The organism is Mesorhizobium sp. Root102, assembly GCF_001425625.1.
GTDB lineage: Bacteria > Pseudomonadota > Alphaproteobacteria > Rhizobiales > Rhizobiaceae > Mesorhizobium.
The window spans coordinates 56,103-111,694 of the sequence record NZ_LMCP01000023.1 but is presented as its reverse complement, the minus strand read 5'-3'; the positions used below and the strand labels follow the sequence as shown (position 1 = coordinate 111,694).

General features: G+C 63.8%; 56 protein-coding genes (1 of these 56 only partly in view). 20 read left to right on the top strand and 36 right to left on the bottom strand.

What is annotated here, in order from left to right:
- The 5 genes from ASD12_RS19160 to ASD12_RS19140 all read left to right on the top strand — a co-directional run.
- Positions 1 to 358, top strand: the final stretch of a protein-coding gene (locus ASD12_RS19160) for a carnitine 3-dehydrogenase (protein ID WP_056589405.1). The gene continues 746 nt to the left of window position 1, outside the view; the window shows 358 of its 1,104 coding nt (coding positions 747–1,104); its start codon lies beyond the left edge, outside the window; it ends in the stop codon at positions 356 to 358.
- 4 nt (positions 359 to 362) lie between these two features.
- Positions 363 to 1,526, top strand: coding sequence for an acyl-CoA dehydrogenase (locus tag ASD12_RS19155; protein WP_056589402.1), 1,164 nt, complete (start codon positions 363 to 365; stop codon positions 1,524 to 1,526).
- Positions 1,527 to 1,529: 3 nt separating this feature from the next.
- Entirely contained in the window at positions 1,530 to 3,608 is a 2,079-nt protein-coding gene (locus tag ASD12_RS19150; RefSeq protein WP_056589400.1) for an acetate--CoA ligase family protein, read from the top strand.
- Positions 3,601 to 4,383 carry a carnitinyl-CoA dehydratase gene (locus ASD12_RS19145; RefSeq protein WP_056589398.1) on the top strand — a complete coding sequence of 261 codons (783 nt, stop codon included), beginning with the start codon at positions 3,601 to 3,603 and terminating at the stop codon, positions 4,381 to 4,383. The genes ASD12_RS19150 and ASD12_RS19145 overlap by 8 nt, the downstream gene beginning before the upstream one ends.
- A 112-nt stretch (positions 4,384 to 4,495) precedes the next feature.
- A complete protein-coding gene (locus ASD12_RS19140; RefSeq protein ID WP_056589395.1) occupies positions 4,496 to 5,434 on the top strand; it encodes an alpha/beta hydrolase in 939 nt (312 codons plus the stop codon).
- Between the two features lie 28 nt (positions 5,435 to 5,462).
- Here ASD12_RS19140 and ASD12_RS19135 read toward each other — a convergent pair whose 3' ends face one another.
- The 5 genes from ASD12_RS19135 to ASD12_RS19115 form a co-directional block, all read right to left on the bottom strand.
- Complete coding sequence (locus ASD12_RS19135; protein ID WP_056589393.1) at positions 5,463 to 7,121, bottom strand: FAD-binding dehydrogenase; 1,659 nt, start codon at positions 7,119 to 7,121, stop codon at positions 5,463 to 5,465.
- Positions 7,122 to 7,161: 40 nt separating this feature from the next.
- Positions 7,162 to 8,148, bottom strand: a complete 987-nt coding sequence (locus ASD12_RS19130; RefSeq protein ID WP_056589391.1) for a Gfo/Idh/MocA family oxidoreductase — start codon at positions 8,146 to 8,148, stop codon at positions 7,162 to 7,164.
- A gap of 111 nt (positions 8,149 to 8,259) precedes the next feature.
- Complete coding sequence (locus ASD12_RS19125) at positions 8,260 to 8,835, bottom strand: YceI family protein (protein WP_056589389.1); 576 nt, start codon at positions 8,833 to 8,835, stop codon at positions 8,260 to 8,262.
- 69 nt (positions 8,836 to 8,904) lie between these two features.
- On the bottom strand, positions 8,905 to 9,483 hold the full coding sequence (locus ASD12_RS19120) for a cytochrome b (RefSeq protein ID WP_056589386.1): 579 nt from the start codon (positions 9,481 to 9,483) through the stop codon (positions 8,905 to 8,907).
- A gap of 41 nt (positions 9,484 to 9,524) precedes the next feature.
- The gene (locus ASD12_RS19115; RefSeq protein WP_056589384.1) at positions 9,525 to 10,415 is read right to left on the bottom strand and encodes a LysR family transcriptional regulator; all 891 of its coding nucleotides are present in this window, start codon (positions 10,413 to 10,415) and stop codon (positions 9,525 to 9,527) included.
- Between the two features lie 96 nt (positions 10,416 to 10,511).
- Here ASD12_RS19115 and ASD12_RS19110 point away from each other — a divergent pair, with 96 nt between their 5' ends.
- Positions 10,512 to 11,507: an aldo/keto reductase gene (locus tag ASD12_RS19110; RefSeq protein WP_056589381.1), complete on the top strand. Its 996-nt coding sequence runs from the start codon at positions 10,512 to 10,514 to the stop codon at positions 11,505 to 11,507.
- A 90-nt stretch (positions 11,508 to 11,597) separates the two neighbouring features.
- Here the strand turns inward: ASD12_RS19110 and ASD12_RS19105 are convergent, their stop codons facing one another.
- The 7 genes from ASD12_RS19105 to ASD12_RS19075 all read right to left on the bottom strand — a co-directional run bounded on the left by ASD12_RS19105 (position 11,598) and on the right by ASD12_RS19075 (position 17,824).
- A complete protein-coding gene (locus tag ASD12_RS19105; RefSeq protein ID WP_056589378.1) occupies positions 11,598 to 12,200 on the bottom strand; it encodes a nucleotidyltransferase family protein in 603 nt (200 codons plus the stop codon).
- A gap of 40 nt (positions 12,201 to 12,240) precedes the next feature.
- Complete coding sequence (gene pheT / locus ASD12_RS19100; RefSeq protein ID WP_056589375.1) at positions 12,241 to 14,649, bottom strand: phenylalanine--tRNA ligase subunit beta; 2,409 nt, start codon at positions 14,647 to 14,649, stop codon at positions 12,241 to 12,243.
- Complete coding sequence (locus tag ASD12_RS19095; protein ID WP_056589373.1) at positions 14,646 to 15,068, bottom strand: GFA family protein; 423 nt, start codon at positions 15,066 to 15,068, stop codon at positions 14,646 to 14,648. Before ASD12_RS19095 ends, pheT begins: the two co-directional genes overlap by 4 nt.
- Positions 15,065 to 16,162 carry a phenylalanine--tRNA ligase subunit alpha gene (gene pheS / locus ASD12_RS19090; RefSeq protein WP_056590104.1) on the bottom strand — a complete coding sequence of 366 codons (1,098 nt, stop codon included), beginning with the start codon at positions 16,160 to 16,162 and terminating at the stop codon, positions 15,065 to 15,067. Before pheS ends, ASD12_RS19095 begins: the two co-directional genes overlap by 4 nt.
- A 154-nt stretch (positions 16,163 to 16,316) precedes the next feature.
- Positions 16,317 to 16,718 (bottom strand): 50S ribosomal protein L20, encoded by a 402-nt coding sequence (rplT, locus tag ASD12_RS19085; RefSeq protein WP_023672281.1) that lies wholly within the window; start codon positions 16,716 to 16,718, stop codon positions 16,317 to 16,319.
- A 93-nt stretch (positions 16,719 to 16,811) separates the two neighbouring features.
- The gene (rpmI, locus tag ASD12_RS19080; RefSeq protein ID WP_006201248.1) at positions 16,812 to 17,015 is read right to left on the bottom strand and encodes a 50S ribosomal protein L35; all 204 of its coding nucleotides are present in this window, start codon (positions 17,013 to 17,015) and stop codon (positions 16,812 to 16,814) included.
- 182 nt (positions 17,016 to 17,197) lie between these two features.
- Positions 17,198 to 17,824, bottom strand: coding sequence for an isoprenylcysteine carboxylmethyltransferase family protein (locus tag ASD12_RS19075; protein WP_056589369.1), 627 nt, complete (start codon positions 17,822 to 17,824; stop codon positions 17,198 to 17,200).
- Between the two features lie 43 nt (positions 17,825 to 17,867).
- On the opposite strand from ASD12_RS19075, the gene ASD12_RS35775 reads away from it, so the two are divergent.
- Positions 17,868 to 17,996 (top strand): hypothetical protein, encoded by a 129-nt coding sequence (locus ASD12_RS35775; protein WP_280139575.1) that lies wholly within the window; start codon positions 17,868 to 17,870, stop codon positions 17,994 to 17,996.
- On the opposite strand, the gene infC is transcribed toward ASD12_RS35775, so the two are convergent.
- Positions 17,993 to 18,529, bottom strand: coding sequence for a translation initiation factor IF-3 (infC, locus tag ASD12_RS19070; protein WP_013528312.1), 537 nt, complete (start codon positions 18,527 to 18,529; stop codon positions 17,993 to 17,995). The genes ASD12_RS35775 and infC overlap by 4 nt on opposite strands.
- A 207-nt stretch (positions 18,530 to 18,736) precedes the next feature.
- Between infC and ASD12_RS19065 the strand changes: the two genes are divergently transcribed.
- The 4 genes from ASD12_RS19065 (at position 18,737) to ASD12_RS19050 (ending at position 22,126) form a co-directional block, all read left to right on the top strand.
- On the top strand, positions 18,737 to 19,525 hold the full coding sequence (locus ASD12_RS19065; RefSeq protein WP_056589366.1) for an alpha/beta hydrolase: 789 nt from the start codon (positions 18,737 to 18,739) through the stop codon (positions 19,523 to 19,525).
- Positions 19,525 to 20,667, top strand: coding sequence for a benzoate/H(+) symporter BenE family transporter (locus ASD12_RS19060; RefSeq protein WP_056589363.1), 1,143 nt, complete (start codon positions 19,525 to 19,527; stop codon positions 20,665 to 20,667). The genes ASD12_RS19065 and ASD12_RS19060 overlap by 1 nt, the downstream gene beginning before the upstream one ends.
- Positions 20,668 to 20,784: 117 nt before the next feature.
- Positions 20,785 to 21,267: a DUF2852 domain-containing protein gene (locus ASD12_RS19055; protein ID WP_056589360.1), complete on the top strand. Its 483-nt coding sequence runs from the start codon at positions 20,785 to 20,787 to the stop codon at positions 21,265 to 21,267.
- A 100-nt stretch (positions 21,268 to 21,367) separates the two neighbouring features.
- Positions 21,368 to 22,126 carry a M48 family metallopeptidase gene (locus tag ASD12_RS19050; protein ID WP_056589356.1) on the top strand — a complete coding sequence of 253 codons (759 nt, stop codon included), beginning with the start codon at positions 21,368 to 21,370 and terminating at the stop codon, positions 22,124 to 22,126.
- 3 nt (positions 22,127 to 22,129) lie between these two features.
- Here ASD12_RS19050 and ASD12_RS19045 read toward each other — a convergent pair whose 3' ends face one another.
- Entirely contained in the window at positions 22,130 to 22,348 is a 219-nt protein-coding gene (locus tag ASD12_RS19045) for a hypothetical protein (RefSeq protein ID WP_056589353.1), read from the bottom strand.
- A gap of 112 nt (positions 22,349 to 22,460) precedes the next feature.
- Here ASD12_RS19045 and ASD12_RS19040 point away from each other — a divergent pair, with 112 nt between their 5' ends.
- The 6 genes from ASD12_RS19040 to ASD12_RS19015 all read left to right on the top strand — a co-directional run bounded on the left by ASD12_RS19040 (position 22,461) and on the right by ASD12_RS19015 (position 28,296).
- Complete coding sequence (locus ASD12_RS19040) at positions 22,461 to 23,120, top strand: phosphoribosylanthranilate isomerase (protein ID WP_056589350.1); 660 nt, start codon at positions 22,461 to 22,463, stop codon at positions 23,118 to 23,120.
- An 89-nt stretch (positions 23,121 to 23,209) separates the two neighbouring features.
- Positions 23,210 to 24,430 (top strand): tryptophan synthase subunit beta, encoded by a 1,221-nt coding sequence (gene trpB, locus ASD12_RS19035; RefSeq protein WP_056589347.1) that lies wholly within the window; start codon positions 23,210 to 23,212, stop codon positions 24,428 to 24,430.
- 2 nt (positions 24,431 to 24,432) lie between these two features.
- On the top strand, positions 24,433 to 25,272 hold the full coding sequence (gene trpA / locus ASD12_RS19030; RefSeq protein WP_056589344.1) for a tryptophan synthase subunit alpha: 840 nt from the start codon (positions 24,433 to 24,435) through the stop codon (positions 25,270 to 25,272).
- 200 nt (positions 25,273 to 25,472) lie between these two features.
- Positions 25,473 to 26,399, top strand: a complete 927-nt coding sequence (gene accD, locus ASD12_RS19025) for an acetyl-CoA carboxylase, carboxyltransferase subunit beta (protein WP_056589341.1) — start codon at positions 25,473 to 25,475, stop codon at positions 26,397 to 26,399.
- A gap of 124 nt (positions 26,400 to 26,523) precedes the next feature.
- Entirely contained in the window at positions 26,524 to 27,849 is a 1,326-nt protein-coding gene (locus ASD12_RS19020; protein WP_056590101.1) for a folylpolyglutamate synthase/dihydrofolate synthase family protein, read from the top strand.
- Positions 27,850 to 27,876: 27 nt separating this feature from the next.
- The gene (locus ASD12_RS19015; RefSeq protein ID WP_056589337.1) at positions 27,877 to 28,296 is read left to right on the top strand and encodes a VOC family protein; all 420 of its coding nucleotides are present in this window, start codon (positions 27,877 to 27,879) and stop codon (positions 28,294 to 28,296) included.
- A 14-nt stretch (positions 28,297 to 28,310) separates the two neighbouring features.
- Here the strand turns inward: ASD12_RS19015 and ASD12_RS19010 are convergent, their stop codons facing one another.
- The 13 genes from ASD12_RS19010 to ASD12_RS18950 all read right to left on the bottom strand — a co-directional run bounded on the left by ASD12_RS19010 (position 28,311) and on the right by ASD12_RS18950 (position 46,418).
- The gene (locus tag ASD12_RS19010; RefSeq protein WP_013528325.1) at positions 28,311 to 28,592 is read right to left on the bottom strand and encodes a cupin domain-containing protein; all 282 of its coding nucleotides are present in this window, start codon (positions 28,590 to 28,592) and stop codon (positions 28,311 to 28,313) included.
- A 162-nt stretch (positions 28,593 to 28,754) separates the two neighbouring features.
- Positions 28,755 to 29,078 (bottom strand): thioredoxin, encoded by a 324-nt coding sequence (gene trxA, locus ASD12_RS19005; RefSeq protein ID WP_056589334.1) that lies wholly within the window; start codon positions 29,076 to 29,078, stop codon positions 28,755 to 28,757.
- 76 nt (positions 29,079 to 29,154) lie between these two features.
- Positions 29,155 to 32,673: a double-strand break repair helicase AddA gene (addA, locus tag ASD12_RS19000; RefSeq protein ID WP_056589331.1), complete on the bottom strand. Its 3,519-nt coding sequence runs from the start codon at positions 32,671 to 32,673 to the stop codon at positions 29,155 to 29,157.
- Positions 32,670 to 35,804, bottom strand: coding sequence for a double-strand break repair protein AddB (gene addB / locus ASD12_RS18995; protein ID WP_056589327.1), 3,135 nt, complete (start codon positions 35,802 to 35,804; stop codon positions 32,670 to 32,672). The genes addA and addB overlap by 4 nt, the downstream gene beginning before the upstream one ends.
- Positions 35,801 to 36,529, bottom strand: coding sequence for a nucleotidyltransferase family protein (locus tag ASD12_RS18990; RefSeq protein WP_056589324.1), 729 nt, complete (start codon positions 36,527 to 36,529; stop codon positions 35,801 to 35,803). The genes addB and ASD12_RS18990 overlap by 4 nt, the downstream gene beginning before the upstream one ends.
- The gene (gene tsaE / locus ASD12_RS18985) at positions 36,526 to 38,037 is read right to left on the bottom strand and encodes a tRNA (adenosine(37)-N6)-threonylcarbamoyltransferase complex ATPase subunit type 1 TsaE (RefSeq protein WP_056589321.1); all 1,512 of its coding nucleotides are present in this window, start codon (positions 38,035 to 38,037) and stop codon (positions 36,526 to 36,528) included. Before tsaE ends, ASD12_RS18990 begins: the two co-directional genes overlap by 4 nt.
- A gap of 8 nt (positions 38,038 to 38,045) precedes the next feature.
- Complete coding sequence (locus tag ASD12_RS18980) at positions 38,046 to 40,601, bottom strand: PAS domain-containing sensor histidine kinase (protein ID WP_056589319.1); 2,556 nt, start codon at positions 40,599 to 40,601, stop codon at positions 38,046 to 38,048.
- 198 nt (positions 40,602 to 40,799) lie between these two features.
- The gene (ahcY, locus tag ASD12_RS18975; RefSeq protein WP_056589315.1) at positions 40,800 to 42,200 is read right to left on the bottom strand and encodes an adenosylhomocysteinase; all 1,401 of its coding nucleotides are present in this window, start codon (positions 42,198 to 42,200) and stop codon (positions 40,800 to 40,802) included.
- Positions 42,201 to 42,380: 180 nt separating this feature from the next.
- On the bottom strand, positions 42,381 to 42,692 hold the full coding sequence (locus ASD12_RS18970) for an HPr family phosphocarrier protein (RefSeq protein WP_056589312.1): 312 nt from the start codon (positions 42,690 to 42,692) through the stop codon (positions 42,381 to 42,383).
- Entirely contained in the window at positions 42,689 to 43,090 is a 402-nt protein-coding gene (locus tag ASD12_RS18965) for a PTS sugar transporter subunit IIA (protein WP_056589309.1), read from the bottom strand. Before ASD12_RS18965 ends, ASD12_RS18970 begins: the two co-directional genes overlap by 4 nt.
- 164 nt (positions 43,091 to 43,254) lie before the next feature.
- Positions 43,255 to 43,716 carry a serine kinase gene (locus tag ASD12_RS18960; protein WP_056589306.1) on the bottom strand — a complete coding sequence of 154 codons (462 nt, stop codon included), beginning with the start codon at positions 43,714 to 43,716 and terminating at the stop codon, positions 43,255 to 43,257.
- Positions 43,717 to 43,805: 89 nt separating this feature from the next.
- On the bottom strand, positions 43,806 to 45,590 hold the full coding sequence (locus tag ASD12_RS18955; RefSeq protein ID WP_056589303.1) for a sensor histidine kinase: 1,785 nt from the start codon (positions 45,588 to 45,590) through the stop codon (positions 43,806 to 43,808).
- 126 nt (positions 45,591 to 45,716) lie between these two features.
- Positions 45,717 to 46,418: a response regulator transcription factor gene (locus ASD12_RS18950; RefSeq protein WP_013528337.1), complete on the bottom strand. Its 702-nt coding sequence runs from the start codon at positions 46,416 to 46,418 to the stop codon at positions 45,717 to 45,719.
- Positions 46,419 to 46,761: 343 nt separating this feature from the next.
- Between ASD12_RS18950 and ASD12_RS18945 the strand changes: the two genes are divergently transcribed.
- The 3 genes from ASD12_RS18945 to ASD12_RS18935 all read left to right on the top strand — a co-directional run bounded on the left by ASD12_RS18945 (position 46,762) and on the right by ASD12_RS18935 (position 49,625).
- Positions 46,762 to 48,372, top strand: a complete 1,611-nt coding sequence (locus ASD12_RS18945; RefSeq protein WP_056589300.1) for a phosphoenolpyruvate carboxykinase — start codon at positions 46,762 to 46,764, stop codon at positions 48,370 to 48,372.
- An 86-nt stretch (positions 48,373 to 48,458) separates the two neighbouring features.
- Positions 48,459 to 48,896 carry an alternative ribosome rescue aminoacyl-tRNA hydrolase ArfB gene (gene arfB / locus ASD12_RS18940; protein WP_023810634.1) on the top strand — a complete coding sequence of 146 codons (438 nt, stop codon included), beginning with the start codon at positions 48,459 to 48,461 and terminating at the stop codon, positions 48,894 to 48,896.
- 99 nt (positions 48,897 to 48,995) lie between these two features.
- A complete protein-coding gene (locus tag ASD12_RS18935; RefSeq protein ID WP_056589297.1) occupies positions 48,996 to 49,625 on the top strand; it encodes an alpha-ketoglutarate-dependent dioxygenase AlkB in 630 nt (209 codons plus the stop codon).
- On the opposite strand, the gene coaA is transcribed toward ASD12_RS18935, so the two are convergent.
- The 9 genes from coaA to hisB form a co-directional block, all read right to left on the bottom strand.
- Positions 49,612 to 50,571, bottom strand: coding sequence for a type I pantothenate kinase (gene coaA / locus ASD12_RS18930; protein ID WP_056589294.1), 960 nt, complete (start codon positions 50,569 to 50,571; stop codon positions 49,612 to 49,614). The genes ASD12_RS18935 and coaA overlap by 14 nt on opposite strands.
- Positions 50,572 to 50,594: 23 nt before the next feature.
- Positions 50,595 to 50,918 carry a phosphoribosyl-ATP diphosphatase gene (locus ASD12_RS18925; RefSeq protein WP_056589290.1) on the bottom strand — a complete coding sequence of 108 codons (324 nt, stop codon included), beginning with the start codon at positions 50,916 to 50,918 and terminating at the stop codon, positions 50,595 to 50,597.
- A 9-nt stretch (positions 50,919 to 50,927) separates the two neighbouring features.
- Positions 50,928 to 51,722 carry an imidazole glycerol phosphate synthase subunit HisF gene (hisF, locus tag ASD12_RS18920; protein WP_056590098.1) on the bottom strand — a complete coding sequence of 265 codons (795 nt, stop codon included), beginning with the start codon at positions 51,720 to 51,722 and terminating at the stop codon, positions 50,928 to 50,930.
- Positions 51,719 to 52,555, bottom strand: a complete 837-nt coding sequence (locus tag ASD12_RS18915) for an arginase family protein (protein WP_056590095.1) — start codon at positions 52,553 to 52,555, stop codon at positions 51,719 to 51,721. Before ASD12_RS18915 ends, hisF begins: the two co-directional genes overlap by 4 nt.
- On the bottom strand, positions 52,552 to 53,301 hold the full coding sequence (gene hisA, locus ASD12_RS18910; RefSeq protein WP_056589287.1) for a 1-(5-phosphoribosyl)-5-[(5-phosphoribosylamino)methylideneamino]imidazole-4-carboxamide isomerase: 750 nt from the start codon (positions 53,299 to 53,301) through the stop codon (positions 52,552 to 52,554). Before hisA ends, ASD12_RS18915 begins: the two co-directional genes overlap by 4 nt.
- 4 nt (positions 53,302 to 53,305) lie before the next feature.
- A complete protein-coding gene (locus ASD12_RS18905) occupies positions 53,306 to 53,596 on the bottom strand; it encodes a DUF1330 domain-containing protein (protein ID WP_056589284.1) in 291 nt (96 codons plus the stop codon).
- A gap of 86 nt (positions 53,597 to 53,682) precedes the next feature.
- Positions 53,683 to 54,333 carry an imidazole glycerol phosphate synthase subunit HisH gene (hisH, locus tag ASD12_RS18900; RefSeq protein WP_056589282.1) on the bottom strand — a complete coding sequence of 217 codons (651 nt, stop codon included), beginning with the start codon at positions 54,331 to 54,333 and terminating at the stop codon, positions 53,683 to 53,685.
- A 1-nt stretch (position 54,334) separates the two neighbouring features.
- Positions 54,335 to 54,814 (bottom strand): DUF2628 domain-containing protein, encoded by a 480-nt coding sequence (locus tag ASD12_RS18895; RefSeq protein WP_056589279.1) that lies wholly within the window; start codon positions 54,812 to 54,814, stop codon positions 54,335 to 54,337.
- A 4-nt stretch (positions 54,815 to 54,818) separates the two neighbouring features.
- Entirely contained in the window at positions 54,819 to 55,418 is a 600-nt protein-coding gene (gene hisB, locus ASD12_RS18890; RefSeq protein WP_056589276.1) for an imidazoleglycerol-phosphate dehydratase HisB, read from the bottom strand.
- Between the last annotated feature and the right edge of the window lie 174 nt (positions 55,419 to 55,592).

Genomic DNA, 55,592 nt, shown 5'->3' with positions numbered 1-55,592 from the left:
GCAGTTCGGCCCGTGCCTGAAATGGCCATGGACCAAGCTGATGGACGTGCCGGAGTTCAACGACGAGCTGGTCGACCTGATCGCCACGCAGTCGGACGACCAGGCGCATGGGCTGTCGATCCGTGAGCTGGAAAAGATCCGCGACGACAATCTGGTCGCGATCATGGACGCGCTGTCGAAGCAGAACAAAGGCAAGGGCTGGGGCGCCGGCGCTTTGCACAAGGACTACACCAAGCAGCTGGCCAAGCTGGCGGCGAAGAAACCGACGGCCTCCAAGGCCGCCGAGAAGGCCAAGGCCTTGAAGCCGGTAAAGAAAGCCGAGAAGCCAAAGAAAAAGACCGGCAAGAAGAAAGGCTGAGGGCATGGATTTCGGGCTGTCGGAGGAGCAGAGGCTCATCGTCGAGACGACGCGTGCGTTCGTCGAGAACGAGCTTTACCCGCATGAGCGCGAGGTCGAGCGCACCGGCGTGCTGCGCCGCGAGCTGATCGAGGAGATCAAGGTCAAGGCGATCGAGGCCGGGCTCTATGCCGCCAACATGCCGGCCGACGTCGGCGGCGCCGGCCTGGATACGGTGACCTGGCTGCTCTACGAGAAAGAACTCGGCCGCGCTAACTATGCGCTGCACTGGACCTGCGTGGCGCGCCCCTCCAACATCCTGCTTGCCGGCACGCCGGAGCAGCGCGAGAAATATCTGTTCCCCTGCATCCGTGGCGAGAAATGGGACTGCCTGGCGATGACCGAGCCGGGCGCCGGCTCGGATCTGCGCGGCATGAAGGCAACCGCCGTACAGGATGTGGACGACTGGGTGCTGAACGGCACCAAGCATTTTATCTCCCACGCCGACCTCGCCGACTTTGCGATCGTGTTCATGGCTTCCGGCGAAGAGGATTCGCCGCGCGGCAAGCGCAAGAAGATCACCGCCTTCTTCGTCGACAAGGGCACCAAGGGTTTCACGGTGCGTGACGGCTATCGCAATGTCTCGCATCGCGGCTATACCAACGCCATCCTTGAATTCGACGATTGCCGGCTGCCAGCAAGTCAGGTTCTGGGCGAAGTCCACAAGGGTTTCGACGTCGCCAATTCATGGCTCGGCGCCACCCGGCTACAGGTCGGCGCCACCTGTCTCGGCCGTGCCGAGCGGGCGCTTGGCCATGCGGTGGAATATGCCGCGCAGCGCCAGCAGTTCGGCCAGCAGATCGGCAAGTTCCAGGGCGTGTCGTTCAAGCTCGCCGACATGGCGACCGAACTGAAGGCCGCCGACCTGATGGTGTTCGAAGCCGGCTGGAAGTACGATCAGGGCACCGTCACCGACCAGGACATGGCCATGGCCAAGCTGAAGGCCAGCGAAATGCTCGCTTTCGTCGCCGATGAGGCGATCCAGGTCCATGGCGGCATGGGGCTGATGGACGACCTGCCGCTGGAGCGTATCTGGCGCGACGCGCGCGTCGAGCGCATCTGGGAAGGCACGTCCGAGATCCAGCGCCACATCATTTCAAGGGCGCTGCTGCGCCCGTTTGGGGCATAACATATGCATAGACTTGAGCGTCTCCTGCGGCCGAAATCGATCGCCGTGTTCGGCGGGGCGCAGGCTGCAGCCGTCGTCGCGCAATCGATCAAGATGGGCTTTGCCGGCGAGATCTGGCCGGTGCATCCGACCAAGGGCGAGGTCGCCGGCCGCAAGGCCTATCGCTCTGTCGCCGATCTGCCGGGCGCGCCGGATGCCGCCTTTGTCGGCGTCAACCGGCATTTGACCATCGAAGTGGTCAAGGCGCTGGCTGAACGCGGCGCCGGCGGCACCGTCTGCTTTGCCGCCGGCTTCCTCGAGACCGAGGCCTATGACGACGACGGCGAGCGGCTGCAGGCCGAGCTGGTCGCGGCAGCTGGCTCGATGCCGATCATCGGGCCGAATTGCTATGGCCTGATCAATTACGCCGACGGCGCGCTTCTGTGGCCCGACCAGCATGGTGGCATAAGACTGGCCGAGGGCGGCAAGGGCGTTGCCATCATCACCCAGTCCTCCAACATCGCCATCAACATGACCATGCAAAAGCGCGGTCTGCCGGTCGCCTTTCTGATGACCGCCGGCAACCAGGCTCAGACCGGCCTGTCCGAGATGGCGCTCGGCCTGATCGAGGACGAGCGGGTCACGTCGCTCGGCCTGCACATCGAGGCCTTCGATTCGGTAGCCGGCTTTGAACGGCTGGCGGCCCGAGCCCGCGAGCTGAAGAAGCCGATCATCGCCATGAAGGTTGGCCGTTCCGAACAGGCCAGACAGGCGACCGTCTCGCACACCGCCTCGCTGGCCGGTTCGGACGCGGCCTCGGGCGCGTTCCTGAGACGGCTTGGCATTGCGCGCGTCGATTCCATCCCCGCCTTCATCGAGGCGCTGAAGCTGTTGCACATCACCGGGCCTTTGCCCGGCTACAAACTGTCGTCGATGAGCTGCTCGGGCGGTGAAGCCTCGGTCATGGCCGACAGTGCCGAAGGCCGCTGGGTCAATTTTCCGGTGCTGACTGACAGGCACCGTGCCCATGTCAAATCGACGCTTGGGCCGCTGGTCGCTGTCGCCAACCCGCTCGACTACCACACCTTCATCTGGAACAACGAGCCGGCGATGACCGCCACCTTCACCGCCATGGTGTCGGGCGGCTTCGACTTGAACATGCTGGTGCTGGATTTCCCGCGCCCGGACCGCTGCTCGGACACCGACTGGTGGGCGACGCTGCGCGCCTTCGAATCGGCGCTGAAGACAAACAAGGCGCAAGGCGCGATCGTCTCCTCGCTGCCGGAAAACCTGCCCGAGGAATACACCGCCGGGCTGATGGCGCGCGGCATGGTGCCGTTGTTCGGAATTTCCGAGGCGATGGATGCAGCCGGGGCGGCAGCCTTCATCGGGTGGGCCTGGGCTGAGCCGCAGGCGCAGCCGATCGACACGTCGGCTGCCGGTGCGCCTGGCGGTGACCACGTCACCCCTGATGAAGCCGAGGCGAAATCGCGCCTCATTGATGCCGGCCTGCCGGTGCCGAAAGGCGAACGCGCCGCCAATGCCGTCGAGGCGGTGATCTCGTCGATGGCGCTCGGCTTCCCCGTGGCGCTGAAGGCGCTCGGCGTCACCCACAAATCCGAGGTTGGCGCTGTCAGGCTCAATCTCAGGGATGCCGAATCCGTCAGCACGGCAGCGCATGACCTGTTGCCGCTCGGCACGGGGCTCTATGTCGAGCGCATGGTGCGCGACGGCGTCGCCGAACTGATCGTCGGGTTCACCCGCGACCCGATGTTCGGCGCGGTGATGACCTTGGGGACTGGCGGCGTGCTGGTCGAGCTGTTGCGCGACAGCGTCACGCTGATGCTGCCGGCAACGCGCGACGACATCGAGGCGGCATTGCGCGGCCTGAAACTGTTCCCGCTGCTCGACGGCTATCGCGGCAGGCCGAAAGCCGATGTCGCCGCTGCCATCGACGCCATATCGGGCATTGCCGGCTTCGTGCAGAAGAATGCCGGCGAGATCGAGGAACTCGACATCAACCCGCTGATCGTCTGCGCGGAAGGCAAGGGCGCCTGGATCGCCGACGCACTGCTGGTGCTGGGAGACAAGAAGAATGTCTGACGTCATTTCGACCCGCCGCGAAGGCACCATCCTCGAGGTCACGCTCGACCGGCCCAAGGCCAACGCCATCGACCTGAAGACCTCGCGGCTGATGGGCGAGACCTTCAAGGCGTTTCGCGACGATCCGGAGTTGCGCGTCGCCATCGTCAAGACCGCGGGCGACAAGTTCTTCTGCGCCGGCTGGGACTTGAAGGCGGCCGCCGGCGGCGACGCGGTCGACGGCGACTATGGCGTCGGCGGCTTTGCCGGCCTTCAGGAATTGCGCGACCTCAACAAGCCGGTCATCGCTTGCGTCAACGGCATGGCGGTCGGCGGCGGCTTCGAGCTGGCGCTGTCCTGCGACCTCATCTACGCCTCCGATCATTCGTCCTTCGCGCTGCCCGAAATCCGCGCCGGCACGCTGGCCGACGCGGCAACGATCAAGCTGCCGAAGCGCATGCCCTACCATGTCGCCATGGACCTTTTGCTCACAGGCCGCTGGATGGATGTCGCCGAGGCGCATCGCTGGGGCCTGGTCAACGAAGTGTTGCCCAAGGAGAAGCTCGAGGAGCGCGTCTGGGAGATCGCCCGGCTGCTGGCCAGCGGCCCGCCGCTGGTCTTCGCCGCGATCAAGGAAACGGCGCGTGTGGCCGAGGCGCTTACATTCCAGGACGCGATGAACAGGGTGACGCGGCGCCAACTGGCGACCGTCGATGCGCTCTACGGCTCCGAGGACAATATGGAAGGCTTTCGCGCGTTTGCGGAAAAGCGCGATCCGGTTTGGAAGGGGAAATGACCCACTTTTACCCTCCCCTCGATGGGGAGGGTCGGACCGAAGGTCCGGGGTGGGGTGAAGCACCCGCCGCTTCGCGGCGACTTCCCCCATCAAGGGGAGGTAAAGGAGTTCCATGACCGACTATAAAACCCTCATCGACGCCGAGACCTGGGCCTTCATCGAGCGGACCAATTCCTACTATCCGCCCGATACGATCGACTACACGATCGCGCAGCAGCGCGGGATCTACGACCGCATGTGCAGCGAATTCTTTGCCGGCTATCCCGAAGGCATTGCGGTCGAAACCTCAGCCATTGCAACGCCCACGCACGACATTCCGATCCGTACCTACCGAAGCGCTCGCCAAGCAGCCGCGACGGTGCTGTATTTCCATGGCGGCGGCTTCATCCTCGGCGGCTTGGACAGCCACGACGATGTCTGTGCAGAGCTGTGCGCCGGCACCAGCCATGAGGTGGTCTCGGTCGATTATCGGCTGGCACCGGAACATCTGCATCCGGCCGCCTTCGACGACGTGATGAGTGCCTTCGAATGGGCCGCGACCGCTTACAGGCACCCGATCCTGCTTTGTGGCGACAGCGCCGGCGGCAATCTTGCCGCCGCGGTCAGCCACGCGACGCGCGGCCATCCACGAAAGCCGATCGGCCAGGTGCTGATCTATCCCGGCCTCGGCGGCGATCGGTTGAAGGGATCCTATGTCACGCATGCCGAAGCGCCGATGCTGACCATGCGCGATCTCGAATTCTACAAACACATCCGCACTGGGGGGCAGGACCGCAGCGGCGATGCAACGCTGGCCCCGCTCGCCGACACCGACTTCTCCAACCTGCCGCCGACGGTGCTGATCACCGCGCAATGCGACCCGCTGTCATCGGACGGTGAAACCTATCGCGACCTGATCATTGCGGCAGGCGGACGCGCCGCCTGGTTCGAAGAACCAGGGCTGGTGCACGGCTATCTCAGGGCTCGGCATACGGTCGGCCGCGCCCGCGCGAGCTTCACCCGGATTGCGGACGCGATAGGCGCCCTTGGGCAGGGCGTCTGGCTCTGGTGAGCGATTTCATCGTCTGACGGTTCAAGACTTACCGCACCGAGGCGGCGGCCGCCCGGCCGGCGCCGCGGCCGGAAAAGATGCAGCCGCCGAGGAAGGTGCCCTCAAGCGCCGCATAGCCATGCACGCCGCCGCCGCCGAAGCCGGCGGCTTCGCCAACGGCGTAGAGTCCCGCAACCGGCTGGCCGTCGGCACCTAACACGTGGCTGTCGAGATCGGTCTGCAGACCGCCCAGCGTCTTGCGTGTCAGGATGTTGAGGCGGACCGCAATCAGCGGGCCATTCGCCAGATCGAGCATCTTGTGCGGCTTGGCCGTGCGGATCAGCCGGTCGCCGAGGTAAGCACGCGCACCGCGCAACGCGGTGATCTGCATGTCCTTGGAGAACGGATTGTCGAGTTGCCTGTCGCGGGCGCGGATTTCGCGTTCGACCTGGGCCAACTCAAGCAGCGGCTCGCCGCCGGCCAGCGCGTTCATGCGCGCGACAAGCGTCGGCAGGTCGGCCTCGACGATGAAATCCTCGCCCTTCTCCATGAACGCCTTGACCGGACCCGGGATGCCCGATGTGGCGCGGCCGAGCACCTGGCGCCAGCTCTTGCCGGTCAGATCAGGGTTCTGCTCGGAGCCCGACAGCGCGAACTCCTTCTGGATGATCTTTTTGGTCAGGATGAACCAGGAATGGTCGAAGCCGGTGCTCATGATGTGACTGAGCGTGCCCAGCGTGTCGAAGCCGGGATAGAGCGGCACCGGCAGACGCTTGCCGCGCGCGTCCAGCCACAGCGATGACGGACCGGGCAGGATGCGGATCGCATGATCGGTCCAGATCGGCGCCCAGTTCCTGATACCCTCGACATAGTGCCACATGCGGTCGCGGTTGATGATCGAGCCGCCGGCCCGTTCCGTGATCGCCAGCATGCGGCCGTCGACATGGTCGGGCACGCCGGTGGTCATACGCTTCGGTGCAGGGCCCAGCCGCTTGGGCCAATTTTCCCGCACAAGCTGATGATTGCCGCCGATGCCGCCGGAGGCGACGATCACCGCTTGCGCATGAAGCTCGAAATCACTGGCGATTTCGCGCGAACTCTTGTGGCCGCGCTCGACGGTGCTGGGCTGCAGGATATCGCCACGGACGCCGTCGACGGTCGCGCCCGTGCGAGTCAACTCGTTGACCCGGTGGCGGAATTTGAAACTGATCAGTCCGCGCTTCTGCGCCTCGCGCACGCGCTGGACGAAAGGCTCGAGCACGCCGGGGCCGGTGCCCCAGGTGATGTGGAAGCGCGGCACCGAATTGCCGTGGCCGATGGCGTTGCCGCCGCCGCGCTCGGCCCAGCCGACGACGGGAAAGAATTTCAGGCCGCGCTGCAGGAGCCATGAGCGTTTCTCGCCGGCGGCGAAGCCGACATAGGCTTCCGCCCATTTGCGCGGCCAGAAATCCTCCGGCCGATCGAAAGCGGCGGTGCCCAGCCAGTCCTCGAGCGCCAGATCGTGCGAATCGCGGATGCGCATGCGCCGCTGCTCCGGCGAATCGACGAGGAAAAGGCCGCCGAACGACCAGAACGCCTGGCCGCCGAGCGACTGCTCCGGCTCCTGGTCGACGATGATGATTTTCTTGCCGGCTTCGGCAAGCTCGGCGGCGGCGACCAGTCCGGCAAGGCCGGCGCCGACAATGATCACATCCGCATCGTCAGCCATCTTTCCTCCCAGAATTGGCCGGCTACTTTAATGCAAGGAGTCAGACGGTCTCCCAGCCGTCCGTGCCGCCGGCGCGGAAGATGGCGTCGATGACCTTCTGGTTGAGCACCGATTCCTCCAGAGTGAAGACGCGCTCCTTGCCGCCCTGTGCCGCACGCGCGAAGGTCTCGACCTCCAGCCGGTACTGCTGGGTACCGGGAAAACGGAACACTTGCGCTTCGGTGTGGTTCTGGTTGTGCAGTTCGACGCGGTGGTGGTCGTAGAGCCCGGCGTTGAAGGGCGAGAACACCTCGATGAAACCCTTCTCGCCGTGGAACACCATGACCTGGCGCGCCGCCATCTGCGTCGACAGGTAGAAGGACAGTTCGAAGTCGCCGAAATCGGCGCGGATCGAGGAATAGATATCGGTGCCGAATTTCTTGTCGCGCTCGATCGTCGCCTGCACGCGCAGCGGTTCCTTGCCGGTGGAAAAACGAGTCGACACGGTCGGGTAGACGCCGATGTCGGGCAGCGCGCCGCCGCCGAGGTCGAGCTGGTTGCGCATGTTGTTGGGGTCGACATTGTAATAGGAGAAGGCGCCCTGCACATGGCGCAGTCGGCCGATGGCGCCGCTGGTTATGAGGTCGCGCACCTTGATCCATTGCGGGTGGTAGATGACCATGAAGGCTTCGCAAACCAGCACTTTTTTGGCGTCGCGCAGGTTGATCAACGGCAAGATGTCCTTGGCGTCGAGTGCCAGCGGCTTTTCGACCAGCACATGCTTGCCGGCTTCGATGGCCTTGGCCGTCCATTCGACATGCTGCGAGGTCGGCAGCGGGATGTAGACGCCGTCGACCTCGTTGGAGGCAAGCAGGTCCTCATAGGAGCCGAAGGCATGGCGTGCACCGAAGCGCTCGGCGAGCGCCTTGGCCTTCGACAGGTCGCGGCTGGCGATCGCCGACAGCACGCCGTTCTCCGCCTCGACCATCGCCGGCAACAAATGCTCGCGGCCGATCTTTGCCGTCGACAACACACCCCATCGGAACATCAGGCTTCTCCATAGCGATTACAGGCAACGAGGTTTGCCCGAAATCAGCGGAAAAGCCAATGCGCAGTGCTGGGTTCCTCGCCCCACGAAGTGGAGCGAGGAAGAACCCGTTCAGCCCCTTTTGCCGGTCAGCATCATGTCGAAGTCGACGACGTTCGAATAGATCGGCGTGCCGACATCCATGCCGTAGCGCGACCTGAGCACCTTGCCGGTGACATGGAATTTTATCGTGCCGGCCTTGAGACCACCAAGCTCGGCCGTGAATTTTTCCGGGAACGTCTTGCCGCGCGCCGTCAGCCGGCCGGTGACGAGAGCCGTGGTGTCGCTGGTTCGGGTCACGCCGGTCGAGCGGAACTGGATTTCGGGGCTGTTGGCGGCATCAAACACGGCGTCGGAACGCAGGAAGGCATCGATGCGGCCCTGGCCGGTGCCGACGCTTTCGGGAAAGATGGTGAAATTGACCTGCGAGCGCCCGACATCGCTGTTGTCGATGCGGATCGAGCCCTTGAAGCGGGCGAAGGTGCCGTTGAGGCCGCCGCCGCCGACCTTGCCTATGGAAAAGTGGATGCTGGAGTTGGCCGGGCTGATCGAATAGCTGCCGGCCGCGTCACCAAGCGCGACGGCCGCTGAAACAGGCGTGGCAAGACAAGCGGCGACCGCCGCAAATCCAAGGATGCGTGCAAACATGGGGATGTTCCTTGTTGGAGGCAGCGCATTTTCTGCGCCTTCTTTCCGTGAACGAATGGACCGGCCGCTCTATTCCGCACTGTCGCCTGACAAAGGCGTGATCATGCGCGTGAGCACGCCATCCCTAAGCTGGAAATGGTGCCGCAATGCCGCCGCGACATGGACGGCGACCAGCGCCATGCCGGCATAGGCGAGATACCAGTGCGCCGCCGCCCAGAAGCTTTCAGCGCCATCCGATTCTGCCAGCGGCAGGTTCGGCATGATGAACAGATTGAACGGCAGGCTGGGGATCTCCAGCATCGACACCGACACCAGCGCCCAGCCGGACAAGGGCAAGGCAAGCTGAAACGCGTAGAGCGCAAAATGCGCCAGCGGCGCGGCCCGACGCTCCAGGATTCCGACAGAGCGCGGCAGCGCCGGCGCGGCATTGCCGAGACGCCAGGCGATGCGCAGGATGATCAGGCCGAGCAGCAGAAAGCCGAAGGATTTGTGCAGTTGGATCAGTTCGAAGGCGGTGCGCTGGCTGGTCAGCCGCACCATGACGAAACCGAGCGCGAACTGGCCGATGAATATCAGAGCGATCAGCCAATGGAGAATGATCGTGCCCCAGCCATAGCGGGTCGTGCTGTTGGTGATCGATGTTTGCATGGGACGTGAACGAATGTGGGGGCGGGTTTCTTCCGGCGCGCTTACCCGCTCACCTTGAAGAAATCGACGAAGGCCCTGAGCGCCGGCCGCATCTGGCGGCGGCTGGGGTAGTAGACGAAGAACCCGTCGAAGGGCGGGCACCAGTCCTCCAGCACGCGTACAAGCCTGCCGTCGGCGATCGCCGCGCTGACATAGCCTTCGAACACAAAGGTCAGGCCGGCGCCGTTGATCGCCGCTTCGACATTGAGGCGATCCTCGCCGACGATCAGCGGGCCTTCGACTGATATCTCCAGCTCCTCGCCATCCTTTTCGAACTCCCAGCGGTAGAGCACGCCGCTCGAGAAGCGGAAGCGGACGCAGCGATGTGCCGCCAGGTCGCGTGGATGCAGCGGGCGCGGCATGGTCTCAAAATAGGAAGGGGCGGCAACCACGGCGCCACGGATCGATGCTCCGATCCGCACCGCGACCATGTCCGGCTGCAGGCTTTCGCCGAGCCTGACCCCGGCATCGAAGCCGCCTTCGACCACATCGGTGAAGCGGTCCTCGACGACGATCTCCAGCACGATATCGGGAAAGGCCTGGGCAAACGCCCCGAGCCGTGGCGCCAGTGTGAGCTGTGCTGCGGTGCGGGGTACGCTGAGCCTCAGATTGCCGGCCGGCCGATCGCGCGCCTCGATCGCCGTCTCCAGCGCCAGGTCGATCTCCAACAGCGCCGGCCGCAACCGTTCCAGCAACTGCGCACCTTCTTCGGTAGGTGCGACGCTGCGTGTGCTGCGTGACAGCAGGCGTACGCCAAGCCGCGCCTCCAGGCTGGACACAGCGTGGCTGACCGCCGATGGCGCGATGGCCAATTCCCTGGCCGCGCCTCGAAAGCTGCCGCATTGGGCGACGGTCGCCAGCACGGCTAGCTGTGAAAGGTGTGCTCGATTCATTGATCTATTTCTTGGAACAGCCCGTACGAAGAAGAGCCGATTATCGAGCAGACCGCAAGGCGCTATCTCCGCTGCATCACAACATGGAGACGCGTGATGCAAACCCGCAAGCTAGGAACTGAATTGAACGTCTATCCCGTCGGCCTCGGCTGCATGGGCATGAGCTTCGTCTATGGCGGCCAGCCGGAAGCCGACGCGATCGCCACCTTGCATCGTGCCGTCGAGATCGGCGTCAATTTCTTCGACACGGCGGAAGTCTATGGCCCCTACGAGAACGAGATCCTGCTCGGAAAGGCGCTGAAGTCGGTGCGCGACAAGGTAACGATCGCCACCAAATTCGGCTTCAGGATTCTGGAGGAAGGCACCGGCACGGATCGCATGGCCGGTGTCGACAGCCGTCCCGAGCACGTCAAGGCCGTCGCCGAGGCGTCGCTGAAGCGGCTGGGCACCGATGTGATCGACCTCTACTACCAGCACCGCGTCGACCCCAACGTGCCGATCGAGGATACGGTCGGCGCCATGGCCGAGCTGGTGCGCGAGGGCAAGGTGCGCGCGCTTGGCCTGTCGGAGGCGAGCGCCGCGACCATCCGCCGGGCCCACGCCGTGCATCCGATATCAGCGGTGCAGAGCGAGTATTCGCTGTGGAGCCGCGACCCGGAAGACGAGGTGTTCGCCGTCTGCCGCGAGCTCGGCATCGGTTTTGTTCCCTACAGCCCGCTCGGCCGTGGCCTGCTGACCGGCACGATCGCCAAGCCCGAGGCCTTGAGCGACGACGACTGGCGCCGGACCTTGCCGCGCTTCCAGGCCGAGGCGATGGAAGCCAACGCCGCTGTCATCGCCACCTTGGAAAAGCTGGCTGCTGAAAAGGGCGTGACCTCGGCGCAGTTGGCGCTGGCCTGGGTGCTGCACCAGGGCGATTTCATCGTGCCTATCCTCGGAGCGCGGAAGATCCGCCATCTCGAGCAGAACACGGCAGCGGCCGCGGTCGAGCTGAGCGCGGCCGAGGTGCAAGCCATTGGTGACGCGCTGTCGCCCGACAAGGTCATGGGCAAGCGCTACCCTGAGGAGTTGCTGGCGCTGGTGAATGGGTGAGTTAGGTCACCACTGGTAATCGAAGGGGGCGCTTCGGCGCCTCTTTTTGCGTGTCACGAGGCGTAGAAGTCGTTTCAAACTTTCATAGGCCTACCAAGGCACAACCGTGATCTCCGGCCAATTCTCCCTCGCCCTCGCACCCTTCGTCTCATGCGTGTGCTGATTGTCCATCACCCGGCTGGGCGTGATGCGAAACGAAAAGAGGTCATCGAGCCCGAACGGCGCCACCAGCTCCAGCTGCCCGTCAGCATCATATCGGACCCCGACCGCATGGGTCTTCGAAGCAAAATTGCTGAGCGGTTCGCTGGAGCCCGTATAGCGCGGACAGGGCCGGCCGAACTTCTGCGGATACCACAAATGCACCCGCGCCTGGTTGCGTACCTCGACCGGCAGCGGCAGTCCTTCAAAATGCGCCGCCGCTCGGCGGATCACCGCGTCCTCCGCCTCGTAGGACAGGTCGGCGTCGTCGAAATAGAACAGGTCGACGTCTTTGATACCGTAACCCGACGGTTTTCCCGTCAAATGGTTCCAGACGCTGTTGTAGAGCGCGCCGGAAACGATCAGCCAATCCGGAAGGTCGAGCGTGCGGGCGCGCGCCAGCGCTTCGCGAACGAGCGTATCTGCCGACACGATGTCGAGAAACGCCGTGCGCTGTTCTTCAAACGGGAGCCCGGAATAGCGCAGATGGTCCATCGCCCTTTGGAGGGCGATTCGCCATCTGCTCGCAAGTTTTTTAGCCCCTCAGCACACCACCGGTCTGCTTGCCGACGTTCTCGACGATGCGCCTGGCCAGCGCCTCGAAATCCTCGTCGGTCAGCGTCTTTTCGACCGGCTGGATCGACACTTCGATGGCGATCGATTTCTTGCCCTCGCCGAGCGATGCACCTTCGAAAATATCGAAGACCGAGACAGCAGTGATCAGCTTCTTGTCGGCCGCAAGCGCCGCGCGGACCAGCGCGCCGGCCTCGACCGACTTGTCGACGACGAAAGCGAAATCGCGTTTCACCGCCTGGAAAGCGGAGAGATCCAGCCTGGGCTTGGTTTTCGTCGGCTTGGCCTTCGGCTCGGGCACGGCATCGACGAACACTTCGAAGCCGCAGAGCGGTCCGGAAACATCGAGCCCCTCCAGCGTCTTCGGATGGAATTCGCCGAAGGTGCCGAGCACGGTTTTCGGGCCGAGCTTGATCGTGCCGGAACGACCGGGATGATACCAGGCCGGGCCGCCCGCCTCGATCTGTAGCCGGTCGACCGGCGCACCGCAGGCTTCGAGCGCGGCAATGGCGTCGGCCTTGGCGTCGAACACGCCGACCGGGCCTGAATTGCCGGCCCAGTTGCGGCCGGAGCCGTCGAGCTTGGCGGTGCCGCGGCGCACGCCGGCGGCCACGCGCCGCTGCTGGTCGGCGCCATCGCCTTCATAGGTGCCCGACACTTCGAACAACGCCACGTCGCCAATGCCCTTGTCGGCATTGCGCTGGGCGGCGGCGATCAGCCCCGGCAGCAGCGACGGCCGCATGTCGGACATGTCGGCGGCGATCGGGTTGGCGAGCTTCAGCGCGGTCTGGCCACCGCCGAACAGTTCGGCGTGTTTGGCCGGAATGAACGACCAGGTGACGGCCTCCATCATGCCGCGCACGGCAAGCGCGCGCTTGGCGGTGCGGGTACGAACCTGCAGCGTGGTGAGTATCTTTGCGTTGACCGCGTCATGCGCACCGAGCGGCTGCGGTGCGATGTTGTCGACGCCGTGGATGCGCATGATCTCTTCGACCAGATCCGCCCTGCCGTCGACATCTGGGCGCCAGGACGGCACGGCGACGTTGACGACATCACCCGACCCCTGAGGCTTGAAGCCGAGGCGCGACAGGATGTCGAGGCTGTCCGCCTTCGGCACCTCGATGCCGGTCAGGCGCTTCACTTCCGACAGCGGGAAGGAGATGATCTTCGACTTGTGTCCAGCATAGCCCGCCACTTCGATCTCGGTCGGCGTGCCGCCGCAGAAATCGAGCACGAGTTTCGTTGCCAGTTCGACGCCGGGCACCATGAATTCGGGGTCGACACCGCGTTCGAAGCGATAGCGCGCGTCGGTGATGATGCCGAGCGTGCGGCCGGTGCGGGCGGTGGTGATCGGATCCCAAAGCGCGGATTCGATCAGCACATCGGTCGTGTTCTCGTCGCAGCCTGAATGCTCGCCGCCCATGATGCCGGCGATCGACTCGACGCCATTGTCATCTGCTATGACGCACATCTCCGGCGTCAGCGTATATTCGCGGCCATCGAGCGCCTGCACCTTTTCGCCATCGCGCGCACGCCGCACGGTCAGATTGCCGGCGACCTTGCTGGCGTCGAACACATGCAGCGGACGGCCGCGGTCGAAGGTGACGTAATTGGTGATGTCGACCAGCGCGCTGATGGGTCTCAGACCAATGGCGATCAGCCGCTGCTGCAGCCATTTCGGCGACGGGCCGTTCTTGACGCCCTTGACCAGCCGCAGCGCAAAGCCGGGGCAGAGTTCCGGCGCCTCGATCGTCACCTTGACCGGGCACATGCCACTGCCGGCATGCGGCATGATGGCACCGCGGACGAGGCGGCCAAGCCCGCTCGCCGCCAGATCCCTGGCGATGCCGTAGACGCTGGTGGCATCCGGCCGGTTCGGTGTCAGGTTGATCTCGATGACCGGATCGTCGAGATGCGCATAGGCAGCGAAGCTGGTGCCGACAGGCGCATCCTCAGGCAGGTCGATGATGCCGTTGTGTTCGTCGGACAGTTCCAGCTCGCGCTCGGAGCACATCATGCCATGGCTTTCGACGCCCCTGATCTTGCCGACCGTCAGCGTCACGTCGATGCCCGGAACATAGGTGCCGGGCGCCGCAAAGGCGCCGATCAGGCCGGCTCGGGCGTTCGGTGCGCCGCAGACGACCTGCACGGGCGCCTTGCCGTCGCCCGTATCGACGGTCAGCACGCGCAGCCGGTCGGCATCGGGATGCTGCACCGCCGTCAGCACCCTGGCGATGACGAAGGGTTTCAGGCTCGACTTGTCGTCGACATGCTCGACTTCGAGGCCGATCGAGGTCAGCCGCTCGACGATCTCGTTGAGCGTGGCGTCGGTCTCGAGATGATCCTTGAGCCAGGAGAGGGTGAATTTCATGGGACTGTTCCGTCTCGTCTTTTGACGCTTGTTTTCAGATGTCTCGGCAGGTCGTCGGACATATGCAGGAAGGCAAGCTGCTCGCTGACATAGGCATGCAGCGTCGGCTCAAAATCGGCCGGCACGTCCATCGCGCCGAGCATGAAGTAGATGTCGTCCTCCAGCCGCTCGTCGACATAGGCGATGGGTGAGCCGCAAATGCCGCAGAACGAGCGCGTCACCGGGCCGTTCTCGAACATCTTCAGCGCCTTGCCGGTGAACACGACCTGATCAACCAGGAAGCCGACAAAGGCCGAGACCGGCGCGCCGCTGGCCCGCCGGCAATCGCCGCAATGGCAATAACTGACATGGTGCGGTTCGGCCAAGGCCTCGAACCGCACGGCGCCGCAGCGGCAGCCGCCGGTGTGCGGCGCTGTCATGCGCTCAAGCCCCCGAACAAGGTCGGCATGTCGAGCGGCCGGAAGCCGTAATGCGACAGCCAGCGCACGTCCGCGTCGAAGAAGGCGCGCAAATCCGGCATGCCGTATTTCAGCATGGCGATGCGGTCGATGCCCATGCCCCAGGCAAAGCCCTGATATTCGTCCGGATCGAGCCCGCCATGGCGCAGCACATTGGGATGCACCATGCCGCAGCCGAGGATCTCCATCCAGTCGGAGCCCTCGCCGAAGCGCACTTCGCCCGGCCGCGAGCGGTCGCACTGGATGTCGACCTCGAGGCTCGGCTCGGTGAACGGGAAGAAGGACGGCCGGAAGCGCATCTTCACCTGCGGCACCTCGAAGAAGGCCTTGCAGAACTCCTCCAGCACCCACTTCATGTTGGCGACGTTGGCCGTCTTGTCGATCACCAGCCCCTCGACCTGATGGAACATCGGCGAGTGGGTGGCGTCCGAATCCTGCCGGTAGGTCTTGCCAGGAATGACGATGCGGATCGGCGGCTTCTTCATCTCCATTGTACGGATCTGCACCGGCGAGGTGTGGGTGCGCAAAAGCTTGCGCTCGCCCTTCTCGTCCGGCTGGAAGAAGAAGGTGTCGTGCATCTCGCGCGCCGGATGGCCTTCGGGGAAGTTCAGCGCCGTGAAATTGTAGTGGTCCGTCTCGATATCCGGCCCTTCGGCTATGGAGAAACCGAGATCTCCGAAGATCGCCGCGATCTCGTCGATGACCTGGCTGATCGGATGGATGCGGCCGCGCTCGGCCGGCGACTGCCGCACCGGCAGCGTCACGTCGACCTTTTCGGCGGCAAGACGCGCGGTGATCGCCACATCCTTCAATTCGGCCTTGCGCGCGGTGAGTGCATCGGTGACGCGGTTCTTGAGGCCGTTGATAACAGGACCCTTGACCTGCCGCTCTTCGGCGGTCATGGCGCCAAGTGTTTTCAGCATCTCGGACACGGTGCCCTTCTTGCCGAAGGCAGCGATGCGCACGGCCTCGATGGCCGGCTCATCGGCGGCCGACGCGATGTCGGCCAGAAGTGAGTTTTCAAGCGTATCCAGGCTGTTGGTTGCATCGTTCACGGTCAAACTCGCTACGTTGGGAGGTCGGCCTTAAAGTGAAAGTCACTTCTAAAGTGAAAATCACTCTACGGTTCAGGCAAAAGAAAAACCCGCGCCAGCCGTGCCAGCGCGGGTTCCCCAAATCAGAATTGCGAATGCTTGGGAAGCGCTGGTCTTAGGCGACAGCGCTTTCAAAAGCGTTCGGCGTGGTGTTCTTCAGATATTCGAGCGCCACCTTGGCCTTGGCGACCAAGGCTGCGAAAGCCTGCGGCTCGTGGATGGCCATGTCCGACAGGATCTTGCGATCGATCTCGATGCCCGACTTGTTGAGGCCGTCGATGAAGCGGCCATAGGTCAGGCCATGCTCGTGCGTCGCGGCGTTGATGCGCTGGATCCACAAAGCGCGGAACGAGCGCTTGCGGTTCTTGCGGTCGCGATACGCGTACTGCATCGACTTTTCCACCGCCTGCTTGGCGATGCGGATGGTGTTCTTGCGACGGCCATAGAAGCCTTTGGCGGCTTTCAGGACCTTCTTGTGCTTGGCGTGCGAGGTGACGCCTCTCTTTACGCGTGCCATGTCATGATCTCCTTAAAAGCAATTCCAGGAAAAGTGCCTTGCGGTTTTCCGTTCGGAATTGCGTAAAACAAAAGCGTGTCCAGACCGAATGCCTTAGAGGCCGTTCGGCAGAAAATTCTTGATGACCTTCTTGCCATCCGGTTCAGCCAGAACCATCGTGCCGCGGGCATTTCGAATAAACTTGTTGGAACGCTTGATCATGCCGTGACGCTTGCCGGCAGCAGCCGACAGGACTTTACCCGTACCTGTGATCTTGAACCGCTTTTTGGCGGCGGATTTGGTCTTCATCTTGGGCATTTTGCTACTCCGTCTAGTTGGCGCACTATCGCGCTTCTTGTTCGCTTCGGGCCGACCAAAGCCCGAAAAGCAAATGAAACCGCCACGGCATGCCCTGCCGGGCGGTTTTCTTGAACGGCGGTCCTATACGTCAAAGACGGCCCGCGCGCAACACCCGTGGACATGCGGCGCTGTGTCCTGGATCAGGGCAGCGTGAACAAGACCGGCAGCATGCCCGACTGCTGGGCGCCGTCGATCAGTTCGAAGGCCGGCAGCGCGACAAGGAACACCAGGCCGTCGAGCAGCGTGGTCAACAGCAGGCGCGGCTTGAAGCTGCCCGTATCGCCCTCCTGGTAGAGCGACAATTTCGGGAAGAAGCGCGGCACCCGCTCCAGATAGGCCTGGTATGTGGCGCCGAGCGCTTCCTTGAGGAATTTCTCCTCGCGCAGGATGACGATGTGGAAGGCGCCCGCGCACAAAAGCCCGAAGAGAATGATGCCGGTGAACGAGCCGATCTGCGCGCCGACGCCGGCCGCGGCTACGGTCGAGAACACATAGAGCGGGTTGCGGGTGATCGAGTAAGGCCCGCCGGTCACCACCTCGGACGATTTGCGTCCGCCTATGTAGAGTGTCGCCCAGAGGCGCCCGACGATGCCGAGGAAAATCAGCAGCACGCCGAACATCTCGATCGACTCATGCACCAGTGTGTCAGGCGGAAACGTCGATTGGCCAAACAGCAACGCTGCGAACAGCACCGCCACGAGCCCGGCAAGCACCATCCTGCGCGTATGCTGGTAGTTACCCAGCCCGTATTTGAGTTCTTTGTCCAAGGTGGAATCCGATCGTCGAGGAACTTGGCCAGCGATCGCAGCCTTGGCCAAGAAAACAGGCGTCCCGCCGATCGCCGGGACGCCTTGGAATGTGATTCAGGCGGATTTAAGCGCGATAGCCAAGCCTGACGTCATCGTGATCTCAGATGCGCTGATATTCGGCACACCTTAGCGCGGCGACAGCACCATCATCATCTGGCGGCCTTCGAGCTTTGGTTCCGCCTCGACCTTGGCAATGGTCGCCACTTCCTCACGGACCTTGTTCAGAAGCTGCATGCCGAGTTCCATATGCGCCATTTCGCGGCCGCGGAACCGCAGCGTCAGCTTGACCTTGTCGCCTTCCTCGAAGAAGCGGCGAACCGCCTTCATCTTGGTCTCATAGTCATGGCTGTCGATGTTCGGGCGCATCTTGATCTCCTTGATCTCGATGACCTTCTGGTTCTTGCGCGCCTCGGCCGCCTTCTTCTGGTTGGCGTATTTCAACTTGCCGAGATCGAGGATCTTGACGACGGGGGGTACCGCATTGGGCGATATCTCGACGAGATCGAGCCCAGCCTCTTCGGCGAGCAGCAATGCGTCGTTGATGGAAACATCGCCGCGGTTCTGGCCTTCGGCGTCGATAAGCTGGACCCGGGGAACCCGGATGTCACGGTTGGAGCGCGGGCCATCCTTGGTCGGCGCCGCTGCTTTGAAAGGTCTGCGAATGGTCGTGGTCTCCTTGGCCGTTTCGTTCAGGGTTTATCAGTGTTGATGCGTGGACGCGCCAATGTGGTGAGCGCGCGGGCGGAGTCAATAGCACAGCATTGACAGAAAATCACCCTGATCGCTGCCCTGCACCAAACAAAGAAACATCGCGAGCACTTTCCGCCTCGCCGCCGGCTGTGCCACAAGACCGACGTTGAGGAAAAAGCCATGACTGTCACGCCCCCACTCTCTCTGGAAGTCCCAATCTTTCTGGATGTGGGGGGATCGCGCATCGCGGTGCGCCATACGAAAGGTGCCGAGCCCGGCATCGTCTGGCTCGGCGGCTACAAGTCGGACATGCTGGGCACGAAGGCGCAGACGCTGTCGGACTGGGCGGCAAGAGAAGGCCGCGCCTTCCTGCGCCATGATTATTCCGGCCACGGCGAATCCGGCGGCGCCTTTGCCGACGGCACGATTTCGACATGGCTTGCACAGAGCCTTGCCGTGTTCCGGCATTTCACCAAGGGCAGGCAGATCCTGGTCGGCTCCTCGATGGGCGCCTGGATCGCGCTGCGCATGGTGCAAGAGCTGCGCAAGGCAGGCGACAGCAATGTCGCCGGGCTGGTGCTGCTGGCGCCGGCGCCGGATTTCACCGCTGAACTGGTCGAACCGGTGCTGACGCAGGCGCAGAAGCGCGACCTCACGGAGAAAGGCTTCTTCGAGGAGCCCTCCGACTATTCCGCCGAGCCTTACATCTACACGCGCGCGCTGATCGAGGACGGGCGCGACAACAGGGTGATGACAGGTCCGATCGACACGCATTGCCCAGTGCACATCCTGCAGGGGTTGGCCGATGCGGACGTTCCGGCAAGCCACGCGCTGAAGCTGGTCAGTCTGTTGCCGGCCGACGACGTGACCGTGTCGCTGATACCAGACGGCGACCACCGCCTGTCGCGGCCGCAGGATCTCGACATGCTGGTGCGGGCCGTCGACGCGATGGCGCAGCGGGGAAACTGATGCGCCTTTCCATTCCGATACACGCGTTCGTCGCCGCCATCGTCGGCTTCGGCGGCACGCTGGCCATCGTCATCGCCGCCGCCAACGCAGTCGGCGCGACGCAGATCGAGACGGCAAGCTGGGTGACGACGATCTGCCTGGCCATGGCGATCGAGAGCCTGTGGCTGTCCTGGCGCACGAAGATGCCTGTTATCACCGCCTGGTCGACGCCGGGCCTGGCGCTGATCGCGGCATCGAGCGGCTTTTCGATGGGCGAGGCCGTCGCCGCCTTCATCGTCACCGGTATCCTTCTGATCGTCACCGGGCTGTTCCGGCCCCTGACGAAGCTGATCTCGAGGATACCGCCCTCGGTCGCCTCGGGCATGCTGGCAGGCATCGTCGTCACCTTCGCGCTCAATGCGGTGAAGACCATTCCTGTAGACCCGTGGCTGATCCTGCCGTTGATCGCGGCCTTCTTCGTCATCCGGCTCTTCAATCCGGCCCTGTCGGTGCTGGCGGTGCTGATCGGTGGTGGCCTTGCCGCCTTCCTGACCGGCCGTGTCGGCGGACTGCCGACACCGGAACTGTCGACGCTGACGCTGATTGCGCCTGATTTCACCGCCAAGGCGATGATCGGCCTGGCACTGCCGCTCTACCTCGTCACCATGGCTTCGCAGAATCTCTCCGGCCTGGCCGTGCTGCGCGCCGCCGGCTACCATCCTGAGCCAGGCCCGCTGATCGGTGTCACCGGCCTGTTTTCGCTGCTGTCGGCACCCTTCGGCGGCTCGACCACCAATCTGGCGGCGATCTCGGCGGCGATCTGCACCGGGCCGGACGTCCATCCCGATCCCGCCGAGCGCTGGAAGACCGGACCGTTCTATGCGCTCGCTTATCTCGGCTTCGCGATTTTCGGCGCTTCGCTGGTGGCGATCTTCGCTGTGCTGCCGCAGAGCCTGATCGTGCTGGTGGCAGGGCTCGCGCTGATGGCATCGCTCGCCAACGCGCTGTCGATCGCGCTCAAGGACGAGGGCGACCGCATGGCCGCCACGGTCACCTTTGTGGTCACCGCATCAGGGCTGACGCTGTTCGGCGTTGGCGCAGCATTCTGGGGACTTGTTGCCGGCCTGGTCGTGCTTTTCCTTGACAGGCTCAAAAAGCGATAATCATTTCAGATGCTTGTCCGGTTTTGGCGGACATTGTCTTGAATCGCCGTTTTTCTCTTCCCATTTCGATTCCACGCAGCCGGGTTTGGCTGTCTCCAACCGAAGGAATGGGAGAAAATGAACACATCTGCATTGATCCGTCCGGCCTGGACGCCGGCGACCATCGCGTTGATGGTTGTGGGTTTCATGGTGTTCTGGCCACTCGGCTTCGCCATGCTTGCCTATATCATCTGGGGCGACCGCCTCGACGGCTTCAAGCGTGACGTCAACCGCGCGACCGACGGCATTTTCGCCGGCTGCCGCCGCGGTTCCGACAAGGCCGCGCGCTGGGGCAATGGTTCGGCTCGCACCGGCAACGTCGCTTTCGACGACTGGCGCGAAAAGGAACTTGAGCGCCTGAACGAAGAACGCCGCAAGCTCGACGAGATGCTGACCCAGTTCGACGAGTATGCCCGCGAATTGCGCCGCGCCAAGGACCAGGAGGAGTTCGATCGCTTCATGGCTAACCGCAACAAGTCGACGGCGCCGACGAAGACCGATCCGAGCACTGGAACGACGACCACCAAGCGTGGCAAGGGCTCGAACCTGCTTGACGACTGAGGCCAAGCGACAGGCCACATCGTGAAAAAACGGCGTCGCGCGAGCGGCGCCGTTTCTTTTTTGTTCTATTCGTTTTCCTCGAATCACGTATCGTTGCGCCATGTCATTCGGCTTCTTCCGCAATCTGACAAAGCCCAAGCCCGCGCCAGTCGAAGAGCGCGAGCATGTCGTTGCCGGGCGCTCATTGCCGCTCAAGATCGTCGAGAACGATCGCGCAAGGCGGCTGACGCTGCGCATCGATTCCGGCGGCCGCGGCCTGCGCATCACCGTGCCGCCGGGCCTACGCCGGGGCGAGGTGGAAAAATTCCTCGACCGCCATCAGGACTGGCTGGAACAGCGGCTGGCCAAGGTTCCGGCGCGGCCGCAGGTGCGGCCGGGCATCAAGATTCCGGTGCGCGGCGTGGCGCACCGCATCGTCCATGAGCCCTCGAAACGCGGCACCGTCACCGTATCGCTCGACGAGCGCGGTCCGCTGCTGATCGTGCATGGCGATCGCATACACCTGCCGCGCCGCATCGCCGATTTCCTCAAGCGCGAGGCCAAGCGCGAGATCGAGAAGCTGGTGGTCAAGCACACCGAGGCGCTGGGCAAGCGCGCCAAGGCGATCCGCTTCAAGGACACGTCGAGCCGCTGGGGCTCATGCACCTCCGACGGCAATCTGTCGTTTTCCTGGCGCATCATGATGGCGCCGTCGCCGGTCATCAATTACCTCGTCGCGCATGAAGTGGCGCATCTCAAGGAGATGAACCACGGTCCGAAATTCTGGAAGCTGTGCGAGCAACTCTGTCCGGACACCGAACGCTGCAAGGCATGGCTGAAGCGCAATGGCGGCGCCCTGCAGGCGATTGCGTTCGAGTAACCCTCAATCATCATTCGCCGCGTTGAGATCCTCCGGACGCAAGCCTTCGTCACCATGATGCGGCCACGGCAAAAAATTGCCGTCGAAGGCATCGCTGCCGAAATAGTCGAGCGCGCGGTGCGCCTCGGCGCCGTTGAAGGCGGCCTTGTCTATCAGGTGCGCAATGACCTCGCGCGCCTGCGTGATTTTCTGCCTGAGTTCGGCAACGGTTCTGTCGGCCATGATCGTGCTCCCGCCTTGCATCCTGTCCATCCATAGGTAGCGCCTTTGGCCTTGCCGGCAAACAGCATGCTTTTTCTCGACTCTTTTCGTTTTTCATGCCAATTCCCGCGCCATGGCACTCGACATAAAGATCTGCGGCTTGAAGACCGACGCGGCAATGGCGGCGGCGCTGTCCGGCGGTGCCAGCCATGTCGGGTTTATTTTCTTCGCCAAAAGCCCTCGCTATGTCGACCCGGCGGAAGCTGGCCGTTTGCGCGAAGCGGCGCGTGGCAAGGCGATGGCGGTTGCCGTCACCGTTGATGCCAGCGACGCCTTCCTGGATGAGATCGTTGCCAAGATGCAGCCTGACATGCTGCAGCTGCACGGCGCGGAAACGCCCGAGCGCGTGGCCGAGGTCAAAGCCCGCTATGGCCTGCCGGTGATGAAGGCGCTGCCGCTCGGCGAGGCTGCCGATCTCGAACGGATAAAACCATTCATCGGCATTGCCGATCGCTTCCTGTTCGACGCCAAGCCGCCGAAAGGCTCGGAACTGCCGGGCGGCAATGGTGTCGCCTTCGACTGGCGCGTTCTTGTCGACCTTGACGGCGGCGTCGATTACATGCTTTCCGGTGGGCTCAACGCCGTCAATATCGGCGATGCCCTTCGGCTTGCCAACCCGCCCGGAATAGACATTTCCTCAGGCGTGGAAAGCCCGACGGGCGTCAAGGATCCGGCGCTGATCGAACAGTTTTTCCGGGCCGTCAGGGCAGCACGCGACAACCGCGCCGCCTGACCGGCTCAAACCAGAGCATGTTCCGGAAAGTGGAATCCGGTTTTCCGACAAGGACATGCTCAAGAAATCAAGATGCCAGGAGATCGGCGATGAACAAGCCGGCGACACCCAATTCCTTCCGCACCGGACCCGACGAACAGGGTATGTTCGGCATTTTCGGCGGTCGTTTCGTTGCCGAAACGCTAATGCCGCTGATCCTCGACCTGGAACGGCATTGGAACGAGGTCAAGAACGATGCGGATTTCAGGGCCGAACTGACTGACCTCTCGACCCACTATGCCGGGCGGCCTTCAAAACTCTATTTCGCCGAGGGGCTGACCAAACATCTCGGTGGCGCAAAGGTCTATTTCAAGCGCGAGGATCTGAACCACACCGGTTCGCACAAGATCAACAACTGCCTCGGCCAGATCCTGCTGGCCAAGCGCATGGGCAAGAAGCGCATCATCGCCGAGACCGGCGCCGGCCAGCATGGCGTGGCGTCGGCCACGGTCGCGGCCCGTTTCGGCTTTCCCTGCGTCGTCTATATGGGCGCCACCGACGTCGCCCGGCAAAGCCCCAACGTCTTCCGCATGAAGCTGCTCGGCGCCGAAGTGCGGCCGGTGACCGCCGGTCACGGCACGCTGAAGGACGCCATGAACGAGGCGTTGCGCGACTGGGTGACCAATGTCGAGGACACTTATTACCTGATCGGCACCGCCGCCGGCCCGCATCCCTATCCGGAACTGGTGCGCGACTTCCAGTCGGTGATCGGCATCGAGGCGCGGGCGCAGATCCTCGAACGGGAAGGCCGGTTGCCGGACACGATCATCGCCGCTGTCGGCGGCGGTTCGAACGCCATCGGCCTGTTCCATCCCTTCCTCGATGACAAGGAGGTTCGCATCATCGGCATCGAAGCCGGCGGACGCGGCCTCGACGGCATCGAGCATTGCGCCTCGATGAATGCAGGAAAACCCGGCGTGCTGCACGGCAACCGCACCTATCTCCTGCAGAATGCCGACGGCCAGATCATGGACGGGCATTCGATCTCGGCCGGCCTCGACTATCCCGGCGTCGGGCCGGAACATTCCTGGCTGCGTGATTCAGGCCGCGTCGAATATGTGCCGATCCTCGACGACGAGGCGCTGGAGGCCTTCAAGCTGACGACGCGCGTCGAAGGCATCATCCCTGCGCTGGAATCGGCGCATGCCATCGCGCATGCGGTGAAGATCGTGCCTGCCATGGACAAGGACCAGATCGTCATCGTCAACCTGTCCGGCCGTGGCGACAAGGACGTGCACACGGTGGCCAGCATGCTGGGCATGGAGATCTGATCATGGCCACCCGCATCGACCGCCGCATGGCGAAGCTGAAGACCGAAGGCCGCCCGGCGCTCGTCACCTATTTCATGGGCGGCGACCCTGACTACGACACCTCTTTGTCGATCATGAAGGCGCTGCCCGGCGCGGGCTCCGACATCATCGAGCTCGGCATGCCGTTCTCCGATCCGATGGCCGACGGCCCGGCGATCCAGGCAGCGGGCCTCAGGGCGCTGAAAGGCGGCCAGACGCTGGTCAAGACGCTGAAGATGGCGTCGGAGTTCCGCACCGGCGACGATGAGACGCCGATCGTGCTGATGGGCTACTACAATCCGATCTACATCTATGGCGTCGACCGCTTCCTCAAGGACGCTATCGCCAGCGGCATCGACGGGCTGATCGTCGTCGACCTGCCGCCGGAGATGGACGAGGAGCTGTGCATTCCGGCGCTGAAAGCCGGCATCAACTTCATCCGGCTGGCGACACCGACCACCGACGACAAGCGCCTGCCCAAGGTGCTGCAGAACACGTCCGGCTTCGTCTACTACGTGTCGATGACCGGCATCACCGGCTCGGCGCTGGCCGACACCGGCAAGGTGGCGGCGGCGGTCAAGCGTATCAAGGGACACACCGACCTGCCGGTCTGCGTCGGCTTCGGCGTCAAGACCGCCGAGCAGGCCCGCGTGATCGGCGCCAATGCCGATGGCGTCGTCGTTGGCACCGCGATCGTCAATGCGGTGGCCAATGTGCTGGGGCCGAAGGGTGAGAAGACCGCCGACCCGGCCGAAGCCGTCGCCACACTGGTCAGCGGCCTTGCGCAAGGTGTGCGCTCGGCCCGCCTTGCTGCCGCCGAATAGTTCTCCTACGTCAGCTTTTGCGCATGTCGTTATCCCAAAACCGGTTTCCACTTTTGGGCGACATGCACTAGATCGGTTCACCGTTTCACGGAAACGCCGAACCGCTCTATCTTCTTAGTTTACCGCAATTCCGGACGGAAAACCGCTTCACACTTTTCCTGGAATTGCTCTAACTCTTCGTCAGGACAGGAGCCGAAGCGATGAACTGGATCACCAATTACGTTCGCCCGAAGATCAATTCGATGCTCGGCCGGCGCACCGACATGCCCGAGAACCTCTGGATCAAGGATCCGGAGACCGGCGAGATGGTGTTCCACAAGGATCTGGAATCCAACCAGTTCGTCATTCCGTCGTCCGGCCATCACATGAAGATCTCGGCCAAGGAGCGGCTGAGATTCTTCTTCGATGACGGCAAATACGAGACCCTGGACAACCCCAAGGTGATGCAGGATCCGCTGAAATTCCGCGACGAGAAGCGCTATATCGACCGGTTGAAGGACGCCAAGGCCAAGACCGGCCTGGAAGACGCGATCATCAATGCGCTTGGAACCGTCGAGGGCCTGCCGGTTGTGGTCACGGTGCAAGATTTCGCCTTCATGGGCGGCTCACTCGGCATGGCCGCCGGTGACGCCATCGTGCATGGTTTCGAAGTCGCCCTGCAGCGCAAGCGGCCGCTGATCCTGTTTGCCGCCTCCGGCGGCGCCCGCATGCAGGAAGGTATTTTGTCCCTCATGCAGCTGCCGAGGACAACGGTCGGCGTCGACAGGCTGAAGGAAGCCGGCCTTCCCTACATCGTCGTTTTGACCAACCCGACCACCGGCGGCGTCACCGCCTCCTACGCCATGCTGGGCGACGTGCACATCGCCGAGCCCGGCGCGCTGATCGGCTTTGCCGGACCGCGCGTCATCGAACAGACCATCCGGGAAAAACTGCCCGACGGCTTCCAGCGCTCCGAATATCTGATGGAGCACGGCATGGTCGACATGGTGGTGTCGCGGCTGGAGTTGCGCGAAACCATCGCGCGGCTGCTCAAGATGCTGCTCAAGCTGCCGGAAGAGCAAAAGCCGCTCGAGCCGGAAATCCTGCCGCCGGCAACAATTCCGGCCGAGGCACGTCCGCAGGCTTGACGCGACAAGAAGCGCCGCGGACAGCGATTGCGCCATGTCCCTGGCGCGCTGTAGCTTTTTTGAATTGCCATGGCCCTTTGCGAAACCGATTCTGGTTTTCGGGGTCATGGGCCAGGATTGCGCCATGACAACGCTTGCCGCCGACCGCGAAATCGAAGCCCTGATGGCGCTTCACCCGAAAGGCTTCGACCTTTCGCTCGACCGCATTTCGCGGCTCCTGGAGCGGCTCGATAATCCGCAGGACCGGCTGCCGCCGGTCATCCACATCGCCGGCACCAATGGCAAGGGTTCGTGCGCTGCCTTTTCGCGAGCCCTGCTCGAGGCGGCGGACTACCGGGTCCATGTCCACACCTCGCCGCATCTGGTCAACTGGCACGAGCGCTACCGGCTGGCCGCCGATGGCGGCGGCAGGCTGGTCGAGGACAGGGTTTTCGCCGATGCCATCGCCCGTGTCGCCAGGGCCAATGAAGGCGAGACGATCACCGTCTTCGAGATCCTCACCGCCGTCACCTTCCTCCTGTTTTCCGAACATCAGGCCGATGCCGCGATCATCGAGGTCGGGCTCGGCGGCCGCTTCGACGCGACCAACGTCGTCAAGGAGCCGGCCGTGTCGGTGATCATGCCGGTGTCGCTCGACCACGAGGCCTATCTCGGCGACCGTGTCGAACTGATCGCGGCGGAAAAGGCCGGCATCATCAAGCGTGGCTGCCCGGTGGTCATCGGCGCACAGGAAAGCGAGACGGCGCTGCAGGTGCTGATCGAAACCGCCGAACGGCTCGAATGCCCGACCTTCGTCTACGGCCAGGATTTCCTTGCCTTCGAGGAAAACGGCCGCATGGTCTATCAGGACGAGGACGGCTTGATGGACCTGCCGCCGCCCAGGCTGCCCGGACGCCACCAGTTCGCGAATGCGGCGGCGGCGATCGCCGCGGTCAAGGCGGCCGGTTTCGAGATCAGCCATCGCGCCGCCGAGAAGGCGATGATCAATGTTACCTGGCCCGGCCGCATGCAGAAACTGGCGCAGGGCCGGCTGGCCGACCTGGCGCCGAAGGGCGCCGACATCTGGCTCGACGGCGGCCACAATCCGGGCGCCGGCGTGGTCGTCGCCGAGGCGCTGGCCGAGCAGGAAGAAAAGAACCCGCGTCCGCTCTTCCTCATCTCGGGCATGATCAATACCAAGGACCAGAGCGGCTATTTCCGTGCCTTCAAGGGCCTCGCCCGGCATGTCTACACGGTGCCGGTGAGCCTGAGCGACGCCGGCGTGCCGAACGACGAACTGGCGGTCCGGGCGACGGAAGCGGGGCTGACGGCCGAGCCGGTGAGTTCCGTTGCCAATGCGCTGATGCTGCTGCGCGACACCTGGGACGGCCCAGCGCCGCGCATCCTGATCGGCGGGTCATTGTACCTGGCCGGCGCGGTGCTGGCCGAGAACGGCACGCCGCCGACCTGAGGTCGGATTTTCTGCGAGGAACCCGTCATGATCAAGGTCAAGCAGCTCGCTCACGCCTGCATCTTCGCGCATGACCTGGAGGCGACGCGAAGCTTCTATCGCGACGTCCTCGGCATGGACACGCAATTCAATTTCCTGCGCGATGGCAGGATTTTCGGATTCTACCTCAATTGCGGCGGTCGCAGCCATATCGAGGTGTTCCAGAAGGACGGAGCTCACTACAGCGACCTGAACCAGATCAATCATTTCTGTCTCGAGGTGGAAAATATTGATGCGGCGATCGCCCATATCAGGTCGAAGGGGATAGACATCACGTCAAAGAAACTGGCCTGCGACGACACCTGGCAGGCCTGGGTTCGCGACCCCAACGACGTGAAGATCGAGCTGTTCGAATATACCGAAGAAAGTGCGCAATTCGCCGGAGGCGATCGCATTGTCGACTGGTAATCGCGCCTGACGGCTTACTTCAATTCGATCTCGATGAAAGCATATTCGCCTTCATTGGCGTTGATGACGTCATGCTCGACGCCCTCCTTGCGGAAATAGGGCGCACCCTTCTTCATCTCGGCAAAGGATTCGCCGTCCTTGGTCAACAGCTTCACCTTGCCGTCCATCAGCGGCACGACGACATAGTCGTGGCCATGTCGGTGCCAGCCGGTGTTCTCGCCCGGCGCGAAGCGGTACTCGGTAACGATGACGCGCTCATTGTCGATGAAGACGGTGGCCTTGGCGGATCCGGTCATGTCGTTTCTCCCTGCTTCTGCTGCCAACAGAAGACATGGAGCGGCCGGACGTCAGGGCCAGAGCGACCCAGCGCATGACCCAAGGACGCGCGGCGCTGTAGGTTGGGCGCAACAAAAAGCCCGGCACGAGGCCGGGCCTGATGGTCATGGATTTCAGATGGATTAGGCGAGGTTGCCGTTGATCCAGTGCGACAGCGCGGTCTTGGGCGCCGCACCGACCTTCATGTCGGCCATTTCGCCGCCCTTGAAGATCATCAGCGTCGGGATCGAGCGCACGCCGAACTGGGCGGCAAGCTCTGGATTCTCGTCAATGTTGAGCTTGGCGATCTTGACCTTGGCGCCAAGTTCGGTGGCGATGTCTTCAAGCGCCGGCGCGATCATCTTGCAGGGACCGCACCATTCCGCCCAGAAATCGACGACGACCGGTACGCTGGCGTCAAGCACATCGGTCTGGAAGTTACTCTTGTCGACCTTGACGGTTGCCATATGGAAAAATCCTTTCGAAAGTTTTTGTCCCACCAAATGTGGTGGTGATCGCGCCCTTCTTCAAGCAGGTGTTGTGTCACGCTCCCGTGAGTCGAGCAAGGGCGTCATCCATGGCGCTGGCCGGCAGTTCGATCAGCCGCGGCGCCTCGATGAACAGCAAGGCCGCCTTGACCGTGCGGCCGGGATAGAGCGGTTGCAGCAAGGCGCGATAGAGCGCGAGCTGGAGCAGGTAGGCCGGCGGCACCTCGGCCAGGGTGGCTGGCGCCGGCCGGTTGGTCTTGTAGTCGACGATCGACACCGCATTCGATGTCACGGCCAACCGGTCGATCTTGCCGGAAATCGAGCGCTTTTTGCCCTTTACCTCCAGGCTGCCCATGATCGCCACCTCGGCACGCGACGATGGCGCAAACAGCTGGCCGAAGCCGGGGGCCGCAAGGATTGATGTGACCGATGTCAGGGCCTTCTCTCGCTCTGATGGAGGCCAGTCCGCACCCGTCCGTGCGAGATAGCGTTCCGCCGCCGCCTGGCGTTCGGGCTCGGCAATGCCGGGCAACATCTGCAGCAGTTTGTGCAGGGCAAGCCCACGCAGCACCGCAAAGCCCGGCTCGGCATCGGCGTCGAGCACCGGCGACGCCTTGTCGACCACGATTTCCTTGCCCTCGTCGATGAGCGCCGAGGCGCCAGATGGCGACAGTGGGCGCGGTAAATCCTCGAAAGGCGGCAGAGGCCGGAACAGGGTCGCCGGCAATGGTCCGAAAGCATCGGCCTGCCGTACCTGCTCAGCGGAGCTTGGCGCGACGGGCGGCAGCTTGGTCACATGGAAACGATGCACCGGCTCGCCGCCGGTGGGATGCGGACGCTGCTCGCTCTCGGGAGCGCCGATCAGCGCGCGGCTGACGATCGAGTGCCAGGTGCCGGCGTTCGGGGCCCGCTTGCCATGATAGCCGCAGACGATCAGCCGGTCCTCGGCACGGGTCATGCCGACATAAAGCAACCGGCGGTATTCGTCGTCGGCAAGTTCTCGTGCCCGCGCTGCCGCTGCCTTGGAAAAGCCGTTGGCGACGTCGCTGGCCGAGCGCCAGAGATAACCCTTGCCTTCCCAGTTTGCGCCGGAGCCATCGAAGGACATCAGGCGCGGCAGATGCTGGTCGCTGAACGGGGCGGAACCACCATCGACCAGGAACACGACCGGCGCTTCCAGGCCCTTGGCGGCATGCACGGTCATGACCCGAACCTCGTCGCGGGTCTGGTCCATCTCGCGCTTGATCTCGGGACCGGCATTTTCCAGCGTCGACAGGAAGGCTTCTAGTCCCGGCAGGCCGGTTCGCTCCTCGGCGAGGCAGAAACTCAGGAACTCGTCGAGAATGTCGCCGGCCTCAGGGCCAAGCCGCGCGATCATCTTCCGGCGCACGCCATCGCGCGCAAGCAGGGCGGCATAGAATTCGAACACCGGTTTGAAGGCGGCCTCGTTCGTCCAGATGTCGACTTGGGCGACGATCTTCGCAAGTCTCTGGCTTTCGCTGGCGTGCTGTCGCAGCGACGCGATCAGCGACAGGCCCGACGGCCGCTCCGCGGCGAGCGTGAAAAGCGTCTCTTCAGGCAGATCGAAGATCGGGCTGCGCAGCACGGCGGCGAGCGACAGGTCGTCCTGCGGCTGGATGAGGAGATGACCGAGCGCGATCAGGTCCTTGACCGCGATGTGTCCGGGCAGGCTCAACCGGTCGGCGCCGGCGACCGGAATGTCGCGGCGTTTGAGCGCCCGGGTCAGCGCATGGACGAAGCGATCGCGCTTGCGCACCAGCACCAGCACGTCGCCTGGCCGCAGTCGCTTGCCGCGGCCTTCGATGATCTCGCCAGCGCCGATCCAGCCGGCAATGGTGGCGGCGACGTTCTCGGCAACGCGTACCGCCGGTGCATGCGCGTGATCGATGGCTTGCGTCCAGTCGTCGGGCTCGTCGACGACGTCGGCGCCGACCGACGGCCACACTTCGACATAGCCCGGCGCATCGGTGCGGATCGCCTGGTGGCGTAGCGGATCGGGATCATGGCTGATACCGCGCCGCACGCTTGCGTCGGCGAAGACGCGGTCGACGGCGGTAAGAACGTCGTCGGTCGAGCGGAACGACCAGGTCAGCTTGAGGTCGGCGAAGGACGCCTCGGCGTCACGCACTCGTCCCGCGAACAACAGCCGGCTGTCGGCGAAGGAGTCCGGGGCGGCACCCTGGAACGAATAGATCGACTGCTTCTCGTCGCCGACGGCAAAGACCGTGCGATGGACCCTATCGCGCGCGCCGAAGCCGGCAAAGAATTCTTCCGCCAGGTGCTTCACCACTTCCCACTGATCCGGGCTGGTGTCCTGCGCCTCGTCGAGCAGGATATGGTCGATGCCCTGGTCGAGCTTGTATTGTACCCAGGGGCCGGCATCGGGCCGCGCCAGAAGGTTGACCGTGCGGGTGATCAGGTCGTTGAAGTCGAGAAATCCACGGCTGCGCTTCAGCACTTCATAACGGGCGATCAGCCAGTCAGCGATGGTCAGCGCGGCGCTTGTGCCTTCCAGCATCCGGAACAAAGCCAACCGGTCGACTGTTTCGATGATGGCTTTGGTCGCCGAGAGATAACGCTCCGCCAGATCCGGCAGCCGATCGACCAGAGCCTTCTTGAAGGCCTTTGCCGGATCGTAGGCATCGCCATCGGTCTTGAGGAAGGCTCTCGCCAGCAGTTGCAGGCGGCGAATGGGATCGCCCTCGGCGAAAGCCTGGCGCGCATAGGGCAGGATGTTGTTCAGCACCGATCTGGCGTCGGCGGCTTCAGCGGCATGGGCAAAGCCGGCAAAATAGTCGGGCAGGAAGCCCGGCAACGGCCACACCGAAGCCGCTATGCTTTCGGCGGTCTGGCCGGGGCGAAAATCGAACTCATCGAACAGTGCCTGGAAGCGCGTGCCGTCGCGTCCAACCGCGTCGATGAAATTACGCAAGCCGTCGCGCTTGCGCACGATCTCGCCCAGCAAGGCGTCGAGCCCCGCTTCGCCGCCACGATCGAGAATGGTGGCAAAGGCTTCGGCCAAATCCGCCTCGCCGGCGGCAGTGCCGGAGATCATGTCGCGGCGCGCGGCGGCAAACAGCGACGCCTCCATCTGGCCATCGAGCATCTCGAAGTGGGCAGGGATGTTGGCCTCCAGCGGGAACTGGTGCAGCACCGATTCGCAGAAGGCATGGATGGTCTGGATCTTCAGCCCACCGGGCGTTTCCAGCGCCTCGGCGAACAGGCGCCGCGCCCGGCGCATGGTCTCGAGATCCGGTCGGCGGCCTTCCAGCGCCTCGACCTTTGCCGCCAGGTCCGCGTCACCGAGGGTGGTCCATTCCGACAGTGTCGAGAACACCCGGTTCGACATGTTGGCGGCGGCGGCGCGCGTGTAGGTCAGGCACAGGATTTTCGACGGGTCAGTACCGCGCAGCAGCAGCCGGATGACGCGCTGGGCGAGCACATGGGTCTTGCCGGAGCCGGCGTTCGCCGACACCCAGGCGGAATTGCCTGGATCGGCGGCGCGGGCCTGGCTGGTCGCGGTGTCGCTGGGGATCGGATAGGCTTTCTTCATGCCTCCCCTCCCTCGTCACCGGCATCGCCGCCTGCCGACCATTCGAGCACGCGGGCAAGATGGTCGTAGTCGCCATCGGTCTCGCCTTCGCGAAACGGCAGCGCGCGCGACAGATAGCCGGTCGCCGGGTCGGCATAGTGGATGAGCAGCTTTTCCAGCCGCGCCCAGGCCTCTTCGGCGAGATCGGTGGCGGTTCGCGGCTGGCGGTTGTGTTCGAGGATCGATTCCTCGAACACCTCGCCATTCGGCTTCAAGCGCACGAAAGCCAGTTGCGAGGGCTCGCGCGCGCCCAAATCCTTGAAAGCGCCGCGCCTGAGCAGCGCGCCCTCCAGCGCCAGTTGCGGCGCCAGCAGCGTGTGCGCCTGCGCCTTGGACGGCGAGGAGCCCGTCTTGTAGTCCAGTATGTCGGCCATGCCGCCGGCCAGAAGATCGACGCGATCGGCGTAGCCGGACAGCGTCACGCCGGACTGACCGACGACGGTCTTGCCGGCGCGCTCCTCGGCATGCCGCCGGATCACCGCGTCGGCGCGTGTGCGCTCCCACTCGATGATGTTTGCGGCGAGCTTTTCGAAACGCGGCCACCACACCGCCTCGACATCGGCCGGGAGTGCGGCTTCGGCAAAACAGGCGCGGCCGGCGGCGATGAGGCCGGCGAGCGCATCGGGTGCGCGCGGATCGGCGACGCGCGCCGAGAAGAGGTGCAGGATGGCGTGAAACAGCGTGCCGCGCTCGGCCGCACCGGGATCGCGAATGACCGGATCGAGCGGCATCAGGCCAAGGATCCGTCTTGCATAGACGGCGTAGGGATCCCGGCGCAGCGTCTCGATCTCGGTGACCGAGAAATGCCCTGGGCGCACTGACAAAGGCGGTTTCGGCTGCGGCCGGGGTGCAAAATCCTGCCTTGGACCGGTATCGAGCGCGCGCGCCCAGGCGAGCAGTTCGTCGCCACGGCGACGGAGTTGCGCTGCCTGGTCGTTGCCGATGAAGGTGAGCAGGCGTTGCAGCCAGCGCGACGGCACGGCGGGGGCGTCGCCGGCGCGTGCCGAGCGGGCCAGCACCACCTTCCTGGCACCCATCGCCATCTGGAAATCATGCGCGGCAAGGCCGATACGCCGCTCCGGCGGTTCGAGGTCGATGCCGGTCTTCATCAGCCGCGACATGAAGCGGTCGCTCTCCGGCTTGCGTGGCCATATGCCCTCGTTGAGCCCGCCGATGACCAGCGTATCGACAGTCTGCAGCCGCGCTTCCAGCGCGCCCCAGATGGCGATGTTCCTGTCGGTGCCTTGCGCCGGCTTGACCGTTTCGGCCGCAATCAGCGCCGCCATCACGTCGGGCCACTCGTTGCCCGCGAACGACAAGGACGCCGAAGCCGCGACCAGCCCGCGCAGCAGTTCGGCAAGCTTCTCACCGGCGTCACCGGCATAGAGCTCGCCAAGGCCGCCATCGGCGGTGCGGCCGAGATTTTCGAGGGCGACGACGCTGGCCCTGACCAGCGCGGCAAGGTCGGCGTCCCCTTGGTCACGGAAAGCCGCGAGCGGCGCCAGCGCTTGTGTGAGGCGTCCAAGCAAATCCCGCGCGCCTTCGATGGCACGCACCGTCAACCGGGAGAACCAGAAGGGCGGCCGGCCGCCGCTGCCGAGGCCGGTGAGGCGGGCCTCGAACAGTTCCGGCAGCGAAACGATGTCGGGGCGGCCTGTGCCACCGCGCAGCGCCACCAGTTCGACAAGTTCCGCCGCGTGGCGCACATCAGCCCGTTCGAGGCCAAGGCCAAGCAGCGGATGTTTGAGCAGCGACAGCAGGCCGACCGGATCGCCTGGCCGGAACAACGCCTCAAGCGCCAGCCTGAGCAGGCTGGCCGCCGGGGTGTTGGCGAGCGGCGTGCCGCCGGAATCGTCGGCAACGACGCCGAAGCGCTGGAGCTCGATCGAGACGCGACGCGCCAGGGCGCGGTCGCCGGTGACGAGAGCCGCCCTTTGGCCGGGCTGTTCGACCGCGCGCTTGAGTGCAACGGCGATGGCGACGGCTTCATCGCGTTCGCTGGCAGCTTCGAGCAAGGTCACTTCGGCGAAGGCGCCGGCAATGTCGGATGCCGAGAAACCGGCGCGTGTCTCGGCCCAGAGTTCGGTGGTCTCGGCCGGCCGCAATGCTTCGCCGACAAGGGCGGCGCGAAGCGCAAGTTGCGGTTCGCCCACGCCGATCTCCTCGACATCGTCGCGCAGCACGCCGATCTTGGCGATCAACCTGGCGAGGCCATATTGCGGGTGGCCGAGCACGGCCGGACGTGCCCCGGGCGCGGCGATTGCCTGGAACGACGCTTCGTCCAGCGTCCGGTCGAGACCGGGCAGCACGATGGCTCCGCCGGGCAAGCGGGCGATCGCGGCAAGCAGTTCTGCCGTGGCGGGGATCGAGCCGGTGGAACCCGCGGCGATGACCGGCCCAGCAGGCGGATTGCGCTGCAGGCGCGTCGCCTCGGCGCGGATCAGCGCGCTGCGATGCGCGGCCGGATTGGAGCGGTCGCTCTCTTCAAGGAATTTCGGCCAGGCGTCGGTGACGATGCCGAGGAATTCGAGCGTCACCTGCCACCATCCGGCAAGGTTGCCGGTCACCAGATCGGTGAGCTTGGCCCAGTCCGTGCCTTCCGTCTCGATCTCGTCCATCAGCCGGGCGAGATCGCGCGCCAGCCAGATCGCATCGGCGGTGGAGGCCGGGATAACAATCTCCTCGGCAAAAAGGGCAGCGACATGCGCCGGCAGCCGGCGTTTCCAGGCGCGCACCAGCGGCGTCAGCAGCAACAGGCGTTCGGTTGCTGCGATCGGTGGTGCGAGATCGATGGCCGCCGATGCCTCGGTCTCGAATGCCGCCTCATCCTCATCGAACTCGCCAAGTGGCCGGATGACCGGCAGGATCGCCGAACCGCCGCCGCCGCGCGCCGCCAGGCTGTCGACGAAGACACCCCGCAAGGCACGCGCGGCGCGGCGCGTCGGCACATAGATGGTGACATCGGCCAAAGCGAGCGGATCGCCGTCAAAGCGAAACCCCGGAACGAGGCGGCCGGCAAGCAGCGCCTCGGCAAGCGTCGGCAGAAACGGCGCTCCGGGCGGAATTGAGAAAACGCGGCTTGAGCCGCTCATTGCGACTCGGTCAGTGCGCCGGCAACCGCCGCTTCCGCGAGCGCAATGGCGTCGGGCGTACCGACGGTGATCCAATGGCCATGCATCGGCATGCCGAACAGGCGCCCTGCGGCGATGGCCGAATCGAAATAGGCATTGAGCGAGTGCGGCCCGGCCGGTGCGCCCTTGAACAGGCGCGGATGGACGATCGCCGCCCCGGCATAGATCAGGCCCGCTGGATCCCCCTTTGAGCGCCGCAAGCCTCCGTCCGGCGCCACCAGGAAATCGGTGCTGCCGCAGTGTCCGGTCGCCTGATGGAGATCCGCCAGCATCAGCAGAATATCCATTTTCGCCGCGTCCCATGCAAGGGCGAGGCGGCCGAGATTGAGGGGACCGTCGTCGATCCAGAATGTATCGGCGTTGAGGATATAGAAGGGCTGCTCGCCCAGTTCCGGCAATGCCTTGACAATACCCCCGGCGGAATCGAGCAGTTGTTTGCTCTCATCGGAAATGACGATCCGTGGCGCGCGGCGCGCGGCGACATGGGCGACGATCTGTTCGGGAAAGTAATGGACGTTGACGACTGCCTTGGTGATACCGGCCGCGGCCAGGCTGTCCAGGCTCCAGTCCAGCAACGTCTTGCCGGCGATCCTGACCAGCGGCTTGGGAATGGTGTCGGTGATCGGCCGCATGCGCTTGCCCAGCCCGGCGGCAAGTACGATGGCGGTGTCCGGTCTTGCTGTCACAGCGTTCGCTCCTCCAGCAAACCGTTGGCATCGTAGAAATCCCGCAGGCTTGCCAGCGCCGGATGAGACAAGGCCCGGCGCAGATAGTCGCGAATGCGCGGCAGGTGTTTCAGATAATAGGGCTTGCCGTCGCGCTTTTCGAGGCGGACGAAGATGCCGAGGATCTTGGAATTCCGCTGCGCCGCCATGATTGCGTAGGATTCCAGGAAGGTTGCTTCGTCGAAAGCACCGGCTGCGTGGCGCGCGGCGACATAGGCATCAAGTGTCTGTTTCTCGATCTCGGGCGACATGGTCACGCGAGCGTCCATGGCGAGCGAGGCGACGTCATAGGCGGACGGGCCGATCAGAGCATCCTGGAAATCGACGATGCCCAGCCGATCATGGCCGGCACGATCGCCGCGCCAGATGATGTTGGGCGAATGGAAATCACGCAGCATCAGCGTGACTTCGCGGCCTTGCAGCCGGTCGAGAAGCGCGTTCCATTCCCTGCGGTAACCGGCGCGCAAGCTGTCGCTTGCCAGGCTGCCCGATATCGCCGGCACGTACCAGTCGACCAGCAGGTCGGCTTCGATCATCATGGCGTCACGGTCGAAACGCGGCACGTCGTGGAAGCCGCCCGACCCTGTTTCCAGGCGCTGCGGCCAAATCCTGCCGTGCATCATGGCCAGCAGTTCGGCCGCCGCCACGTAGCGCTCGGCCAGAGGCTGGCCATTGCTGCCGAGGAACCCTTCCGAACCGAGATGTTCGAGCAGCAGGAACCCCTGCTCCTGGTCCTCGGCATGGATTTCCGGAACGCTGACGCCGCCGGTTTTCAAGACGCGGTCGATGGCGACGAAGGCGGAGACCGACTGGGCGGTGTGCGCGATCTCGGCATAGGGCTTGCCATCGCGAACCGGCGGGCCGAGCACCAGCCGTGGTGAGTTCATCAACACTTGCGGCTTTCGGTCCGGTAGCGAAACGATCTCATAGGAGCGGGCCGAAGCATCGCCGATGAAATGGCGGCGCTGCGCTTCCCCCCAGCCTGCATTTTCGAGAAAGTCGCGCATGGCCAGCGATCGTGCCGCCCGATCGAAGGCAGCGCCCTGCCCCGACAATCGTGCCAACCGGCCGGCGCCATGCTGGACGAGTTCGATCAGGACCGTGGCTTTCGGCAGATAGGCCTCCGCCCGTTCCGGCCATTCGACCAAAGCAGCGCCTTGCGTCAGTGCTTCGTCGAAACCAAGCTCATCGATCTCGGCCGCCGAGGACAAGCGGTAGAGATCGAAATGATGGACCGGAATGCGCGTGTCGTAGCTCTGCACCAGCGTGAAGGTCGGGCTCGGAACGTCGAGGCCGGCATCATCGGCCAACGCCCTGATCAAGGCCCGTGCCAGCGTCGACTTGCCGGCGCCGAGATCGCCCTTGAGGGCCAGCACATCACCCGGGCGCAGCGACAGCGCCAGATCCTCGCCCAGCCGTGCTGTCTGTGTCTCGTCGGCGAGTGAACGCTCCAGCACCAATCCCGTCATCGAGCGCGCTACTCGGCCGCGACGCGGATGCCCGGCATGTCGGGAAAGGTGCAGATGACGGTCGTGCCCTTGTCCTTGCCGGTTTCGATGCGAACGCTGCCGCCATGCAGCTCGACAAAGCTCTTGACGATCGACAGGCCGAGACCGGCGCCGCGCCGGCGGCCGCCATTGGCGCGCGGCTCGAAACGACGGAACACCGAATCGAGCAGGTCCGGAGGCATGCCGGGGCCGTCGTCATGAACCGAGAATTCCACCCCGTCCGCCAGATGGCGGCAGGTGAGCCGGATGGTGCTGGCTTCCGGCGCGTAGTTGGCGGCGTTGCTGAGCAGATTGTAGAGGATCTGGCGGACGCGGATCTCATCGCCGTGGAACGTCTTCGGTGCAGCGGTGGCGTCGACCTCGAGCCTGATCGAATGCTCTTCCAGCCGGTCCGCCACCAGTTCGGCCGCAGCCGCGATGGTGCGATCGACCTGCACCTCGGAAATGTCGAGCTGCATGATGCCGGCGTCCACCGTCGCAAGGTCGAGTATGTCGTTGACGATGGTGAGCAGGACCGAGGAGGACGAGCTGACATGCTCGACATATTCACGCTGCTTCTGCGTCAGCGGACCGGTCGCCGGCAGCGACAGCAATTCGGTGAAGCCGATGATGTTGGTCAGCGGCGAGCGCAATTCGTAGGAGACGTGCTGGACGAATTCGTTCTTGAGCTGATCGGATTTTTGCAGCGCCTCGTTCTTGTCCTTCAGCGCCCGTTCGACGTTGACGCTGTCGGTGACGTCCACGAAGGTCATCATCACTTGCCCGTTGGGCAATGGGATGATGGCGTAGCTCAGCACATTGCCGTTGTTGAGCTCGGTCTGGCCGTGGCGATCGCGGCGCTCGTCGTCGAAGCCGGTGATGGCGGCAACGAAGCCTGGCCAAGGGCTGTCCGCCGCCTGCCGGTCGCAAAGGTCGCGGATTGTGGAAACGTGGACATTGGGTTTGGCGGCTTCGGCGCTCAACCCCCAGAGTTTGGCAAAAGCCGGGTTCGACAGCCGGAGCTTGCCATCGGAACCGAACACCGCCACGCCTTCGGCAAGATTGTCGAGCGTCTCGCCCTGGACCCGCACCGCGGTATGGTAACGGCTCTCGAGGTCCATCTTCTCGGTCAGGTTCTCGAACACCCAGGTCACGCCGCCCTTGGGCTGCGGGTTGGCGACGACGCGGATGGTCTTGCCGTCCGGCAGATGCCACCAATGTTCCTGCGATTCGACGGCGCGATAGGCGCCGAGCAGGCCTTCCTTCCAGCGGCGCCATTCAGGTTGCTCGGCGATCTTGCCCTCGCTGCGCAACCGGTCGAGCAGCAAGGCGTTGTCGGGAGCGCTGTGCAGGAAGCCTGCGTCGAGACCCCATAGTTTCTGGAAGGCCTGGTTGAAGAACCGCAGCTTCTCGTCGGTGTCGAAAATGGCTACCGCCGTGTTGAGCTGGTCGAGCGTGTCGGCGTGGCTCCTGACGGTCCGTTCGTATTCGCCGCGAACCGCCTCGATGGCGCTGGTGTCGCAAGCAAGGCCGGCCGAGCCGTGGCTGCCGGCGAAATCGGTGACCGCAAACACACGGCGATCACCTTCGATCACGGTGGAAAGCGACTGTTCGAAGACCGGATGCGTCTTGTGCTGGGCGGCAATCGCATCGCGTGCCTGGCCGCCGAGGAACTCTTTTGCCTCCCGAACCGCGGCTTCGGCATTTTCGGCTTCGACCCCATCGGCATAGGCCCGGTTGACCCACTTCAGCCGCCCATCCTCACTGCGAAGCCATGCCGGCATGTTCAGCGCGTCGAGCAGGCCGATCATCGTGTCATGGTCGGCGGCCAGCCGCTGGTTCTCGATCTTCAGCCTGGCCTGGCTGCGCTGCGTCTCCGAGAGCGAGACGAAACGCACGAGCACATGCGCCGCGCTCTTACGGCCATGCACTTCGAGCGGCGCGCCGGCCTGCGATTCGATGACGAGGTCGAAGGGTCTGGCCTTTTCGCGTAATCCCGCAACGGCATGTTCAAGCGCCGCAGCCGAACGCGGCATCAGCCAGCGGCCGAAAGCGAGGAAAGCGGCCCTGTCCTCCGGAGCGCCGCTTTCGACGGGCAACGTGCCGATGAGTTCGGGCTTCTTGTTTTCCGCGGCCCAGACGACCACGCGCTGGTCGCGCAGATTGAGCAGCGCCTCCGAGCGGCGCAGCGCCGCGTTGATGTCGGCGAGGCGGCTCCTGAGTTCGACATTCTCGGACGAGGTGCGGGCTCTTTCGCGGATGAGGACGATGGCCGACAGAAGTGCGGCACCCGTCACGCCGACAAACACGGCAAGCTGCATGACATCGACGGCGCTCACCGACAATCCGGCCACAGCGGCAGCAGCGGTTTCGGCATGCGCGGCAGCACTGGCCAAGGGGCCGGCCAGCGCGGAGGTGGCAAGGAAGATTGACGCGCGGACGCGCCACGACAGGCCTCCGCTTTGCAAGGCGGAGCCGGTGATCCCCGAATCGTCATGGCCGCCGGAAACGGCCCGTCCCGCTCTGTGCGGGTGTTGCCCCGGCATGTCTTGGTCCTCTCCGCCGCCTGAATGCAAGACCGCCCTGATGCGCACCTCTCGAGCCCCTCTCGGGATGGAAGCGTCGCGAATCACCTGACAATAACCCCTCGCCGAATCGCCGTGAAGGCTAATGGCGCGCAAAAATAAAGCCGGGCGAAAAGTCAATCGCCCGGCCTCAATATCTGGTAGTAATTTTAGCTTTGGTTAATAGCGGTAGTGTTCCGGCTTGAATGGCCCCTGCGGCGTGACGCCGATATAGGCGGCCTGCTCACCGGACAATTCGGTCAGGCGGGCGCCGAGTTTGTCGAGATGCAGGCGCGCGACCTTTTCGTCGAGATGCTTGGGCAGGACATAGACCTGATTCTCGTACTGACCGGGCTTGGTGTACAACTCGATCTGGGCCAGCACCTGGTTGGTGAAGGATGCCGACATGACGAAGCTCGGGTGGCCGGTGGCGTTGCCGAGATTGAGCAGCCGGCCTTCCGACAAGAGGATCATCCGCTTGCCGTCCGGGAAGGTGATCATGTCGACCTGCGGCTTGACGTTGGTCCATTTCAAATTGCGCAGCGACGCCACCTGGATCTCGTTGTCGAAGTGGCCGATGTTGCCGACGATGACCATGTCCTTCATCGAACGCATATGGTCGAGGGTGACGACATCCTTGTTGCCGGTGGTGGTGATGACGATGTCGGCGGTGGGCGCCGCATCTTCCAGCGTGACGACTTCAAAACCGTCCATGGCCGCCTGCAGGGCGCAGATCGGATCGACCTCGGTGACCTTGACGCGGGCGCCGGCGCCCTTGAGCGAGGCCGACGAGCCCTTGCCGACGTCGCCATAGCCGCAGACGACCGCGACCTTGCCGGCCATCATCGTGTCGGTGCCACGGCGGATGCCGTCGACCAGCGATTCCTTGCAGCCATATTTGTTGTCGAACTTCGACTTGGTGACCGAGTCGTTGACGTTGATGGCGGGGAAGGGCAGCAGGCCCTTCTTCTGCAGTTGGTAGAGCCGGTTGACGCCGGTGGTCGTCTCTTCAGTGACGCCGCGGATCGCCGCCTTCTGCTTGCTGAAGAAGCCGGGCGAAGCCTTCAGGCGCTTCTTGACCTGGGCGTAGAAGTATTCCTCTTCCTCGCTCTGCGGGTTGGACAGCACGTCCTCGCCGGCTTCGGCGCGGGCGCCGATCAAGATGTACATGGTGGCATCGCCGCCATCATCGAGGATCATGTTGGAGGTGCCGCCGTCGGCCCACTGGAAAATCCGGTCGGTATAATCCCAGTACTGCTCGAGGCTCTCGCCCTTGACGGCAAACACCGGGATGCCAGCTTCGGCGATGGCCGCGGCCGCATGGTCCTGGGTCGAGAAGATGTTGCAGGAAGCCCAGCGGATATCGGCACCGAGCGCCTTCAGCGTCTCGATCAGCACCGCTGTCTGGATGGTCATGTGCAGCGAGCCGGTGATGCGCGCGCCCTTGAGCGGCTTCTTGGAACCGAATTCCTCACGGCAGGCCATCAGGCCCGGCATTTCGGTTTCGGCGATCTCGAGTTCCTTGCGGCCCCAGCCGGCAAGCGAGATGTCGGCGACCACATAGTCCTTGCTACCCGTCATGGCAGTGCTCCGATGCAGATGTTGTGCTGCGAATTGGTTGCGGATGCGCCCGCGCCGGTCGGCGCGTCGAAGGGCGCGAATAGGCGGCCTGACTAGCAGATCGGCGCGAAGACGACAATGGGATATAAAGAAATCTTTATCCCTGCATGTCTCTTGGACATCCATTGGCGGTGTAGCGGATCAGCTTTCCTCGCCGAAGCGGGACGCCACCAGCTGCTCCAGCGCGTCGATGACCTGCCGGGCCTCCGGGCCGCTGGCGGTGACGCGGATCGAGTAGCCGGGGCTTGCCGCCAGCATCATCAGGCCCATGATCGACGTGCCGCCGACCTTGACGCCGTCCTTCTCGACATGCACCGAGGCGTCGAAGCCGCTGGCCAGCTGGACGAATTTCGCCGAGGCGCGCGCGTGCAGGCCGCGCTGGTTGATGATGGGAAAGTCCCTGGTGATCGGATCTTTGGCGATATGATCTTTTTCGGGGGACAGCGCGTTCATTTGCTGCTCAAGAGCTGGCTGGCGACGTTGATGTATTTGCGCCCCGCGGCCTGGGCCTCGTCGAGGGCGGCGGCCATATTGTCGCCCTTGCGGATCGAGGAGAGCTTGATCAGCATCGGCAGGTTCATGCCGGCGATCACTTCGGTGCGGCCGGATTCCATCACCGAAATGGCAAGATTGGACGGCGTGCCGCCGAACATGTCGGTCAGCACGATGACGCCCGTCCCGGTATCGACACGGGCAACCGCATCGACGATGTCGCGGCGACGCTGCTCCATATCGTCGTCGGCGCCGATCGCCACGGTTTCGAAATTGTCTTGTGGCCCGACGACATGTTCCACGGCATGTCGAAACTCGGCGGCCAGTTGACCGTGCGTTACAAGCACGAGTCCGATCATTCTTTGGTGGCTCCCGTCATCGCCGCTTCACAGGCGCATTTTATGCTCGCCAGCCATTCCAGGCGGCGGGAGCGCTATCTTGTCGACGCGCGGCCCGTTGACAAGCCCAAAATTGCGCAGGCCCATGCCATTTTGACGCATTGCAGCACAAAAGCCGGGGCGGATCATAGAAAAGGCGCGATCGACAGCCGCGCCATCACGGCGGGCAAGGCCGTGGCGGCGTTACGCTCGGCAAGGTCGATACGCGGCACTGGGCAGCCTGCGACCGGCGCGCTGATTTCCTCTTGGAAACGGGCCATCTCTGCCTTTGGCACCAGGCTCACATGCAGGTCGATCACTCCGCCCGGCTCGAACGGCAGCGGGCGCGGCATGAACCCAGGCACTTCGGCGAGACCGGCGATGGTCGCCGGCACGCGACAGACCAGTCGCCCGGCGCTGGCCGCGGCAAGCAACCTGTCGTCACCGATCAGCCGTGAGAACAGCCCGCGCGCGCGGCAATGGTCCAGGAGTGTCAGCGCCAGCGTCGTCTTGCCGGCGCCGGACGGCCCGGTGATAAGGACGCCGCGCTCGCCGATCAGGATCGCGGTTCCGTGAATGTTTTCAGGCGGCGCAACTGGATCATGCACGATCTTGCCCGATCATGTTTTTGGATGAAGCATGATCTCTGGACGAACGGAACCGTTCGTCCGAGAAAACCGGTTCCCACTTTGCGGGATCATGCTTCGGCCGGCAAGGTCACGACAAACCGCGCGCCCTTGATCTCGCCGGGCTTGGTACCGGGGATATTCTCGGCGGTCAGCGTGCCGCCATGGGCCTCGACGATCTGCCTGGATATCGACAGGCCAAGGCCCGAATTCTGGCCGAATGCCTCGCCGGCGGGACGGTCGGTGTAGAAGCGTTCGAAGATGCGGTCGATGTTGTCGGCGCGGATGCCGGGACCATTGTCGTCGACGGTGACAATATTGAACTTGCCGGCGCGTGCCAGCGACAGGGTGATGTGGCCATGGTCCTCGGGTACGAAGGAACGGGCGTTCTCGATCAAATTGGTGATGACCTGGCCGATGCGCAGATCATGGCCTACGACGACATAGCCTTTGACGCCCTGCGGCAGTTTGGCGACCTTGAACTCGATTTCGACCGCCTTCTTGTTGCGCGTGGCTTCACGCGAAACGGCGATCAGATCGGTGATGAATTTCTTCAGATCGACCGTCCCGGCATCCTCGCGCGCCAGTTCAGCGTCCAGGCGTGAAGCGTCGGAAATATCGGTGATGAGCCGGTCCAGCCGCCTGACATCGTGCTGGATGATGTCCATCAACCGGCCGCGCGAATTGTCGTTCTTGGCCAGCGGCAGGGTTTCCACCGCGCTGCGCAGCGACGTCAGCGGGTTCTTCAGTTCGTGCGACACGTCGGCCGCAAAGCTTTCGATCGCCTCGATGCGGGCGTAGAGCGCGTTGGTCATGTCGCGTATGGCGATCGACAGATTGCCGATCTCGTCCTGACGATCGGAGAAGTCGGGAATCTCCTCACGGCTCTTAACGCCGCGCCGCACCCGCACCGCCGCCGCCGACAGCCGGCGCAGCGGATTGGCAATGGTGGAGGCGAGCAGCATCGACAGGATGGCGGTGACCAGCGCCGCGATGCCGAAGACGCGCAGGATCGCCTTGCGTTCGGCAGCGACGATCTTGTCGATGTCGCCACCTTCGGTCGACAGCATCAGCACGCCGAGAACGGCGCGGAAGCGCTGGATAGGCACGGCCACGGAAACGATCTGCTCGCCCTGTTCCGAGATGCGCACGATGGTCGACGGGCTGCCGGTGAGCGCCTTGACCACTTCCGGGAAAGCGGCGCCATTGCCGCCCGGCTGCTCGTGATAGACCGGCAGCTCGGTGTTGCGGAAGAAGTCGAAGACGAATTTCTGGATGCGCTCGACCAGATCGGGCTCTTCCTCGTCGACCGGCGGCAGGTCGTAGCGCAGGATCTGGCCGCGCGAATAGAGATGGCGCGAATCGAGCAGCAGATTGGCGTCGCGGTCATAGATGCGAGCACGCGTGCGGGTCGGCGATATCAGCCTTCTCAGCACCGGCGCTACGCGCTCCGGGTTGATCGGGAAGTCGAGATTGTCGAGCTGGTCGGAGCCTGGTCCCAGGCTTTCGCCGGCCTGCAGCTCGAGCAGCTTTTCCGGGTCGATGCTGATCGAATCCGTCTCGACCGTCGCCGAGGCGGCGATCGCACCGGCGATGATCTCGCCCTGGGTCATCAGGCTTTCGACGCGGGCGTCGATCAGCCCGTCGCGGAAGGTGTTGAGATAGAGGATGCCGGTCACCAGGACGGCAAGGCCGGCAAGGTTGAGGAAGAGGATACGCCGCGTCAGGCTGGAAAAGATATGATGGCCGAGGAAGCGGCGCATCGGCACCGTGATCTTCGACACGAAGGACGGCATGATCCGCGGCGGCCGCCTCGAGGCGCCCGCCGGTCTTGTTCGCTGTGCCTCGACTGCCATCGAATAGCAGCTCCCGCCTAGTCTTTGGTTAGATGCATGTCGTTGTTTTGGGCGACATGCACTACCTTGTTTTGATGCAAGTCGTTGTCCCAAAACCGGGACCACTTTTGGGCGACATGCATCAACTCACGCCTCGCGGAACCGGTATCCGACTCCGTAAAGGGTTTCGATCATCTCGAAGTCGTCGTCGACGGCCTTGAACTTCTTGCGCAGCCGCTTGATGTGGCTGTCGATGGTGCGGTCGTCGACATAGACCTGTTCATCATAGGCCGAATCCATCAGCGCATCACGGCTTTTTACGACACCGGGACGTTGTGCCAGCGAATGCAGGATCAGGAACTCGGTGACGGTGAGCGTCACCGGCTCGCCCTTCCAGGTGCAGGTGTGGCGCTCCTGGTCCATGACAAGCTGGCCGCGCTCTAGTGAGCGGGCCTGCTGGCTGGGAGTCTTGGCAGCGGCCTCGCGGGCACTGGCACGGCGCAGCACGGCGCGCACCCGCTCGACCAGCAGACGCTGCGAGAACGGTTTGCGGATGAAGTCGTCGGCGCCCATCTTGAGGCCGAACAATTCGTCGATCTCGTCATCCTTGGAGGTCAGGAAGATCACCGGAAGGTCGGACTTCTGGCGCATCCGGCGCAGCAGTTCCATGCCGTCCATGCGCGGCATCTTGATGTCGAGGATGGCAAGATTCGGCGGGCGTGCCGCCAGTCCTTCCAGCGCTGACGCACCATCCGTGTAGGTCTCGACGCGATACCCCTCGGATTCGAGGGCGATCGACACCGATGTCAGAATGTTGCGGTCGTCATCGACAAGCGCGATTGTTGCCATTTCAAGCGGCTCCCTCATGAGCTGTCCCTTCTTTCGTAGAGAAGGGGCTTTTGCAGGACAAATTAGGTACAAAATGTGGCATAGGCCTTGTCCGCTGTCACGCGCGGCATGCCGGCGGCCACAATCCTACCTTGATATGGATTGGACGAACGAACATCGCCAATCCTTTGGGCAACCGCGAAACTTTTTGCACATATAAACGATTTAAACAACTTTCAAAATATTTAAATCGATTAATGATTTGATATCATTTGACTTTTCTGGTTCTGACCATCTCAGCCTGTGGTGCGGGCATGCCGGAAACGTACCGGCAAAGATGCGGCAAATCCAAGAAGGGAAACCCATGTCGGAAGTCGGCAAACGCAATTCCGCCTGCGCGATCGATCATATCGGCCTGAAAACCACCGGCGTGGTGCGCTATAATTTCGGCGCGGCTGCCCTTTATGAGGAATCGATCCGGTGCGGTGAAGCCCGGCTGACCGCCCATGGCGCGCTGGTCGCCGAGACCGGCCAGCACACCGGCCGCTCGCCCAAGGACAAGTTCGTCGTCCGCGACGACGCCACCGAACCGCATATCTGGTGGGACAACAACAAGGCGATGTCGCCGGCCCAGTTCGACACGCTGCTTGCCGATTTCCAGGCGCATGCCGCGGACAAGGATCTTTACGTCCAGGATCTGATCGGCGGCGCCGATGAGAAACTGAAACTGCCCACCAGGGTGATCACCGAACTTGCCTGGCACTCGCTGTTCATCCGCAATCTGCTCATCCGCCCGGATGCCGCCGAACTCGAGCATTTCGTGCCTGACATGACGATCATCGATCTGCCGTCCTTCCGCGCCGATCCCGTCCGCCACGGCAGCCGCACCGAAACGGTGGTCGCCGTGGACCTTTCGCGCAAGATCGTGCTGATCGGCGGCACCTCCTATGCCGGCGAAATGAAGAAGTCGGTGTTCACCATGCTCAACTATCTGTTGCCGGCGAAAAGCGTGATGCCGATGCATTGCTCGGCCAATGAGGGTGCGGCCGGCGACGCCGCCATCTTCTTCGGCCTGTCGGGCACAGGCAAGACAACGCTCTCGGCCGATCCCTCGCGCACGCTGATCGGCGATGACGAGCATGGCTGGGGGCCGCACGGAATCTTCAATTTCGAAGGCGGCTGCTACGCCAAGACGATCAAGCTGTCAGCGGAAGCCGAGCCGGAAATCTTTGCCACCACGCAGCGCTTCGGCACCGTGCTGGAAAATGTCGTGCTCGACGTCGATGGTGTGCCGGATTTCAACGACGCAAGGCTGACTGAGAACACACGCTGCGCCTACCCGCTGGACTTCATCCCCAATGCCAGCAAGACCGGGCGCGCCAATCATCCGAAGAACATCATCATGCTGACAGCCGATGCGTTCGGCGTGATGCCGCCGATCGTGCGGCTGACCCCGGCGCAGGCGATGTATCATTTCCTGTCCGGCTACACCGCCAAGGTGGCCGGAACCGAAAAGGGCGTTACCGAGCCCGAAGCGACGTTTTCGACCTGTTTCGGCGCCCCGTTCATGCCGCGCCATCCATCGGAATACGGCAATCTGCTGCGCGAACTGATTGCCCGCCATGACGCTGATTGCTGGCTGGTCAACACCGGCTGGACCGGCGGCGCCTACGGCACCGGCCAGCGCATGCCGATCAAGGCGACGCGAGCCTTGCTTGCCGCCGCACTCGACGGCTCGCTGAAGACGGCCGAGTTCCGCACCGACCCTCATTTCGGTTTCGAAGTGCCAGTGGCGGTTCGAGGTGTCGACAGCCCCATTCTCGACCCACGGTCGACTTGGGCCGACAAGGCCGGCTATGACCGGCAGGCGGCAAGGCTGGTCGGCATGTTCGCCGTCAACTTCGAGAAATTCGAAAGCCATGTCGACGCCGTGGTGCTGGGTGCGGCCCCGCGCATGCAGGAAGCCGCGGAGTAATCTCGCGATCGGGCTCGGCCTATCGTTGAAGGGCCCGGTTTCGATCGGGCCTTTTCTTTTTTGATCCGCCGCGCCATGACTGCGGCATGGCGAGCGACGACAACATCATCATATCAGGCGATGCGGTGATCCACCCGGGCGACCTGCACGAGGACTTCATCCGCTCGTCGGGTCCCGGCGGCCAGAACGTCAACAAGGTGGCGACGGCGGTGCAGTTGCGCTTCGACGCGGCCAACGCCACGGGTCTGTCGGAGCGCGTGCGCGAGCGCACCATCAAGCTTGCCGGCCAGCGCGCCACCAAGGACGGTGTCATCGTCATCGAAGCGGGCCGCTTCCGCACCCAGGAACAGAACCGGGCGGACGCTCGGGCACGGCTTACGGCACTGGTCGCCAAGGCCGCCGAACCGCCGCCGCCGCCACGCAAGAAGACACGGCCGTCGAAAGGCGCTGTGGAGCGGCGGCTGAAGAGCAAGGCCGGACGCGGCACGATCAAGAAACTGCGCGGCCGGGTGGAGAACGATTAGCACCACACCAATCGCGCGCACAAAACGACTTCCGGGTCGCCGTTTTCATTTGGCGATGGCATGCTGGGCTTTTGATGAACGGATCAAGCGACCAACCTGATGCTCGTCCTGCCCAAAGGCGTCCGCCACATGCCGGCCTACCTGTCACGCACCGTACAGGAAGCGCTGGTCGAGGAGGTGAGAAGCATCGTGCAGCAGGCGCCGCTGTTCGTACCGGCCATGCCGCGCACGGGCAAGGAGATGAGCGTGCGCATGACCAATTGCGGCCCGCTCGGCTGGGTCACCGACAAGGAACAGGGCTACCGCTACCAGCCGGCGCACCCGGTGACCGGCTCACCATGGCCGCCAATCCCGGAGGCGCTGCTCGATCTGTGGCGGCAAGTCTCGGGCTATCCGCACCCGCCGGAAGCGTGCCTGATCAATTTCTACACGCCGGAGGCAAAAATGGGCCTGCACCAGGACCGCGACGAGGCCGATTTTTCGGCGCCGGTGGTCTCCGTCTCACTGGGCGACGATTGCCTGTTCCGGGTCGGCCAGACGACGCGTGGCGGCGCCACGAAGTCGTTCAGGCTGCAAAGCGGTGACGTCGTGGTGCTCGGCGGCGAGGGCCGCCTGTGCTTCCACGGCGTCGATCGAATCTACCCGCCGACCTCGGCGCTGCTGAAAAATGGCGGGCGGATCAATCTGACGCTGCGACGGGTGACGAAGCCGGCCGTCACAGCTTCCTGAGCGCCACTTCCTCGATCAGGTGGTCGGCGCCCTTGCGCAGGATGAGGTCGGCGCGGGCTCGTGTCGGCAGGATGTTCTCGCGCAGATTCTTCAGGTTGATGTTGGTCCACAGACCTTCGGCGATGGCGCGGGCCGAATCCTCCGAAAGCTGCGAGTAACGGTGAAAGAAGGAGTCCGGATTGCGGAAGGCCGTCTCGCGCAGCCGCATGAAGCGGGAAATGTACCACTGGTGGATCAGCTTCTCGTCGGCATCGATGTAGATGGCGAAGTCGAAGAAGTCCGACAGGAAGGGCACGATCTTGCCGTCCTGCGGCAGCTTGCCGGGCTGCAGGACATTGATGCCTTCGAAGATCAGGATGTCTGGCCGGTCGATGGTGACGAACTCGCCGGGAATCACGTCATAGGTCAAATGCGAATAGACCGGCGCGCGGACATTGGGCAGCGCAGACTTGATGCCCGAGAGGAAGCGCAGCAACGCGCCAACATCGTAGCTGTCCGGAAAACCCTTGCGTTCCATCAGGTTCTCGCGGCGCAGCACCTCGTTGGGCAGCAGGAAACCGTCGGTGGTGATGAGATCGACCTTCGGGCTCGACGGCCAGCGCGCCAATAGTTCCTTCAGCACGCGCGCAGTGGTCGATTTGCCGACCGCGACGGAACCGGCAATGCCGATGATGAAAGGCGTCTTGACGATGTCCACCGCATTGAAGAAGGCCTGGCGCTGCCTGAACAGCAGCTGGCTGGCTTCGACATGCGCGGACAAAAGCCGCGACAGCGACAGATAGATGCGCTTGACCTCTTCGAGGTCGACCGGGTCGTTGAGCGAACGCAGGCGGCGGAACTCATCCGCGCTCAGCGTCAGCGGCGTGTCGGCGCGGAATTGCGACCATTGCTCGGCGGAGAAGAAGCGAAAAGGGGAATATTTCTCGGTTGGCGCGAGCTGATCCATCGAGATACCTGCCCTCCTCGCGGTCAGCCCTTGGGCCGTGAAGCCTTCTCGGCGATGCCCGAACGGCCGGTGCGGCCTTCGAGTTCTCTAAGCACGTCGCTCAGCGGAACCCCAGAGAGGCCGAGAACGACGAGCCAATGATATATAAGATCGGCACTTTCCGAAACGACGGCCTGCTTGTCGCCCTTGACGGCGGCAATCACCGTCTCGACCGCCTCTTCGCCGAGCTTCTGCGCCGCCTTGTCAATGCCGCGCGCAAACAGTTTTGCCGTCCAGGAGTCCGGATCACCGGAATAGGCGCGTTCCCCGACGATTTTTTCCAGATCGGATAGCGAAAACTCGGTCATGGCCGCCGTTTAGGACCGATTACCGAGGGAGTCCAGCCGCATCGGCAGCCCCGCGGCGGCCATATGCGCCTTGGCCTGCGCTATCGTGTAGGTGCCGAAGTGGAAGATGGAGGCCGCCAGCACGGCGCCGGCGTGGCCATCGCGAATGCCTTCGACCATGTGGTCGAGCGTGCCGACGCCGCCGGAAGCGATGACCGGCGCGCGCACCGCATCTGCAATCGCGCGGGTCAGCGCGATGTCGTAGCCGGCCTTGGTGCCGTCACGATCCATCGACGTCAGCAGGATCTCGCCGGCGCCGCGATCGACCATCAGCTGAGCAAACTCGACCGCATCGATGCCGGTCTTCTCGCGCCCGCCATGGGTGAAGATTTCCCAGCGATCGGCCTCGCCGGCGCCGGACACTCTCTTGGCGTCGATGGCGACGACGATGCACTGGTTGCCGAACTTGTCGGCCGCCTCGGCGACGAAGTCCGGATTCTTCACCGCCGCCGTGTTGATCGACACCTTGTCGGCGCCGGCCAGCAGCAGCTTCCTGATGTCGGCGACCTGGCGCACGCCGCCGCCGACGGTCAGCGGCATGAAGCACTGTTCGGCGGTGCGGGCGACGACATCGAAGATGGTCTCGCGATTGTCTGACGAAGCGGTGATGTCGAGGAAGCAGAGCTCGTCGGCACCGGCCGCGTCATAGGCTTTGGCCGCCTCGACCGGATCGCCGGCGTCGATGAGATCTACGAAGTTGACGCCCTTGACGACACGGCCGTTCTTGACGTCGAGACAGGGGATGACACGGGCTTTCAGCATCAGCGGCCCTCTATCGTGGCGATGAGATCGTTGAGCAACTGGCCGACCAGCGGCGGAACATCGGCCTGCCCGTCGAAAGCCGGATCGTAGGCGGATACGGTGATGCCAACGACCGGCACCGCAAGCGCCATGGCGCAAGCCGCGTCTCGCAGTTGTTCAGGGTTTGGCCCGCCCGATGTGACATAACGGTTGGCCTGCAATTCCCGGGGATCGTGCACGTCGAGATCGAGGTGCATGTGCACGCGTTTGGCGCCGGCGATTTTCAGTCGATCGGTCGCCCGGGCCACCCCGGAGCATTCCGTCCGCACGATCGGCAATGTCTCGAGAAGCTGTTTTTCCGCTGGATCGAGATCGCGCGCGTTGACGAGCACGCAGCGCGACGGATCGATCGGCTTGAAGCCGGGAATTGCCACCGCCATCGGCCGCCAGCACAGGCCAAGCACCGTCGCCAGCGCCATGCCGTCGAGAAAGCCATATGTAGATGTCTCGGGCGTGTTGAGATCGCCATGCTGGTCGGCCCAGATGATCGCGTCGGCGGCTTCGCCGGCGACAGCACCGGCACTGGTCAGGCAATTTCCGGCAAGGACGATGGGAAACCGACCGTTGTCGCGAGCAAGGCGAACCTCGGCGGCAACCGCGTTGCAGACGGCAAAGCCGGTGGCGATCTCGCGCTCCTGGATGTCTCCGACCTTGCCGATGTCTTCAACCATAACGTCATGGCCGGCCATGGTCAGGGCGTCGACGAGACCGCCTGATATCAGCGCGTCCGGGCCCTGGCCCATGCCGCCATGGTAGTGACCGCTGTCGTAGGACGCCAGGATGACGGAGATTTTCACGATCGCGTCTCCGCCGCCGGCCTGCCTTGCAGGATCGCCAGAGCCTCCGCTGGATCGATGCGGCCATCATAGAGCGCGCGGCCGGAAATCGCGCCTTCGAGCTTTTGTGCGTCGGGCATGGTCATGCGCACGATGTCGGCGATCGAGGCGAGGCCGCCCGACGCGATGATCGGGATCGACACGGCATCGGCGAGGTCGATGGTGGCGTCCCAGTTGATGCCGGTCAGCACGCCGTCGCGGTCGATGTCGGTGTAGATGATCGCGGCGACACCGGCGCCCTCGAACTTCTTTGCCAGTTCGATGACGCCGAGGCTTGACGCCTCGGCCCAGCCCTCGACGGCCACCTTGCCGCCCTTGGCGTCGATGCCGACGGCCACCTTGCCCGGGAATGCCTTGCAGGCCTGCTTGACCAGATCGGGATCGCGCACCGCCACCGTGCCGAGGATGACACGGGCCAGCCCGCGATCGAGCCAGTCCTCGATCTGCGCCAGCGTGCGGATGCCGCCGCCAAGTTGAACCGGGTTTTTCGTCGCCTTGAGGATGGCGCCGACCGCCGCACTGTTGACGCTCTGGCCCTGAAACGCGCCGTTGAGGTCGACGACATGCAGCCATTCGAAGCCCTGCTGCTCGAAGGCTTTGGCCTGGGCCGCCGGGTCGTCATTGTAGATGGTGGCGGTGGCCATGTCGCCGTGCTTGAGGCGCACGCATTGGCCGTCCTTGAGGTCGATGGCGGGGAAAAGGATCATCCGTTCAGGCGCCTTCAACGATGACGAAATGGCCTGATGAGGCGGCAAGCCGGAATTTCGAGGCATGCTGATATTCCGGCGAATGATAGCATTCGACCGCCTTGTCGTAGGATTCGAACTCCACCAGCACGTGACGGTTTCCGGTCTGTCCTTCCGGGCTCTCATGGCGGCCGGCCCGCACCGCGAATTTCGCGCCATATTTCGCAAAGGCGACGGCATTCGCCTCGATGTACTGCTTGTAAACCTCGGGATCGCGGACATCGATCATCGCCATCCAATAGCCCTTCTTGCTCATGGTTTATCCCCTTGTTTGAGCATGATCTCTGGACAAACGGGAACCGTTTGTCCGAGAAAACCGGTGTCCACTTTCGGGATCATGCTCTAGGGCCTCCAGCGCAGGAAATTGGTGATCAGCGCCAGGCCCAGCGCCTGGCTCTTTTCGGGATGGAACTGCGTGCCGACGAGATTGTCGCGAGCGACGGTCGCCGTCACCGGGCCACCATAGTCGGCCACCGCCAGAACTTCGTCCGCCTTGCGCGCATCGAGATGATAGGAATGCACGAAATAGGCGTGCAGCCCTTTAGGCCCGGTCGGAATGCCCGCAAACAGCGGATGCTGGCGTTTGAGCTCGATCGTGTTCCAGCCGATCTGCGGGATCTTCAGTGAGGGATCGGCGGGCGTGATCTCCTTGACGTCGCCTGATATCCAGCCGAAGCCGTTGGTAATTGTCTTTTCCAGGCCGCGCTCGGACATCAGCTGCATGCCGACGCAGATACCCAGGAAAGGCCGGCCCTTGTCGATAGCCACCTCCTCGACCGCTTCCCACATGCCTTCGACGGCATGCAGACCGGCCGCGCAGTCGGCATAGGCGCCGACGCCGGGCAGGACGATGCGGTCGGCGGTGCGGACCTTTTCGGCATCTGATGTCAAGTCGATGTCCGCTAATATGCCGGCTTCACGCGCGGCGCGCTCGAAAGCCTTGGTGGCCGAGCGCAGATTGCCCGAGCCGTAGTCGATGATCGCAACCCGCATGTCAGCGTCTTCCCGGGATGTGGGTCAGCCCCAGCGCCATGCCCGGCTGCGCTGGCCGCGCGAGGGCAGCGTCCGGGACCATGCGTTGCACCGGCGGCGCAACCTCATCGGCAAGCGCTTCCGCTTCCAGCGCATAGCGCGTATCGGCATCGTCAAGCCTGCCGGCCTGAACCACGCCCCATTCGTGCCAGCCGCACCGGCGAAGTGCCGCGATGCGCAACCCCTGCCCTTCCAGGCCGACATAGAGCGAAACCAGCAGCGACAGCAGCGAGCCGGCCAGTCCAAGGCCGAGCTTTTCGCCCACCATCGAAAACAGGCCCATGATGACGAAGGCGAGCGCTGCTTCGATCCACAGCCGATGCCAGGCGAACCATAATGGCGGCACCAGAAAACCCAGCCAGGTGAAGCCATCGCGGACAAAGGCCGTCGTATCGACCTTCTCGCTGCGGCCGGGCGGTTCCATCACGACGTAGATGGCCATAACCTTACCCCTTCAACGATCCCTTGGTGGAAGGAACCGCGTCCGGCTGGCGCGGATCGCGTTCGAGAGCCGCGCGCAGCGCACGCGCCACCGCCTTGAAGCAGGTCTCGGCGATATGGTGGTTGTTGGCGCCGTAATGGTTGGTGACATGCAGCGTGATGCCGGCGTTCTGCGCCAGCGCGTGGAAGAACTCGCGCACCAGTTCGGTGTCGAACGTGCCGATCTTCGGCGACGAGAAGGAAACGTTCCAGACCAGGAACGGACGGCCGGATACGTCGATAGCCGCGCGCGTCAGCGTCTCGTCCATGGCAAGGTCGATCGAGGCATAGCGCATGATGCCGCGCCGCTCGCCGAGCGCCTTGGTCAATGCCTGGCCGAGCGCGATGCCGGTGTCCTCGACCGTGTGATGGTCGTCGATGTGCAGATCGCCCCTGGTCTTGACCGTCATGTCGATCAGCGAGTGGCGCGACAGCTGGTCAAGCATATGGTCGAAGAAGCCGACCCCCGTGGCGATATCCGACTTGCCGGAGCCGTCGACATGGACCGACACGGAGATGTCGGTTTCCTTGGTCTTGCGGCTCGCTTCGGCGGAACGGGTCGGCATCTCTCTATCCTTGTCCCAGAGGTTCACATCGTGACCAGCTCAGAGGCTTCAAGCGCTCGCAGGCTTGAAAACGAAAGCCTTCTAGCAGCATGATCCCGCGATTGCCAGTTGCCATCCCGGACGGTATCGAGCCGTTTGCAATCACCGACCCTATGCATACATATGGCCGATCAA

Excerpts from the sequence above, each read along its gene's own strand:
- ASD12_RS19155 (WP_056589402.1), top strand. The coding sequence starts at position 363 with ATGGATTTCGGGCTGTCGGAGGAGCAGAGGCTCATCGTCGAGACGACG.
- ASD12_RS19150 (WP_056589400.1), top strand. The coding sequence starts at position 1,530 with ATGCATAGACTTGAGCGTCTCCTGCGGCCGAAATCGATCGCCGTGTTC.
- ASD12_RS19145 (WP_056589398.1), top strand. The coding sequence starts at position 3,601 with ATGTCTGACGTCATTTCGACCCGCCGCGAAGGCACCATCCTCGAGGTC.
- ASD12_RS19140 (WP_056589395.1), top strand. The coding sequence starts at position 4,496 with ATGACCGACTATAAAACCCTCATCGACGCCGAGACCTGGGCCTTCATC.
- ASD12_RS19135 (WP_056589393.1), bottom strand. The coding sequence starts at position 7,121 with ATGGCTGACGATGCGGATGTGATCATTGTCGGCGCCGGCCTTGCCGGA.
- ASD12_RS19130 (WP_056589391.1), bottom strand. The coding sequence starts at position 8,148 with ATGTTCCGATGGGGTGTGTTGTCGACGGCAAAGATCGGCCGCGAGCAT.
- ASD12_RS19125 (WP_056589389.1), bottom strand. The coding sequence starts at position 8,835 with ATGTTTGCACGCATCCTTGGATTTGCGGCGGTCGCCGCTTGTCTTGCC.
- ASD12_RS19120 (WP_056589386.1), bottom strand. The coding sequence starts at position 9,483 with ATGCAAACATCGATCACCAACAGCACGACCCGCTATGGCTGGGGCACG.
- ASD12_RS19115 (WP_056589384.1), bottom strand. The coding sequence starts at position 10,415 with ATGAATCGAGCACACCTTTCACAGCTAGCCGTGCTGGCGACCGTCGCC.
- ASD12_RS19110 (WP_056589381.1), top strand. The coding sequence starts at position 10,512 with ATGCAAACCCGCAAGCTAGGAACTGAATTGAACGTCTATCCCGTCGGC.
- ASD12_RS19105 (WP_056589378.1), bottom strand. The coding sequence starts at position 12,200 with ATGGACCATCTGCGCTATTCCGGGCTCCCGTTTGAAGAACAGCGCACG.
- pheT (WP_056589375.1), bottom strand. The coding sequence starts at position 14,649 with ATGAAATTCACCCTCTCCTGGCTCAAGGATCATCTCGAGACCGACGCC.
- ASD12_RS19095 (WP_056589373.1), bottom strand. The coding sequence starts at position 15,068 with ATGACAGCGCCGCACACCGGCGGCTGCCGCTGCGGCGCCGTGCGGTTC.
- rplT (WP_023672281.1), bottom strand. The coding sequence starts at position 16,718 with ATGGCACGCGTAAAGAGAGGCGTCACCTCGCACGCCAAGCACAAGAAG.
- rpmI (WP_006201248.1), bottom strand. The coding sequence starts at position 17,015 with ATGCCCAAGATGAAGACCAAATCCGCCGCCAAAAAGCGGTTCAAGATC.
- ASD12_RS19065 (WP_056589366.1), top strand. The coding sequence starts at position 18,737 with ATGACTGTCACGCCCCCACTCTCTCTGGAAGTCCCAATCTTTCTGGAT.
- ASD12_RS19060 (WP_056589363.1), top strand. The coding sequence starts at position 19,525 with ATGCGCCTTTCCATTCCGATACACGCGTTCGTCGCCGCCATCGTCGGC.
- ASD12_RS19055 (WP_056589360.1), top strand. The coding sequence starts at position 20,785 with ATGAACACATCTGCATTGATCCGTCCGGCCTGGACGCCGGCGACCATC.
- ASD12_RS19050 (WP_056589356.1), top strand. The coding sequence starts at position 21,368 with ATGTCATTCGGCTTCTTCCGCAATCTGACAAAGCCCAAGCCCGCGCCA.
- ASD12_RS19045 (WP_056589353.1), bottom strand. The coding sequence starts at position 22,348 with ATGGCCGACAGAACCGTTGCCGAACTCAGGCAGAAAATCACGCAGGCG.
- ASD12_RS19040 (WP_056589350.1), top strand. The coding sequence starts at position 22,461 with ATGGCACTCGACATAAAGATCTGCGGCTTGAAGACCGACGCGGCAATG.
- trpB (WP_056589347.1), top strand. The coding sequence starts at position 23,210 with ATGAACAAGCCGGCGACACCCAATTCCTTCCGCACCGGACCCGACGAA.
- trpA (WP_056589344.1), top strand. The coding sequence starts at position 24,433 with ATGGCCACCCGCATCGACCGCCGCATGGCGAAGCTGAAGACCGAAGGC.
- accD (WP_056589341.1), top strand. The coding sequence starts at position 25,473 with ATGAACTGGATCACCAATTACGTTCGCCCGAAGATCAATTCGATGCTC.
- ASD12_RS19020 (WP_056590101.1), top strand. The coding sequence starts at position 26,524 with ATGACAACGCTTGCCGCCGACCGCGAAATCGAAGCCCTGATGGCGCTT.
- ASD12_RS19015 (WP_056589337.1), top strand. The coding sequence starts at position 27,877 with ATGATCAAGGTCAAGCAGCTCGCTCACGCCTGCATCTTCGCGCATGAC.
- ASD12_RS19010 (WP_013528325.1), bottom strand. The coding sequence starts at position 28,592 with ATGACCGGATCCGCCAAGGCCACCGTCTTCATCGACAATGAGCGCGTC.
- trxA (WP_056589334.1), bottom strand. The coding sequence starts at position 29,078 with ATGGCAACCGTCAAGGTCGACAAGAGTAACTTCCAGACCGATGTGCTT.
- addA (WP_056589331.1), bottom strand. The coding sequence starts at position 32,673 with ATGAAGAAAGCCTATCCGATCCCCAGCGACACCGCGACCAGCCAGGCC.
- addB (WP_056589327.1), bottom strand. The coding sequence starts at position 35,804 with ATGAGCGGCTCAAGCCGCGTTTTCTCAATTCCGCCCGGAGCGCCGTTT.
- tsaE (WP_056589321.1), bottom strand. The coding sequence starts at position 38,037 with ATGACGGGATTGGTGCTGGAGCGTTCACTCGCCGACGAGACACAGACA.
- ASD12_RS18980 (WP_056589319.1), bottom strand. The coding sequence starts at position 40,601 with ATGCCGGGGCAACACCCGCACAGAGCGGGACGGGCCGTTTCCGGCGGC.
- ahcY (WP_056589315.1), bottom strand. The coding sequence starts at position 42,200 with ATGACGGGTAGCAAGGACTATGTGGTCGCCGACATCTCGCTTGCCGGC.
- ASD12_RS18970 (WP_056589312.1), bottom strand. The coding sequence starts at position 42,692 with ATGAACGCGCTGTCCCCCGAAAAAGATCATATCGCCAAAGATCCGATC.
- ASD12_RS18965 (WP_056589309.1), bottom strand. The coding sequence starts at position 43,090 with ATGATCGGACTCGTGCTTGTAACGCACGGTCAACTGGCCGCCGAGTTT.
- ASD12_RS18955 (WP_056589303.1), bottom strand. The coding sequence starts at position 45,590 with ATGGCAGTCGAGGCACAGCGAACAAGACCGGCGGGCGCCTCGAGGCGG.
- ASD12_RS18950 (WP_013528337.1), bottom strand. The coding sequence starts at position 46,418 with ATGGCAACAATCGCGCTTGTCGATGACGACCGCAACATTCTGACATCG.
- ASD12_RS18945 (WP_056589300.1), top strand. The coding sequence starts at position 46,762 with ATGTCGGAAGTCGGCAAACGCAATTCCGCCTGCGCGATCGATCATATC.
- arfB (WP_023810634.1), top strand. The coding sequence starts at position 48,459 with ATGGCGAGCGACGACAACATCATCATATCAGGCGATGCGGTGATCCAC.
- ASD12_RS18935 (WP_056589297.1), top strand. The coding sequence starts at position 48,996 with ATGCTCGTCCTGCCCAAAGGCGTCCGCCACATGCCGGCCTACCTGTCA.
- coaA (WP_056589294.1), bottom strand. The coding sequence starts at position 50,571 with ATGGATCAGCTCGCGCCAACCGAGAAATATTCCCCTTTTCGCTTCTTC.
- ASD12_RS18925 (WP_056589290.1), bottom strand. The coding sequence starts at position 50,918 with ATGACCGAGTTTTCGCTATCCGATCTGGAAAAAATCGTCGGGGAACGC.
- hisA (WP_056589287.1), bottom strand. The coding sequence starts at position 53,301 with ATGATCCTTTTCCCCGCCATCGACCTCAAGGACGGCCAATGCGTGCGC.
- ASD12_RS18905 (WP_056589284.1), bottom strand. The coding sequence starts at position 53,596 with ATGAGCAAGAAGGGCTATTGGATGGCGATGATCGATGTCCGCGATCCC.
- hisH (WP_056589282.1), bottom strand. The coding sequence starts at position 54,333 with ATGCGGGTTGCGATCATCGACTACGGCTCGGGCAATCTGCGCTCGGCC.
- ASD12_RS18895 (WP_056589279.1), bottom strand. The coding sequence starts at position 54,814 with ATGGCCATCTACGTCGTGATGGAACCGCCCGGCCGCAGCGAGAAGGTC.
- hisB (WP_056589276.1), bottom strand. The coding sequence starts at position 55,418 with ATGCCGACCCGTTCCGCCGAAGCGAGCCGCAAGACCAAGGAAACCGAC.